The organism is Microbulbifer mixtoriginis (SeqCode) (genome assembly GCF_052468275.1).
Map to the genome: position 1 here is coordinate 1,895,066 of NZ_CP174341.1, position 57,671 is coordinate 1,952,736.

Genomic DNA, 57,671 nt, shown 5'->3' on the forward strand with positions numbered 1-57,671 from the left:
CCTGAATTCACCATTCGTATAGAGCTGGGCCGTGGCAACGCCAGTGAGCATATCTGGACCTGTGACTTCTCCCACGAGTATGTCACCATCAACGCCGAATATCGCACCTGAGGAGTTGCTGTGAGCCGTGTTATTCATGTTGCTGTTGGTGTAGTCCGTCGCAGTGATGGCAAAATTTTAATTGCCCGCCGCCCCGATCACTTGCATATGGGCGGGCGCTGGGAATTTCCTGGTGGCAAGGTGGAGTCCGGGGAAAGCGTACAGCAGGCCCTGACCCGTGAGCTACTTGAGGAGGTGGCAATTGAGGTTGATCAGCTACAGCCCCTGGTGGAAATCCAGCATGAGTATGCGGAAAAGACCGTATTTCTCGATACCTGGCAGGTAACGGCATTTTCCGGTGAGGCTCAGGGGCGTGAGGGGCAGGAGACCGCCTGGGTGGCGGTACAGGAACTAAACAATTATCAGTTCCCAGATGCCAACCAGGCGATTATTGAGGCTATCAAGGCTGTGGAAGTTTAAATCGAGCACGCCTATGTAAAGTCTTGGCAGAGTCTTATGCATAGGCTGCAATCATAGATCTCGACTTAATGGCGCTGCTTACTCGGGTCTAGGTCATCACTCAAAACGTCATCATAAAAAGACTCGCCTGGTATCTTGTGCCCCTCGCTGGCCCACTCGCCAAGATCAATTAATTTGCAACGTTCGCTGCAAAAAGGTTTAAAGGGAAACTTATCGCTCCACTCTATCGGCTTTTTACAGGTGGGGCAGTTTAGGCTTGGGGCTTCTTTTGGTTTGGGCATATTAGGTTTGGTACAGCTTCTTCGATGTTTGGGGTAGTCTCGGGGTCTATTATTTTACATTAGTAGAGTCGTGCTAAGACTTCGCTAATTGCAAATATTTCTGATGCAAAGCTTGTACCTGGCTGCGTAACTCCGTCAACCCTATAGAATTGTCCAGCACATCATCAGCCTTGGCCAGGCGGTCCTGTCGGTTAAGCTGTGCCGCCATAATTTTGCGTATTTGTTCTGGGTGAATTTCATCCCTGCTACTGGCCCTCTCCAGCTGTAAGCTTTCCGGCAAATCCACCACGCAGATTCTATCTACCAGCTGATACTGGCCGGATTCGATCAATAGCGGTGACTCCAGTATCGCGTAAGGGCTAGAACTCTGTTCCAGCGAGGTAATGATTTCCTCGCGTATCAAAGGGTGCAATAGCTTTTCCAGCCAGGCCCGCTCTTCATCATGATCAAACACTAAGACACGCAGTTGCGCTCGATCCAGCTCACCATTTTCTAGTAATACATTTGCGCCAAAGTGTCGGGCTATCTGCTCCAGCGCAGGTCTGCCAGGTTGTACCACTACCCTTGCGGCCCAGTCCGCATCCACCACGTGAATGCCCAGCTCGCGAAAGTACCCCGCGGCGGCTGACTTGCCACTGCCGATACCTCCAGTTAAGCCTACTCGAAACAATGGCTTGTCTCCCTGTAATAAAAAGTTTGGAGCTAAAAACAAGAAACCCGGCCAATGAGTGGCCGGGTTAATGGTAATTCACTTGCCTCAGATGGGCTAATCGGGTCCTGAAAGTAGCTGGTATGGCTGGCTACCTATAGGCCGGAAAAGCTCAGGTACCAAGCAACAATCTGCTCACCCCATAGCATAGCAATCCAGCCTGCACCGGCCAGATAAGGACCAAAGGCAATCGGTAGGCTGCGATCCCGTCCAACCGCCAGGCTCCAGGAAATACCCGCTATAGCACCAACTGCGGCAGAGAGCAGAATTACCAGAGGCAGCATCTGCCAGCCAAACCAGGCCCCGATAGCTGCGAGTATCTTGAAGTCCCCAGCTCCCATACCTTCCTTGCCGGTAACCAACTTAAAGATATGAAACACCAGCCACAAAGAAAGATAGCCAGCGATAGCTCCAATAACGGCATCTTGCAGTGGAACAAAAATACCCCAAAGGTTTATTAACAAGCCGCCCCAGAGCAGTGGTAGCGTAATGCTATCTGGCAACAACTGCTTATCGAAGTCGATACCGGTTAGTGCGACTAAAGCCCAAGTAAAGACGCAGCCCGCCAGCGCCTGCCAAGTAAAACCTAGCTGCCAAACCACTACTGCGGTGAGAATTCCAGTAGCCAACTCAATCAAAGGGTAGCGTTTGGAAATCGGTGTACCGCAGGAGCCGCATTTGCCACGCAAAAATAGATAGCTGATGACAGGAATATTTTGCCAGGGCTTAATCTCGGTTTTGCATTTAGGGCAGTGTGAGTTGGGTAGTACCAGATTATAGGGATTCTCCAGTTCTTCCTGCTCTTTGGTATCTGGTTTGATATTGAAGTAGCTATAAAAATCCCGCTTGTATTCCCGCTCCATCATAATTGGTAGGCGCAGGATTACTACGTTCAGGAAGCTGCCTATAATAAGGCCTAAAATAAAAGCGCTGCTAATAAGCAGCGCAGGTTCAAAGGTAAAGTATTCAAACATTGTTTCTTATACAACTTGGCCCAGCTGGAAGATAGGTAGATACATGGCAATCATAAGCCCGCCCACTAGGATACCTAATACGGCCATAATCATGGGCTCAAGCAGGGTGGTGAGGTTATCTACCATATTGTCTACAGCTTCTTCGTAATAGTCTGCAGCTTTTCCTAGCATCTCGTCTAATGCACCGGATTCCTCACCGATTGCTGTCATTTGTACTAGCATAGTGGGGTAAAGGCCGGAAGAGCGAAGTGCAGAATTCAAAGGGATACCAGTAGCAACAGAGTCTCTAATTTTTAACGTTGCTTCTTGGTAGATGCTATTGCCTGTAGCTCCGGAGACAGATTTTAGGGCATCGATCAAGGGAACACCTGCGGCGAAGGTAGTTGAGAGAGTCCTGGCGAAGCGTGCTGAAATAGAGTTGTAAGTAATTTGCCCTAAAATTGGAACTTTTAATATCAACCGGTCAAAAAACTCTGCAACGTTTTTATTACGCTTTTTGGCCTCCAGTGTTCCACCTATTGAAAGTACCGAAACTATTAAAGCTATGAACCAATTTTCTTGCATCCATTCTGACATACCTACAACTAAACGTGTGAAGGCAGGTAGGTCGGCACCAAAACTGGAGAAAGTTTGAGCAAATTGGGGGACAACTTTGATCAGTAGAATAGAGGTAACGATTATAGCTACAACGATCACCGCAATAGGGTAGGTCATCGCTTTTTTAATTTTAGCTTTCAGAGACTCTGTTTTTTCTTTATAAGTGGCGATCCTGTCTAGCATCGTTTCCAGCGCGCCTGACTGTTCTCCAGAAGCTACTAGATTGCAAAAGAGGTCATCGAAGTAGAGGGAGTGTTTACGCAATGCATCGGCAAAGGCGGTGCCCGAAGCAACATCATCTCTAACTTTAAAAATAAGTTCCCTGACCCCTTGGTTATCCAAGCCATCGGCGACAATATCAAAGCTCTGAACTAAGGGCACACCGGCTTTCATCATAGTGGCCATCTGCCGGGTAAACAGGGCAATATCTGCGGGTTTAACTTTCTTCTTGCCGCCACCAAATAGAGGTTTTGGTTTCTTCTGTACACGGTTGGCAACAATCCCCTGTTTACGCAGCTGGGCTTTTACCAATGCAGGACTGGTACCATTGATTTCCCCTTGAACCTTGGCCCCCTTGCTATCTACCCCTTTATAGATATATGGGACTGCTGTGGCATTGGCCATAAGTGCTTTCCTGATCTGTCTCTGCTTGCAACGGTCTAGTATCTGTTCGCGCTGTTAAGCTATTTTAACCCTAAAATTATGAAGCTCACTCCCTTGGGGCAGTAAACAAATGTGCTGAGCGTTAATCTTTGGTTACCCGGTTTGCTTCCTCTAGGCTGGTCACTCCCATAACCACTTTGCGTAAGGCAGAGGTTCTTAAATTGTTAAAGCCCTCCTCACGGGCTTTGTCGGCAATCTGAATTGAGTTACCGCCCTCCATTATAATTCGTGAAATACCATCGGTAATGCGAACCACTTCATACACACCTACGCGACCCTTGTAGCCTTTGGAGCAGTGCTCGCAGCCAACAGGTTGATAGATTGCCCATTCGATTTGAGGAATAGTAATGCTATCAAAGCCTTCCGCTTTGAGTACTTCAGATGGAAGGCTCGCAGGTGTTTTACATTCGTTACATAAACGACGGGCCAGACGCTGGGCAATAATGACGCTGACCGACGTGGCGATATTAAAAGTGGGAACCCCCATATTCATCAGGCGTGTCAAGGTCTCGGGAGCTGAATTTGTATGCAGTGTGGACAGTACTAAGTGCCCTGTTTGAGCAGCCTTAATCGCGATTTCAGCCGTTTCCAGATCCCGTATCTCTCCCACCATTACTATATCCGGGTCTTGGCGAAGGAAAGAACGCAGTGCTTCGGCAAAGTTAAGTCCAACCTTGGTGGAAACGTTGACTTGGTTAATACCCTCCAGGTTGATTTCAACAGGGTCCTCTGCCGTGGAGATATTGCGTTCCGCTGTATTGAGAATATTCAGGCCGGTATATAAGGATACTGTCTTGCCGGAACCGGTGGGGCCAGTTACCAGGATCATGCCCTGTGGCTGAGCCAGGGCATCCATATAGATCTTCTTCTGCTCATCCTCATAGCCAAGTGCATCAATGCCCAGCTTGGCGGAAGAGGGGTCTAAAATCCGCAATACAATTTTTTCTCCCCACAGAGTTGGCAAGCTATTTACGCGGAAGTCAATCGCTTTGGTTTTGGAGAGCTTCATCTTAATGCGGCCATCCTGGGGCACCCGCTTTTCTGAGATGTCCATCTTGGACATGACTTTAAGGCGTGCAGATAGGCGGCTGGCTAGCTGTATTGGAGGTTTGGCTATTTCGTGAAGCACACCATCTGTGCGGAAGCGTACCCTATAGGATTTTTCATAGGGCTCGAAGTGAATATCTGAGGCGCCGCTGCGAATGGCATCCAGAAGTACTTTGTTGACAAAGCGCACAACAGGTGCTTCATCACCTCCCGGTTCATTATCCTCATTGCGTTCAGTGTCATCATTCCCGATCTCCAGCCCATCCAACTCTTCATCATCCATGCCCTCCAGTCCGGCACTCATATCGCCACTATCTGAAAGGTAACTTTCAATAGCCTTCGCCAGCTTGTCGGCCTCTACAAGTACAGCATCCGTATTGAGGCCAGTATTGAAGTTGATCTCGTCCAAGGCTGCTAGATTGGTGGGATCTGCCACGGCAACAAATAAGCGATTGCCTCGTTTATAGAGGGGCAGTGTAAAATGTTTGCTGATCAATTTTTCAGCAACGATATCTCTCGGGATTAGATCAAAATTGTAGCTGCTCAACTCGAATAGTGGGGAACCAAAAGCCTGCGAGGCGAAGTCGGCAAGCTCGCGGCTTTTGATCAGTTTTGCCTCAACTGCATGCTGGGCAAAAGTTTGCTGCTCTCTGCGTGCCGCTTTTATTGCTGATAACGCCGTAGGCTCATCGATTACCTGATCTGCAACTAGTCGTTTAGCCAGGCCGCTAAGAGAAGTCGTGCTCATCATTTATACCGCGCGGTTGAATCTTTGATTGCTGGATCTTGTGTAAGGATGCAGTTTATTTTTTTGGGATCATACCAGAGAGAGCTTGAAGTGTAGTGGATTAGCCGGGCGACTTGTCATGGGTGGGTAAAGGCTGTTCACCTGGAAATACGAATCTGACGTTTTTTGTCAGTCCTGTTAGTAAATTGTCAGTAATGTATGACTCTATCTAGCTTGCTTAAGTAAGTTTATTCTGTAATTTTGAAGAAACTAGAAGATTTGCCAAACTTGGCACAATGCTTGTATCTTACTTCGCGAATTCCTCACGGGATGTCATCCCTCACGGGACTCACATTTTATAAGTCTGTATGGAGACGGTTACAATGAAAAAGCAACAGGGTTTTACTCTTATCGAATTGATGATCGTGGTTGCGATTATCGGTATTCTTGCCGCAGTAGCGTTGCCTGCTTACCAGGATTACACTGCGCGCGCTAAAGTTTCTGAAGTAGTGTTGGCCGCAACTGCGTGTAAAGCTGCTATCTCAGAAGCCTCTCAGACCGGTTTTGCTGCAGCTCCCACTGCCGCTGATAGCTTTGGTTGTGGTGAAAATGGTTCCTCCGGCGCCGCGATAAGCCAGTATGTTGCACGTGTTTCGACCAGTGCGGCCGGAGTAATTACTGTCACTGCGCAGAATATTTCTCAACTGGGTAATAATGTTAATGTTATTTTTACCCCTTATAGCGATGCTGCAGCCACAGCTGCAAATGTATCTGTAGCAAATGACTTTGCTGCCTCATCCTTGAAGCCCGTTCGTGCTTGGAAGTGTACAACGGCGGGTACAAGTGGTATTGAAGCAAAATATCTCCCAGCCAGCTGTCGTTAATTTGGTGTAGTTTCTAGCCTGTATTCTTTTGATACAGGTTGCGCAAAAAAAGCCTCGCATTCGCGGGGCTTTTTGCTTTATACAAAAGTGACATTTTACAACTAATGGGGGCGGGCTTGAACCATAGGAAGAAAATTGCTGTTTTTTTTGGGGTTTGCAGTTTTTTACTGTTGTTATTGCCTAATTTCTTGTTGTTATCTAATAAGTTTATCGATATTCCGATAAATTTTGAGGGGGGGGAGGGCGATTTTCTTTGGCGAGTACTGGGGTGGTCTCACCCATTGTTGCCTGTAATTTTTATAGAGCTTTTTATACTTTCACTTGTTGGTCGATTTAGCCTCTGGTTTGTTCTAAATTTGCCTTTTTTTATTTTCCTGCCGCTGGAGATTGCTTATGTCACACGGTATGGAACTCCTATATCTTCTCACATCCTTGCTATTGTGATGCAGACCAACCTCCAAGAGATATTGGGTTACTTGGGCGGGTGGATGAATGTCTTGTTATTGACGGCCTATATTTTATTTTTATTGTTTTTATTTTACTTTTTTCATCGTGCTAAGGTTGGTTGGTTTCACCGAACAAGGGTTTGCTATTCTTTAATTGTTATTACTTTGATTGTTTTGGCAGCCCCCGTGGAAGATAAACCTCTGACTAGGGATGAGCTGAGGTTGACAGAGGATATCTTCTCTGATATTCGAATAGGTTTTGGTTTGGATGATTATGTGGATTCATTTCCGTTCGGATTGATTCTACGCACTTATCAATACTACCAGAAGTTAAAGGTCCTTAATGACTCCATAGAGGAGGTTAAGGATGTGGATTCTGGTTTGTCCCGGGTTGAGTATTCTGAACGTGAAACTTATGTGCTTGTTATTGGTGAATCTTCGCGTGCGGACCATTGGTCAATTAATGGCTACGAGCGCGAAACAACCCCTCGCTTAAGCGAGAGAAGTAATGTCTTTTCTTTCACAAATGCGGTATCTGTGGCGTCCTCCACTCGAGCTTCAGTGCCTGCGATTTTAAGTAAAACCAGTGTGGATGATTTGTACTCTTCTCGCTTAAGGAGAAGTTGGATAACAGATCTAAAGCATGCTGGCTTTAGGGTCTATTGGCTTTCTACGCAGATGCAAGTGGGTGAGCACGATACCATGATTGGAGCCTATGCGAGTTTGGCGGATGAGAGTAGATATTTAAATGAGGGAATGTACTTAACTAGGGGGAAGTTTGACGGGGTTACGTTAGGGCCATTTGAAGATATTTTAAGAGATGGTTATTCAAAGAAGTTGATCATTATTCACACTCTTGGTAGTCATTTTCCCTACCATTTTCGTTATCCTGAAGAGTTTAAGAGATTTGAGATTGCACCATCTATAGAAGAGTGGGTCGATATTTTTGATTTTGAACGCAAAGAAGAATTGATGAATTCTTATGATAATAGTATCTATTATACCGATTTTATCTTGGACTCTATCATAAGTAGTCTTGCTGAAAATGGCTCTACTTCTTTTCTTTGGTATATATCTGATCATGGGCAAACAATATTTGAACCAGGGTGTAATATGAGCGGGCATGGTTTTATGTCGGAGTATAATTTTCGTGTACCTGTGATTTTTTGGGGTTCTGATCAGTTTTTTCACTTTCATTCTGGTTTGCGTGAGATATTGAAGGATAATATCAGCGCTCCGCTATATTCTGCTGATTTTTTCGACACTATGCTACATGGCACAGGCTTTATCGGAGAGGGGCAATTGAATAGTTTTTTACTGAAGGATTATTCGGCGGGCCAACGGATAGTAACGGTTCAAGGCGATAAAAAGTTCAATTTTGATGAGGTTTTTTCAGGAGCGGCCTGCGATGTCAACTAGGAGTGAGTATTCAGTTAGTTTTACTGTGGGAATTCTTTTTGCCGTATCTGGAGTTGCCGCACTGATGTATCAAGTTGCTTGGCAAAGACTGCTCTTTAATGTTTATGGCCTTGATCTCCAATCGGTAACTATTGTGGTTACTACTTTTATGCTTGGCGTGGGCGTAGGGGGGTTGTTAGGGGGTGTTTTGTCGGATCTATACAGGAAATACTGTTTTACTTTTTTCGTGGTTAGCGAGGTGCTAATTGGCGTATTTGGTTTGTGTTCGCCCTGGCTATTTTCCCGGCTTGAAACCGTTTTTGATCCTGCGGCAATTTTTATTAATAGCTTTGTTTTGTTGTTGTTTCCTACTATTTTAATGGGCGCCACCCTTCCGTTGCTTTCAGTGGCTCTAATTGAGAGAAATATGATAGTTGCAGATGCGGTAGGGCGTTTATATTTTTTTAATACTATCGGTTCTGCTTTGGGGTGTGTGTTGTCTGGTTTTTTTCTGTTTTCTTTTTTTGGGATAAAAGCAGTTGTTTATCTTTGTGGGATGTTAAATATTTTTGTAGCATTTTTTTCTATGCGATTTGTTGGGGTTAAGCTTTGAGAGTTCATTATCTTTTTCTCTCCTTTGTCGTAGGTCTGTTAAGTTTAGGTGAGGAAATTGTCTGGGTACGAATCGTTTCATTTTTTGCACATTCTGTTCCGCAATCGTTCTCGTTTGTACTTTTTTGGTATATTTTGGGTATCGGGCTGGGGGCCTTGTTGGGGATTAAACTGCTAAAAAAAATAAATGCCTCAGAGGAAGTGGCTTATATTCTTCTTTTTCTGTCAGGAATTTTAGTGGTGGCGAGCCCAAGATTGACAGAAATATTAATTAGGATGGATGGGCTGCCCTTACTTTTTGGGGTGCTAATAGCTTTGGGAGCTGGTTTAAAGGGAGCTATTTTTCCACTTGTTCACCATTGGTTTAGCCGCAAAGGTGATAAGCTCGGTAGAAGTTTATCTTGGGTCTATTTTTGTAATGTGCTTGGTGGTGCTTTGGGTCCCGTAATCGTTGGCTTTTATTTGCTTGATATTTTTTCAATGTTTGAGCTTTTGGCTCTCCTTGGGGGGGGGGAGGTTTTGGTGGCCACGGCTCTCCTTATGAGAAAGCAGATTGGAATACTAGTTGGTGCTGGTGTAGGCATGGGCTGGGCGTTTACCTTTCTTATTCTCTGGCATCAAGAGCCAATTTTGGAGCGACTGATTTCTTATCAACATGGAGATCAGACTTCTATTACAAACCTTCTAGAAAATAAGCATGGAGTAATTTATACCCTCAATGATGGCAGCGGAGGTAGCGATTCTATATATGGTGGCAATGTTTATGATGGAGGGTTTAATGTAAACCTCGGGGATAATGGAAATGGGATATCCAGGGCTTATGTTTTAGCTGGGCTCCATGAAAACCCTAAGAAGGTACTGGTCGTTGGTTTGAGCTCAGGTTCCTGGGTTAGAGTTATCTCGGCTATTCCGGGTGTTGAGCGGATTGATGTTGTTGAAATAAATCCAGGTTATTCGGACATTATTTCCAGATATCCAGGTGCGAGCAATATTCTTTCCGACTCTAGACTTCGGTTTATTTATACCGATGGACGAAAATGGGCTGCGAGATCAATTCAGGAGGGGGCTAAGTATGACTTGGTTGTTATGAATAGCACGTGGCATTGGCGGGCATATAGCACAAATTTATTGTCCCTAGAGTTCTTTGAGAATGTCCAGTCGATCTTAAATGATGACGGAGTGTTCACTTACAATACTACCTGGTCTCTAGATTCTTTTTATACTGCTCTCAATGTTTTCCCTTATGCTTACATGTATAAGAATATTGTGTACGCTTCAAATAGAGATTTAAATAAAAAATTTGCAGAGAATCAGAATCGTCTTTGTAATCTAGATCCAATTAAGATTGAAGGGCAATCTTGTAAAGATGAAGAGTTCAGAGCCTCTATTCATAAATTAAGGTCAGCGAAATTTCTGGAGCTGGAAGAGGTAATGGTATATACCGGGATGATGCGTAAGCCGGAGTTAATAACAGATGATAATATGCTTACAGAGTATAAGTATGGAAAGAATTTTTCCTTGAAATGATGATTTGGGGTAATAGGTGATGTTCCTTGTGTTGAGTTTAGACTCATTGTGAATAACATTGAAAATAGCCGCTGAGTATTTTGATTCTAGTGTGTGATACGAGTGGTATTTTAAAATTTTCTGTTTTATAAGAAGGGTGAGATTAAACTTTGCATTAATTTTTTCTTGTGATTTTTGAATATTATAGTATATGCATTTATGTTGCTATTGTTTAAATGGTGTTTGTGGTTCATCTTGAGGGTGCGATGTTTTTTTTGTTAAGCTGAAGTGAGTATTCTGTTTTATTTGTGAGCATGTATGCGGTCCTAGGCGCATGATTAGCTTGTCTATAAGCTTATGTTTATTATTTTCTCTACTTCTAAATATGCCTTCTGAAATATTCAGGTCAAATATTTCTCTAGTGTTGAGTGGTAAATTCGTGCAAGTTAACCTTGGAATTCGGGTTTTCTGGTAAAAGAAGACTTTATTAAAATCAAGCGCATCTAAAAAATGCGTTATTTGCATTTCTGTTTGGGAGGAAGATAAATCTACAGTAGAGTGCTTAATCTCATCTATATCGTTTATTAGCTGCCAATGTAACTGCTTGGTATAGGCCCTGTGGTATTTTATTCGTATGCTAAACTGTCCAAAAAACATAGTACAGGCCAGTTTTAATTGCTGTTTTGTTTTTACTGGCGTTGAAAAATAAATACTATTTTCAAACTGAATTGATGGTCTATTATAGGTTGTTGACCTATGTCGATTGCCATTAAGTCTAGTTAGGTGATCAATAAAAGCACGTCCAAATAGTGTTTCAACCTCTGATAAAGGCGTCGTTAATAATTGACCCACTTTCTTAAACCCATGGAAATAGAGTTGCTCTATGGTTTTGTTGTCGCTCTCTAGTAACTTGCAAGGAGCGATACTGATCCATTGTTTCCATTGCGTTAAGGTCGGTGGGGTGTGGGTTTGCTGCAGCCATTGCTGATGCTCTGGTAATTTACTAAGTAGCAGCGCTGCACTGGGGCTATGGCCAAGCCCTAGCTTGTGGCTAATACTCATTTGTGCGAGCTCCTGCTGCATCGTATCCAGTAAAACTCTGAGCCCATCATTAGTTTTCAAGCCGCTGCCCAGTTCAATATAAAGATATGAAGAGTGACTACCTTCTTTGTGATCCTCTGCACTTATAGAGACCTTTGGGCTAAAACTGAACGCCCATAGCGCCAGCTCTTCTCGGTGGCGTTGCTCTTTTTCCCTATTTCGTTGCAGCAACTTTAGATCTGGGCATAGATTTTGAGCAGTCGCAGAGTTCAAGCCGGAGATTATGCCGCTTTTGAAGGCGGCTTTATTTGCCTCCACTATGATTTGATTTTCCACTATCGCCAATGGTTGGCTTCTTTCCTCTGGCGTCTGGGCGCGGGTGAGCGCTTCCAGGGGAAGTTTGGAAAATCGTATACAGAGCCAGAGCATGGAGAGTCCCTTAGATGTCGCTTAGTGCAGGGCTAGATGGTGTCGTTTTGATGTGCTGTGTTGAAGGAGGTTTAGCTGAAGGTGTTGACCACTAGGGCCACCCACTTGCTTCAGTAGTCTGAGGGCAAGTTGTTCTGGCTTGCTATTCAGCTGTAGTCGTAGCGTGGCAGGCGAGGGCCGGGGGGCTTCTGACAGGGGGCGGAAGTGGAAGTGAATACAGTTGCTTGCCTCGGCAGATTGCTGCAGGCGCTGCAGCTCTCGATAACTTATCGCCTGCTCGCCCTGCCAGCTCAAAACTGCGGAACAGCCTCCGGATTGTAGGGACTGCTCTATGGCCCAGAGGCAGTCTCGCTTGTCGCGGGGGTGGACTAATAATAGCTGTTCCAGTTGGATACCATGCTGGGCAAGTTCTGATGCACAGGGAGTAAATGGGGGTTTGATGAGAACCACCATCTCTCCCTTTTGGGTAAGTTCAGCGAGCATAGGGAGTAGGAGACTCAATGCGTTGGAGTTTGCCTGGGCTACAAGCAGCTCAGTAGTGCTACCGTGCGGCCAGCCGCGGTCTTTGAGAAGGGCATCCAAGCTGGTGAAACCGGTAGTGGTCCCTGCGTTTTGGGGTTCATTGGCTGCTTGGCAGGCCTTCTTGTCTCTAAAGTGTCGCAGTCTGATCGAGGAGCTGGCTTGGTTTTCCAAGTGATTGTTTTGTATGAAGTTTTTGGCTTTGTTCACATTGCCACCCCGCATTCTTGTCTCGGTCTTCAATCGGATCTAATCAGGTGACTGTATATATATACAGCTTATTGTGGATTTATACAGTAGTTAGTGGTTGGCGACAAGGTCGAAAGGCGTCGATTGGCACTTTTTTGCACAGTCTAAACCGGCTATGATTCCGCCTCTTTTGTTGAGCACTGATTATTCTTTTAGGGGGACGGAGTGAGTATCAAGTCCGATAAGTGGATTCGCCGCATGGCTGAGCAGCACGGCATGATTGAGCCTTTTGAGCCGGGCCAGGTGCGCCATGGCAATGATGGCGAGCGACTCATCTCCTACGGTACTTCGAGTTATGGTTACGATGTGCGCTGTGCTGGCGAGTTTAAGATCTTTACCAACGTGCATTCGGCTACCGTGGACCCCAAGACCTTCGATGAAAACAGCTTTGTCGATGTGGAAGGGGAGTACTGTATTATCCCACCGAACTCCTTTGCCCTGGCGCGCACAGTGGAGTATTTCCGTATTCCGCGCTCAGTACTGACTATCTGTCTGGGTAAATCCACCTATGCGCGCTGCGGCATAATCGTCAATGTAACGCCGCTGGAGCCGGAGTGGGAAGGGCATGTGACCCTTGAGTTTTCAAATACCACTAATCTGCCGGCGAAGATCTACGCCAATGAAGGTGTAGCGCAGATGCTGTTCTTTGAGTCTGATGAAGTCTGCGATGTGTCCTATGCGGATCGCGGTGGTAAGTACCAGGGGCAGCGCGGCGTGACCCTGCCTCGTACCTGATACTTGGGTGATTGCGCAGCCCTAATTCATGAGTGATGTATCCCATAGCCAGCTGCCCAAAAGTGTCGATGTACTGATTATCGGCGCTGGGGCAGCGGGTTTAATGTGCGCCGCCACTGCCGGCCAGCGCGGCCGCAGTGTGCTGGTATTGGATCATGCCAATAAAGTTGGCAAGAAGATCCTGATGTCCGGCGGTGGGCGCTGTAATTTCACCAACCTCTACACCAGTGCGGAAAATTTCTATAGCCGCAATCCCCATTTTTGTAAATCTGCCCTGGCGCGTTATAGCCAATGGGATTTTATTGCATTGGTGGATAAGCATGGGGTTTCCTACCACGAGAAAACACTGGGCCAATTGTTTTGCGACAACAAGTCCAAGGATATTCTCGACCTGCTATTGGCGGAGTGCCGTGCAGCCAAAGCTCAGGTTCGCACCCGTTGTACCATATCCTCAGTAGAGTCGGGGCAGGGTGGTTATCGTGTTGAGACCAGCCTGGGGACGGTTCACTGTGAGTCCCTAGTCGTGGCTACTGGTGGATTGTCGATACCCACCATGGGGGCCACGGGCTTTGGCTATGATATCGCTCGCCAGTTTGGGCTCAATATCATTCCCACTCGTGCGGCCTTGGTGCCCTTTACCCAGCACAAGCGCCATTTGGAGCGACAGGGTAGCCTACCGGGCAGCTCGCTTAGTGTGACGGCCTCCTGTGGTGAGGGTAGCTTTCACGAGCAGATGCTGTTTACTCACCGAGGCTTAAGTGGACCGGCAGTGTTACAAATATCCAGCCACTGGCGCGAAGGCGAAAAAGTGACTTTCGATCTGGCCCCGGATCGTGATCTGGCCGATTGGCTGCAACAGCGCCGCCGGGAGAGCCCGGAGATTCACTTGCACAGTGTTTTGGCTGAGCTTTGGACTAAGAAGCTTGTGCAGTTTTTCCTGCAGCGGCAGCATATCGACAGCCGTCCCCTCAAGCAGTTTACTGAAATAGAGCTGCAGGAACTCGGAGCTAAGTTGCAAGCCTGGACGCTGGTTCCCGATGGCACCGAAGGCTATCGCACTGCAGAAGTTACCCTCGGCGGCGTAGATACAGATCAGATTTCTTCGCGTACTATGGAGTGCAAAACCCAGCCAGGGCTGTATTTTATCGGCGAGGTGCTGGATGTGACTGGCTGGCTGGGGGGCTTTAATTTTCAGTGGGCCTGGGCTTCTGGGCACGCGGCGGGGGAGGTCGCCTAATATGGGAGATGTGATTCCTTTTAAAAGAAAAACCACCTGGCAGAAACACAAAGGCAGCACTCTTTGCCGGGAAGGTTTTCACAAGTGGAAAGTGGTTACCGAGCGCAAGTTTGATGTTAAGCAGGGCAAGCTCGTCACAGAGTATTGCTGTGAGCGCTGTGGAAAAACCAAGACCAAGTTGCTTTAGAGTGGCTCGCTAGAGAACATGCAGCTAGCTGAATTTTGCTTATTTTCCTAGTAACTCTCTTCCCTGACCACCCCTGGTGCGTTAGGCGCACCAGGGGTTGCGCCATGCATTAACTCTGAGCCTGACGATTCTCCATTAAACACTAATAGCGATAGTAGCCTCCGCGATAGCGATAATAGTCTCTGCGTTTTCTTTCTCTATCGTAGAGATAGCCTGCCCCTGCGCCAATCACGGCGCCTGCTGCGGTGCCACCGGGCCGACCTCCACTGATTAGGGCGCCGGTAACGGCACCGACGCCGATGCCGGTTCCGATGCGACGGTCGGTATCGCTCATATTGGCACAGCCTTGCCCGCCGAGGCCTAGGGCCAATACTGCGGTTAAGCTGAGGTATTTAATCGCTTTGATACGCATAGTCACCCCTTTCAGTGATGCTTGAGGGATAGATATTCGGTAAGACAGACCGAATAATTTCGCAGCCAGTGTAGGGTGGAGATAAGTCAGCAACAAATATCTAAGCTGTGGGCTGCGTATAGCACAAAATAAGAGATTTGAAGGATTTTGCGATGTTTGAAAAGCAACAATTGATTGATATTGCCCAAACTTCAATGCCATTCGGTAAGTATGCGGGTAGAGTACTTATCGATCTTCCTGAGGAGTACCTGCTTTGGTTTGCCAAAAAGGGTTTTCCTACTGGGAAGTTGGGGCAGTTGATGGCTCTGACATTGGAGATCAAAATTGAAGGGCTGGAAGGGCTGATTGCGCCGTTAAAATAATCTGAAGATGTTCATTGTTGTCTCTTGGTAAAAGTCAAAAAAATCTAAGCAAGTGACCACTTTAAAAACTCCTAGGCTGCTCTTTTCTTTGTTTCGTTTTCCATGATTTTTTGTGGAAAAAATGCTTACTAGCTTGGTTAAGAGCATGTTATACCAGTAGCTTGATTTTGATTTTCTAGGTTGCGAGTCTAATATGTAAATGCCTAGGTAAGCTTTGCGGAGCGAAGCGTTAACAACAAGCGGTCCGTAATGGAGACTGGACTAACCCGGAAATAGGCCCACAGCGGGTGACCACTGGTCTGAATGATTTCAGCGAGGTTAAAGCGGGAGTAGAGCCAGTCATATTAAAGAGGGAGCGGTCGAAATGAATTCGGCCGCTAATTAATTGTACCTACTCAAAATATTTTTCTTAATTTCTCTTTATATTTTGCTTGTTTTTATCGGTAAATATTGGAATTCGGAGAAATTTTGCAATTAGCTCTGTGGGATAAAAGAAAATCGTTGATTGTTAAATATAGAGAGCGTTGGGGGAAACCCCGGCAGTGGATTTACCGGGGCTGGATCAGCTAAGAAAGTTCAAGCGATAAATTAAAGTGGTATACGAACAACTACACCACCCATAGTTTCGCCAAGCTCAAAATTATCGCGTGGACTATCCGCGTGGTCATTGTGACAGCTGACACAAGCTGGGGATACACCCACATCGGCATAAACCGCGGTAAAGTATTCGGTATCACCGAGTGTCTCACGGCCATAGAAATTTTTACCTGGGTTGTCGATGACAAACTGCAAACCTTGCTTTTCCATTTCGGTGCGCGGCTTGTTCTGTTTGTTTACCGGCCATAGGGACAGCAGGGCGTAGCTGAAGCCGGATTCTTTTTCCGCGACTCGCTCAGCACCCATTCGCATCATTTGTGCGGGCAACGGCAGCAATTTTTTATCCTGCCAGTGCTCGTCGGCATCCAGAACTTTTTCCTCATTTTGCAAACGGTTAACTACCTTGTTGGTGTAATTGGCTCTGTCTGCCTCAATCACGGCAAAGATAGCATCCGCCATTCGCTCCGGTGCCACGCCCTGGTTTTTTTCACAGCCAGTGAGTAGGGCCAGTCCGGCGATAAAACAAGCGGCAATACGCATAGTGTTCCCCTCCTATTGGGATTGTGTTTGCTTATTTTTGCTTTTGGAAATTCTTGCAATGCGGTCGCGGATTAAGTCAAACGTTTCATGCTTATCCGCAGGCTTATGCTTGAAATTCTGAGAGATCAGTTTTTCGTCCGCCATGGCTGCCAGGGAAAACTCCGCTCCATGACAGTTCAGGCAGACAGGCAACATTTTTTCATTGGGGCGGAGATTGTGGTTCTGATTATGATTGACCACAACCTGTTCTCCGTGGGTTTCCCGCGGCAAGTGACAGCTGGCACAGCTAACGCCGTTTTCTGGATCTGCTTGCCAGGTATTGAAATGCGGCGATTCCTTGTAGGCCAAGCTGTGCTCATCGCTGTGGCAGCTGAGACAGGATTCCACAGCTGCGAACTGCAAGTCGACATCGTGGGGGCCGTGACAACTGGTGCAACTGAGTTCCCCGGAAGCGTCAGACTGCATGGGTATCCAGGCCTGGTGTGGCGTCATGGCACCAACCTGTTGAACAAATTCCTGTGGCAACTTGGATGAGAGGCGCATTCCGTGTTTACCTTGGGTAAAAGATTCCCGTTGCTCGCTGTGGCAGCTTGCACACTGTTCAACAACCTCAGCACTAGTAAATTGCATCTGTCCATTGGTGTGGCAGCTACTGCAGTTCACGTCCACTTGAGAGTGGGGGCTTTGCGCCCAAGCCGCAGCGATTTCTGCAGTTGCAGTTTCTTCCTGTATATCCGCCTGCTGCATCTGTAGGGGCTGAGCATCGGGATGTTCCTGTAACCAGGATTGCATGGCGGTACGTGCCGGAAGCTTTGCCTCCTCGAGCAGATCGGGTTGTCCGACATGGGCGATTAAGAAATCTTCATAAAGGGTGCCGTTATCGTGGTAGTTGTGGCAGCCGGCACTGGCACAGGTCTCGAAGCCCATACCTTCATGGCTACTGCGCTCTTCGGCAATTTCGCTGTGGCAATGAAAGCAGAAATCCCCGGCCAGGCTGACACCCATTTCGCGAGTAATTTGCTGTTTGTGTTCTGTGTGGCAGCTGATGCACTGACGCGCATCCAGGGTTTCCAGCAATTGGGCGTTACGAGGGTCGAGAAATTTTTTGCGTGGATGGGAGTCATCGGCCAGCTCTAATTCTTCTGCGTGGCAGCTTAGGCAAGATTGCTGAATAGATTCTTCCCCTGAAAACCCATCGGTATGACAAGAAGTACAAGCGAGCTCTATCTGATGATGGCCATGTGTGGGCTCGCCAGTTATAAATAAAGACTTGTCATCTGCCGTTAGGTTATAGGAAGCGTAGGCACCTACAACCAGCGTCAACAGTAGTCCGTAATGCCAAAATTTAAATTGATAAGATTTCATTTAGAAGTAATAAACCGCAAGAATGTGATAGGCGAGGAGTACCGGCAGTGCCCAAAGTAAGGCGTAGTGAACGCGTGACCACCACTTGCGATGTTCGCGTAGTCTGAGATCGGTCCAGTGATGATTGCGGGCCATAAAAACACCAACAAGGGAGCCAGTAGCAGTAACCCCAAGGAAGACCAGCATGAGTGCGAGGTTGAGGTTTTGCCCCATACGGAAGCCTGTGTGCACAGCGAGTGCGGCCACGGCAACCACCCCAGTAAGGCTGTGGGCGTAGCGCCAGTGATCTACATGGCCGAAAGATAGTTTTTTCCAGCGCTTTCGCACACTGAGTGCAGCGGTAAAAAAACATAGCGCGAGGATCGTGTAGCCGGTTACCTGTTTCCAGAAGTTGTCATACCAGAGTTTTTCCCAGAATTGGCCGGCCTGCACAGAGTCAGATATTGGCGGGGGTGGCATAAGGAATGACAAGGTAATTAAAAGTAACGATATAATCGAAGTGATTAATATACCCTTGGCGTGGCGCATAACCAGATTAGGCGCAGGGGTATCGAGTAGCTCGGCCATTAAGGGCCGGCAGCTGCCGCAGACAGATCCGGCGGTGGTTGCCTGCTGTAGTTCGTTTAACGTGCGCTTGCCTTCGGAAATAGCCTTGCATAATTCCCCTTTGCTGACGGAATTACACTGGCACACCAGGTAGCTGTCGGGAAAACTCTTGATACTGTTTGACGCCTGTAGGCCAAATAGACGGCCCTCGTCTGCAAACTGCTTAAGCGCTTGAGCACTGACTTTTTCCTCCTGAGCCACCGCTTGGCGCAAGCTGTTGGCCTCATCCCAGCTGCCAATATAAATAGCACCGAGAATGCGCCCATCTTGAACAAATAGCCGGCGATAAATACCCTTGAACCGATTACGGAAAACGTGACTCTGTAAATTACCCTGCTGATGAAGGTTGTCGGAGGCAACGTCTCCCATAATAGCGCAAGGAATGTGGGCGATTTTGAGTTGGATATCTGTGTAACTGCCGGAGTAGGGGCGCTCTAAAATCTCCCCGCCATGTTCGCGGCGAATATGTGAACAACAGCTTTCCGCCTGCTCATAACCGGGGCGAACCAGCTGATACACCTTTTGATCAAACTCGGCACATTCACCAATTGCGTAAACATCCGGATCGGAGGTTTGCATCCATTCGTTGACTACAACCCCTCTATCGATTTTTAGTCCGGCTTTTTGGGCAAGGGCGACTTCCGGCTGAATACCAGTGCAAAGAACAATAGCATCGACGCAGAGGTTTTCGCCATCCTCAAAGTGTAAATGGGATTTTTCTTCCTGCTGCTCAATTGACTTAAGAATTGAGCCAGTTTTCAGCTGCACACCAAGGGCGGCAAGAGAGGATTTTAAAAACTCTTCGCCTTCCTCACCTAAAAGGCCACTTAGTAATTTTCCGCGGGATTGAAGTGTGACAGTATTTTTCGGTGTTTTTAGAGCCGTTGCCGCTTCCAGCCCCAGGGCGCCGGCGCCGATCACACAAATATCGGCGTGCCGCTCCCGCAGGGCGATTAGATCATTGGTATTGCGCAGGCTGCGAAAGGGGTAAACGCTGGGTAATCCTGCACCGGGTATTGCGGGAATTTTGGGGTTGGAGCCGGTGGCTAGAATCAGCTTGGTGTAGGGCTGAATATTACCGGCAGCATCTGTTACCGTTTTTTTGACACGGTCTATAGAGACGATTTTACGGTCGATATATTCTGCGAGCCGGTGGTCAGTTTTACCTAGGATGGGATTATCCAGTTCCTCCCGTTCCACATGGCGAGAGAGGTACTGTGATAATTTTACACGATTATAAGGTGATTCTGTTTCCGCTCCATAGATAACAATTTGCGCTTCGTCACAGAACTCAAGCAGCTTTTGTGCACAGCGAACCCCGACCGGTCCAGTGCCTACAATTACATAAATCGGATAGCTGCTGTCGCTGGTGCGGGCGCCATCTGGTAAATATTGACGAGCAGCTGAACTTTCTAGTTCAGTCATATTTCCCCCGAATCCCCCGGCTTTTACTACTGGCCTTTTGTCCTTTTTGTTTTAAGCCACAAAGCTTTCAGAACTTCCTAGACCAATATTCCACCGTTATGAGTTTTTTTAAATTCTAATTTCTATATGTTTAAACAAAATTAAATAAACGTCTAGTGTTGAATAGAAATCGCGAGAGAGAATAGGAAGGTATGGGAGGTCAGGCTGGAAAGTTTTTTTAAGTTGTTGTTATTGTTCGCTTTTTTTGATGCTAGCTTCAGCAAAAAAAAGTGGCTGGCCTGATTGTGGTTGCCACTTTTTATTTGGTGAGGAAAAATTTTTAATCAGGTCTTCGCTGTCAATACCTATTAGGTGGGTAAGTTTGATTAGCCTTGGGGTGTAGCTTTAAATAAGCTAAAAAATATGCACTCCACTCTTATGGGCTAGATACGCTTATCCGAAATAATTCCAAAATAATTTTCACTTACCTGTCGGGTATGCGTCTAACGCTTTTGGGTTGGCAAGCGGTTTTTAGAAAAATATTTTGAGTCAGCGAGGGCCTGGAGCTAGGCTTCTAAGGGGAAAAGGTTTGCGCCCCGTCCTTGTGGGTCGCAGACATCCATTCAAAGTATTTTTTAATAAGTTGTTACTCACTCATTGGCTCACGCCTAATTCCTGTAGATGTTGAGTAACGAACTGGACCTCTCTAGTCCGAAAATACTTAGGAGGGCTGATAGAGAACGTAAAGTTCTTTTTCTTCCAGTGCGGTGCGGCGAGTGAGTGCCTCACCTATCTTTTGGTAATCCATTTTAAAGTCGCGAACCATTTCCGGGGTGAAGGCTTCATGGTTGTAGCGCTTGCAGAATTGCACCACGGCATTGGCGATTTCATTCATATCGGTGCGGAAATCTTTTACAACCTGCAGTGTGTGCGCATCGCCGGCGAGGGCCTGCTCCAGATAGACGTAGAAGCGAACATTTTCCTTTATCAGGTGTGCCTGGAAGCCGGACTTAAATTGAGTGAGTAGTTGTGACAGTTGGCGATAGTTTTGCTTTTCAAAGCCTTCGGACCACATACGCTGGAAAATGCCAATTAAGTGGCGGTGATCGTCCTCCAGGGCTTTGATCAGAGTTGGGTCGTAAGAAATTGTGCGGCTGCCTTTAGCGCTGGCATAGTTGCTGCGGGTATATTTTTCTTCCAGATCGACGCTGTCGGAGGTCTTGCTACCTCTGAACATGCCGGAGATAAAGCTAAGCATATGCTGTGCCCTTAATAGGTTTAATTTTGTGTGTTGTATGGGTAAGGGAAACCGCGGGTGGGTAGTCGCTGAGGTGCGGTAACTACACAGCAAATTCACCCGGTCCGAGAGGCGCGGATTTTACATTGCATGACAGGTGTTTTTCTGTGTGGCGGGAGTTGCATCAGGGTGAGAATTTTAATATTGAGAACCTCGTCACAATTAATGGAGGTCTAGGTTGTTGCGTTATTTGAATTTTGTTGAATATTTTTAAATTCCAGGTGGTTATTTCAGGAAATAAAAAACCCGGCATTGCCGGGTTTTTTATTTTGAGCTTTATTAGCGTTGTTCCAGTGGAACATAATCGCGCTGGGCATAGCCGGTGTAAAGCTGGCGAGGGCGACCAATTTTGTACGGGTTGGAAATCATTTCGTTCCAGTGTGCGATCCAGCCTGAAGTGCGGCCGGTGGCAAAAATTACGGTGAACATATCGGTGGGGATGCCGATAGCCTTCATAATAATACCGGAGTAGAAGTCGACGTTCGGGTAGAGCTTCTTCTCAACGAAGTAATCGTCCTCAAGGGCGATTTTTTCCAGCTTCTTGGCGATCTTCAGCAGTGGATCGTTCTCGGCACCCATGGCTCCCAGAACTTCATCGCAGATGCCCTGCATTACGCGGGAGCGAGGATCGAAGTTCTTGTAGACGCGGTGACCAAAGCCCATTAGGCGGAAGGGGTCATTCTTGTCTTTGGCGCGCTTCACGAATTCGTCGATACGGCTCTCATCGCCGATTTCCTGCAGCATGTTCAGTACTGCCTCGTTGGCGCCGCCGTGAGCGGGTCCCCATAAGGTAGCGATACCGGAGGAGATACAGGCGAAGGGGTTGGCGCCAGAGGAGCCCGCCAGGCGCACGGTAGAGGTGGAGGCGTTTTGCTCATGGTCAGCGTGTAACAGGAAGATGATGTCCATTGCCTTGGCGACAACCGGATCGATCTTGCTGGGCTCGCAGGGATTGCCAAACATCATGTGCAGGAAGTTCTCGGAATAGCTGCGGCTATTGTCCGGGTACATGAAGGGCATGCCTTGGGAGTGCTTGTAGCACATGGCTGCCAAGGTTGGCATCTTGGCAATCAGGCGGTGCGCAGAAATCTCGCGGTGCTCTGGATTGGTGATATCCAGGGAGTCGTGATAGAAGGAGGCGAGAGCACCCACTACGCCACACATCATTGCCATCGGGTGGGCATCGTAACGGAAGCCTTTAAAGAAACTCACCAGGGATTCGTGAACCATGGTGTGAGACATAATAGTGTCTACATACTTCTTCTTTTCTTCTGCATTGGGCAGTTCACCATTCATCAGCAGGTAGCAGGTTTCCAGATAATCGGATTTTTCTGCTAATTGCTCGATGGGGTAGCCCCGGTGCAATAATTGGCCTTTGCCACCATCAATAAAAGTGATCTTGGAATCACATGAGGCGGTGGATACGAAGCCCGGGTCGTAGGTGAAAAAGCCTTTGCTGGTCAGGCCGCCGACATCGATCACATCGGGGCCGAGGGTGCCGGAGCGAACGGGCATCTCAAGAGCGCCGTCGATACCATCGACTGTGAGGTGCGCTTTTTTATCGGACATTGCGGACTCCTAAAAACTGTTCTTATGGCGGCCTTTTCCTAGTGTTTTCGGGTGCTGGCGGCCTTTTGAGCGGGGCCAAACTTAAGTGCCGCGCCGCAAATTGTCAAACCCAAAGGGGTGGACGGCCAGTCGGCCGACAACAGGATATTCGGCGACAGCGTGGGCTGGTAGAGCTTTTGCCTGGTCGTGGGCGCAAAAATCTGCGGAAATCCCGTTGAGCTAAATCCTGTGCCTGCGAGGTGCGCTGAGGTGGCGTATTCCTAGGCGTTCGTTGTGTTTTGACTATCGAATGCCTATAATCCGCGCGGCTTGCGCCATGGTACGGCTACTTTGTACAAGGCTTCATCAGGTCGAGTGCAAAGTGATCAGCAAGCAGCTCGTCCCTCCCAATTTGAAAAGCTAACGGGCGCCCGGTCGTTCAGGGCAACAAGGTGTTTTTCCTGTGAACAAAAACAGACCTGTCAATTTAGACATTTCCACTATAAAGCTTCCCGCTGCCGCTTTGGTTTCCATTTTGCACCGTGTATCCGGTGTGGTGCTCTTCGCCGTTGTGGCGTTGCTGCTCTGCATGCTCGATGCCAGTCTGGAATCCGAACAGGGCTTCGCCGATATGGCGGCAGCATTTAACAGTATTCCAGCCAAGCTCATCCTGTGGGCCTCTCTGGCAGCTCTTATTTACCATTTGCTGGCCGGTGTGCGTCACCTGTTTATGGATATGGGTATGGGTGAGAGCCTCGAAGGTGGTCGCCGCAGCGCAATTGCCGTGCTGGTGGTGAGTGTAATCCTTATTCTTTTAGTGGGAGTATGGTTGTGGTAAGAACAGTAACTAGCTTCGGCCGTAGCGGCACATTCGACTGGCTCTACCAGCGCGTTACCGCAGTAATACTGCTCGCTTACGTCCTCTTTATAGTGGGCTTTATTTTTTTCACCAAAGACTTCGGATACCAGGCCTGGTCTGAATTGTTCGCCCAGCGCTGGATGCGTGTATTCAGCTTGGTTGCCTTGCTGTCCACCGTGATTCACGCCTGGATCGGCCTCTGGTCTGTGGTTACCGACTACATCACCAACCGGGTGATGGGCGGTAAGGCCACTGTTCTGCGCCTGTTCGTAGAAGTGATCCTGGCTGCGGTTGCCGTGCTTTACACGGTGTGGGGCATTGAAATTCTTTGGGGTGTATAAGCAATGGCGAACATGCGAACTATTTCTTTTGACGGGATTGTGATTGGTGGCGGCGGTGCTGGTATGCGCGCGGCTCTGCAGATGGCCCAGTCCGGCTATAAAACTGCGGTAATTACCAAGGTATTCCCAACCCGTTCTCACACGGTATCCGCCCAGGGTGGTATTACCTGTGCGATTGCCAGCTCTGACCCCAATGATGATTGGCGCTGGCACATGTATGACACCGTTAAAGGCTCCGACTATATCGGTGACCAGGAAGCGATTGAATACATGTGTTCTGTAGGCCCCGAAGCGGTATTTGAGCTGGAGCACATGGGCCTGCCTTTCTCCCGAACTGAGGAAGGCCGTATTTATCAGCGCCCATTCGGCGGTCAGTCCAAAGATTTCGGCCGCGGTGGCCAGGCAGCCCGTACCTGTGCTGCCGCCGACCGTACTGGCCACGCACTGCTGCACACGCTGTACCAGAATAATGTTAAGCACCAAACCGAGTTTCTGAACGAGTGGTTTGCGATTGACTTGGTGAAGAACCAGGACGGTGCCGTGGTGGGTGTGATCGCCATGTGCATCGAAGATGGCGAAGTGGTCTTTATTAAGTCCAAGGCGACCGTATTCGCTACCGGTGGTGCCGGCCGTATCTTCGCCTCCACCACTAACGCACACATCAACACCGGCGACGGTGTCGGTATGGCCCTGCGCGCAGGTATGCCTGTGCAGGACATCGAGATGTGGCAGTTCCACCCGACTGGTATTTACGGTGCCGGTGTACTCGTGACCGAAGGTTGTCGCGGTGAGGGTGGCTACCTGATCAACAAAGACGGCGAGCGTTTTATGGAGCGTTACGCGCCCAACGCTAAAGACCTCGCTTCTCGCGATGTTGTAGCCCGTTCCATGGTACTTGAGATTCTCGATGGCCGCGGCTGTGGCCCCGAGGGCGATCACGTGTTCCTGAAGCTTGATCACTTGGGCGAAGACTTGCTCAACAGCCGCCTGCCCGGTATCTGTGAGTTGTCCAAGACCTTTGCCCATGTCGACCCAGTTAAGGCGCCGATTCCGGTTGTTCCCACCTGTCACTATATGATGGGCGGTATTCCCACCAACGTTCACGGCCAGGCCTTGACCCAGGACGCTGCGGGCAACGACCAGATCATCGACGGCTTCTACGCCTGTGGTGAGGTTGCCTGTGTATCTGTACACGGCGCTAACCGCCTGGGTGGTAACTCGCTGCTGGACCTGGTGGTATTCGGCCGCGCATCCGGCCTATTTATCGAGAAGGCACTGCGTGAAGGTATTGAGCACCGCGAAGCGTCCGAGTCCGATCTGGAAGCGGCGATGGCGCGTCTGAACCGACTGGAAACCAACGAAACCGGTGAGAAAGCTGCGGACCTGCGCAAAGAGTTGCAAGGTGTAATGCAGAATCACTTCGGCGTATTCCGCCGCGGCGACTACATGGCGGAAGGTGTGAAGAAGCTGGCTGACCTGCGTGAGCGTATTGAGAATGTACGCCTGGACGACAGAAGCCGTGCGTTTAACACCGCCCGTGTCGAAGCGCTGGAACTGCAGAACCTGCTGGAAGTTGCCGAGGCCACTGCGATTGCCGCGGAGACCCGCACTGAGAGCCGCGGTGCCCATGCCCGCGAAGACTTCCAGGAGCGCGATGACGAAAACTGGCTGTGTCATTCCATGTACTTCCCAACTGAGAAGCGTGTTGGCAAGCGTGCGGTAAACTTTGCACCGACCACCATGGAAGCCTTTGAACCGAAAGCTCGGACCTACTGATTCGGGAGCGGAATAGAGTATGTTGAAAGTAAGCATTTACCGTTACAACCCGGAAACTGATAAAGCGCCTTACATGCAGGACTACCAGCTCGACACTCAGGGCAAGGACCTGATGGTGTTGGACGTGTTGGAGTTGCTCAAGGCTCAGGATCCGACCCTGTCCTTCCGCCGCTCCTGCCGTGAAGGTGTGTGTGGTTCCGACGGTATGAATATTTCCGGCCGCAATGGCCTGGCGTGCACTACGCCACTGTCTGAAGCTGCCCCCAAGGGTAAACTGATTCTGCGTCCGCTGCCGGGCCTGCCTGTGATTCGCGACCTGGTTGTGGATATGGAACAGTTCTACGAGCAGTACAAAAAGATTGAGCCGTATCTGCAGAATGACACTCCGGCACCGGCGATTGAGCGCCTGCAGTCCCCAGAGGATCGCGAAAAGCTCGATGGTCTGTACGAGTGTATCCTGTGTGCCTGCTGCTCCACCGCCTGTCCGTCCTTCTGGTGGAACCCGGACAAGTTTATCGGTCCGGCCGGCCTGCTACAGGCTTACCGCTTCCTGGCGGATAGCCGCGACCTGGCCACTGACGAACGTCTATCCAACCTGGACGACCCCTTCAGTGTGTTCCGTTGTCACGGTATTCAGAACTGTGTCAACGTATGTCCTAAGGGTTTGAATCCGACTCGCGCCATTGGCCATATTCGCAATATGCTGCTGACGCGTGCTGTATAGGGATTAATGAAGGCTGCAAAGCAGTCTTCAGGGCTCACCTTTGGTGGGCCCGGTGCCAGGTAGGGCGCTTATCTAATACAAAAGCCGGCTCCGGTCGGTATTAAATTAAAAAGGGGAGGTGGCTTTGTGCGCCTCCCCTTTTGTGAGTGAAGGAAAGCGCAGTGGCTGTAGCGATGAGAGTCCACTGCAATCGAGGTAGGCATCAAAATGCACGAAAGTACCATGGAGCAGCTGTGGCGTAGCTCCCATATCTCCGGGGGCAATGCTGCCTATGTGGAGGAGCTTTACGAGACCTATCTGCACGACCCCAACGGTGTACCGGAGGAGTGGCGCAATTACTTCGACAGCCTCCCCCGTGTTGAGGGCAGCAGCGATGTCTCTCACGCCGCAGTGCGCCAGCACTTCGAGCTGCTCAGCAAACACCGCGCGCGCCCAGTAGCGGCGCCAGGTTCCGGCTCCGTCAATATCGAACACGAGCGCAAGCAGATTAAAGTTCTGCAGCTGATCGATTCCTATCGCCATCGCGGCCATAAGAAAGCGACCCTGGACCCGCTCGGCCTGATGGCCCGCGAGCAGGTGCCCGATTTACAGTTGAGCTACCACGGCCTGACTGAGGGTGATTTCGATACCACCTTCAATACCGGTAGCCTGTTCCTTGGCAAAGAAGAGGCGACCCTGCGTGAGATCGTAGAGGGGTTGGAGCGCACCTACTGTGGCAATCTGGGTGCAGAGATCATGCATCTCTCCAATCTGGAAGAGCAGCAGTGGTTTCAGCAGCGCCTGGAGCGCAGCCAGTCCAAGGCCAACTTCGGCACCGATATCCAGATTGAAATCCTGCAGCGCTTGTCTGCAGCAGAGGGCCTGGAGCGCCATCTGGATTCCAAATACCCGGGTACCAAGCGCTTTGGTGTCGAGGGTGGTGAGAGTCTGATCCCGATGATGGACGCCCTGATCCGCCGCTCCGGTACCTACGGGGTGAAGGAAATCGTGATCGGCATGGCCCACCGCGGCCGTCTGAATACCCTGGTGAATATCCTCGGTAAAAACCCATCGGACCTGTTCGAAGAGTTCGAGGGCAAGAAAACTCTGGATACCTCTGGCGACGTGAAATACCACCAGGGCTTCTCCTCCAACGTAATGACTCCCGGTGGTGAAGTACACCTGGCGCTGGCCTTTAACCCGTCGCACCTGGAAATCAGTGCGCCTGTGGTGGTTGGCTCTGTACGCGCTCGCCAGGACCGTCGTAAAGACGGGACTGGTGAGAAAGTAATGCCGATTAACATCCACGGCGACGCGGCTTTTGCCGGTCAGGGTGTGGTGCAGGAAACCCTGCAGATGTCTCAGACCCGCGGTTACTACACCGGTGGTACTGTGCACATCGTACTGAACAACCAGGTGGGCTTTACCACCAGCAAGCGCGAAGACGCTCGCTCCACTGAGTACTCTACCGATCCGGCCAAGATGATCGATGCGCCGGTGCTGCACGTAAACGGCGACGACCCGGAAATGGTCGTATTGGCCGCGCTGCTGGCGGTGGACTACCGCTACGAATTTAAGAAAGACATCGTTATCGATTTGGTTTGCTACCGTCGTCGCGGCCATAACGAGACCGATGATCCCTCTGGTACCCAGCCGCTGATGTACCAGACTATTCGCAAGCATAAAACTACCCGTACCCTCTACTCCGAGAAGCTGGTGGGTGAGGGCATTCTCGACAAGGCTGCTGCGGATAAACTGGCCAACGACTACCGCGATAAACTCGATGCGGGTGAGGACGTGGCCACTGGCTTGGTGAAGCAGCCGGACTCCTCCATGTTTGTAGATTGGAGCCCCTACCTGGGCCACGACTGGCAAGTAGCTGCAGATACTGGCTATGCGCTGCCGAAATTGCAGGATGTGGCCAACCGTATGACCGCTGTGCCCGATGGCATTGTGATGCAGCGCCAGGTCTCCAAGATTTACGATGACCGCCGCAAGATGGCCGGTGGCGCACTGCCCTTGAACTGGGGCATGGCGGAAACCTTGGCTTATGGCACTTTGCTGGAAGAGGGCTTTATGGTCCGCTTTACCGGTGAGGATGTGGGTCGCGGAACCTTCTCCCACCGTCACGCGGTGATTCACAGCCAGAAAGATGGCCAGAGCTATGTGCCTTTGCAGCATATGTTCGAAGACCAGCCGCCTTTCTACATCTACGACTCGCTGCTGTCTGAAGAGGCAGTGTTGGCGTTTGAATACGGCTACGCCACCACTACACCAAAATCCCTGGTGGTTTGGGAGGCTCAGTTCGGTGATTTCGCCAATGGTGCCCAGGTAGTAATCGACCAGTTCATCACTTCCGGTGAGCACAAGTGGGGCCGTATGTGCGGCCTGGTAATGCTGCTGCCGCACGGCTACGAAGGCCAGGGTCCGGAGCATTCCTCCGCACGTCTAGAGCGCTTTATGCAGCTATGTGCCGAGCACAATATCCAGGTGTGTAATGCCACTACTCCGGCACAGATCTTCCACTTGCTGCGTCGTCAGGCGGTACGCCCGATGCGTCGTCCGCTGGTGATTATGAGCCCGAAATGGATTTTGCGTCACAAGCTGGCCACCTCCAGCCTGGAAGAGCTGGCCGAAGGCCGCTTCCATAACGTGATCCAGGACCAGGGCGTAGACCCAGAAAAAGTGAAACGCTTGGTGTTGTGCTCCGGCAAGGTTTACTACCACCTGCTGGAAGCCCGTATGGAGCGTGAGCAGGAAGATGTTGCGTTCGTGCGAATCGAACAGCTGTACCCATTCCCAGACGAAGAGTTTGTGGAAGCGGTATCCGCATTCAAGAAGATCAAGAGTGTTGCCTGGTGTCAGGAAGAGCCCATGAACCAGGGCGCCTGGTACTCCAGCCAGCACCACTTGCGTCGTCTCCTGTCGGAAACCCATCCGAAGCTGGATCTGGAATACGTGGGCCGCGCCCCATCCGCAGCACCTGCGGCAGGCTATATGTCCACGCACCTTGAAGAACAGAATAAGTTCATCAACGAGGCGCTGACCGTCAAGTAACCGGCGGCAGTAATAAGTGAAGAGTCAATCTCAGGAAACAGAAAAAATGACGATCGAGATTAAAGCGCCAACTTTCCCTGAATCTGTTCAGGACGGAACTGTCGCCACCTGGCATAAACAACCCGGTGAAGCTGTGTCCCGCGATGAACTGATCGTGGACATCGAGACCGATAAAGTTGTGCTGGAAGTTGTTGCACCTGCCGATGGTGCGCTGACTGAAATCATCAAGGGGGAGGGCGATACCGTCCTCTCCAATGAAGTGATTGCCAAGTTTGAAGCGGGCGCTGGCGCGGCCGCTGCCCCGGCGGCAGAAAAAGCAGAAGCTCCGGCTGCCGAAGCGGCTGCCCCCGCTGCTGGCGACAAAATTGCCATGCCATCCGCTAAGAAAATGGCTGCTGAGAAGGGTGTCGATCTGGCGGGTGTTGAAGGCACTGGCAAGGGTGGCCGTGTTCTCAAAGAAGACGTAATGAAAGCTGGCACTGCGCCTGCCGCTGCTGCTCCCGCCGCTGCTGCTGAAGTGGCTGTTGCTCCGGGCGAGCGCGTGGAGAAGCGTGTTCCTATGACCCGCATGCGCAAGCGTATTGCTGAACGCCTGCTGGATGCCTCCCAGTCCACCGCCATGCTCACCACCTTTAACGAGGTGAACATGAAGCCGGTCATGGACTTGCGCAAGAACTACAAAGACCTGTTCGAAAAAACCCACAACGGCACTCGCCTGGGCTTTATGGGTTTCTTCGTGAAAGCTGCGGTAGAAGCGTTGAAGCGCTACACCGCGGTGAACGCGTCTATCGATGGTAACGATATCGTTTACCACGGTTACCAGGATATCGGTGTAGCGGTTTCCTCTCCGAAAGGCCTGGTTGTACCGATTCTGCGCAATGCGGAAAACATGGGCCTGGCGGATATGGAAAACAATATCCGCGATCTGGGTGTTCGCGCCCGCGATGGTAAATTGTCTATCGAAGAGATGACTGGCGGTACCTTCACCATTACCAACGGTGGTGTATTCGGCTCCCTGCTGTCCACTCCGATCCTGAACCCGCCGCAAACCGCAATTCTGGGTATGCACAAAATCCAGGAGCGCCCGATGGCGGTAAATGGCAAGGTGGAAATCCTGCCGATGATGTACCTGGCGCTGTCCTATGACCACCGTCTGATCGACGGTAAAGAAGCGGTTGGCTTCCTGGTAGCGATCAAGGAAATGATCGAAGATCCAGCGCGTATCTTGCTCGAAGTTTAAAAAATAAGTTCTGGGGCCTGCGGGCCCCTCGATCACACTGCATTAGAAATATCTGGAACTGATCATGTCGGAAAAATTTGACGTAATCGTAATCGGCTCTGGTCCTGGTGGTTATGTCGCTGCCATCCGTGCCGCTCAGCTGGGCCTGAAGACTGCTTGTATTGAAAAGTGGAAAAACAAGGAAGGTAAATACGTTAACGGCGGTACCTGCCTGAACGTAGGTTGTATTCCCTCCAAGGCACTGCTGGACAGCTCCTGGAAGTACCACGAGGCCAAAGATGCTCTCGACGTGCACGGCATTGAAGTCGGCAAGGTCAAGATGGATGTGAGCAAGATGATCGAGCGCAAGGGCGAGATCGTTAAGAAACTGACCGGCGGCGTAGCTGGCCTGTTCACCGCCAATAAAGTGACCTCCATTTTCGGTACCGGTAAACTGCTGGCCAACAAGAAAGTGGAAGTGACCGACGACGAAGGCAACAGCACTGTCTACGAAGCCGAAAATGTCATTCTGGCTTCCGGTTCTGTACCGGTAAACATTCCCCCGGCTCCGGTGGACAATAAAATTATTGTCGATTCCACCGGCGCTCTGGAATTCTCTGAAACGCCCAAGCGTTTGGGCGTTATCGGTGCCGGCGTTATCGGTCTGGAACTGGGTTCAGTATGGAATCGCCTGGGCTCCGAAGTCGTTGTTCTGGAAGCGATGGATAAGTTCCTGGCGATCATGGACCAACAGGTTGCCAAAGAATCCCAGAAGATCTTCAAGAAGCAGGGCCTGGATATCCGCCTCGCTTGCCGCGTAACCGGTTCTGAAGTGAAGGGCGAGGAAGTGGTTGTTACTTACCAGGACAAGGATGGTAAAGAGCACCAGGAAACTTTCGACAAGCTGATCGTCTGCGTTGGCCGTCGTCCTTATACCGAAGGCCTGTTATCTGAAGATGCCGGCGTGAAGATGGATGAGCGTGGATTTATCTACGTCAACGACCTGTGCATGACTTCTGCACCGGGCGTATGGGCGATCGGTGACGTGGTACGCGGTCCGATGCTGGCACACAAGGCTTCTGAAGAGGGCGTTGTAGTCGCTGAGCGCATCGCCGGCCAGAAGCCAATGATGAACTACGACGTGATCCCCAACGTGATCTACACCCACCCGGAAATCGCTGCGGTTGGTCGCACCGAAGAGCAGGTGAAGGCCGATGGCGAGCCCTACAACGTAGGTAGCTTCCCGTTTGCGATCAACGGTCGCGCTATGGCCGCCAACGATACCCAGGGCTTTGTGAAAATCATCGCTCACGCGGAAACTGACCGTGTACTGGGTGCCCACATCGTTGGCCCGTCTGCTGCCGATCTGGTTCAGCAAGTGGCGATCGCGATGGAATTCGGCTCCAGCGCCGAAGATATCGGTATGACCGTATTCGCACACCCGACTCTGTCTGAGACCGTGAAAGAAGCGGCATTGGGCGTGAACGGTCATGCGATTCACACCGTAAATCGCAAGAAGCGCAAGTAAGAAGTTTTTTCGATGTCGGGGCACTAATTATTGATTAATTAGCGCCCCGGTTTCATTTGCGGAATTCAAAATTTGCAACGACGGAAATTTTGAGTTTTGTCTTTCAGGTGCAGAGAGATCTGCAATTAATAAACACATTTCACATGTGAATTGGTATTGACTATGAACTTGCATGAGTATCAGGGCAAACAACTGTTTGCGGCATACGGATTGCCGGTTTCCAAAGGCATTGCAGCGGAAACCCCGGCAGCGGCAGTAGCAGCGGCTGACGAAATTGGCGGTGATAAGTGGGTAGTAAAGGCCCAGGTACACGCTGGTGGCCGCGGTAAGGCTGGCGGAGTAAAGCTGGTAGATTCCAAGGCAGAAATTGAAGAGTTTGCCAAGAAGTGGCTGGGCGAGCGCCTGGTAACTTATCAAACAGACGAAAATGGCCAGCCTGTTTCCCGTATCCTGGTTGAAAGCTGCACCGACATAGACCAAGAACTGTATCTTGGCGCCGTTGTTGACCGCTCCACCCGTCGTATCGTTTTCATGGCTTCCACCGAAGGCGGCGTTGAGATCGAGAAAGTAGCGGAAGAGACTCCGGAAAAAATCCTGAAAGCCACTATCGATCCGCTGGTAGGCGCTCAGCCTTACCAAGCGCGCGAGCTGGCTTTCAAGCTGGGCCTGAACCCGACTCAGGTTAAGCAGTTCACCAAGATCTTCCTCGGCCTGGCAAAAATGTTCCAGGAAAAAGATCTGGCTCTGCTGGAAATCAACCCGCTGGTAATCACCACCGAAGGCAACCTGCACTGCCTGGACGCCAAAGTGGTAATCGACAGCAACGCGCTGTACCGCCACGCGGACCTGCGCGAAATGCACGATCCTTCCCAGGAAGATTCCCGTGAAGCGCACGCTGCCAAGTTTGACCTGAACTACGTAGCTCTCGATGGCAACATCGGCTGCATGGTAAACGGTGCTGGTCTGGCCATGGGTACCATGGACATCGTAAACCTGCACGGCGGCAAGCCAGCTAACTTCTTAGATGTTGGCGGCGGCGCGACCAAAGAGCGCGTTGTTGAAGCGTTCAAGATCATCCTGTCTGACGAGAACGTAAAAGCCGTACTGATCAACATCTTCGGTGGTATCGTTCGCTGTGACATGATCGCTGAAGGCGTTGTGGGCGCAGTAAAAGAAGTTGGCGTTAAAGTACCGGTTGTTGTACGCCTGGAAGGTAACAACGCAGACCTGGGCGCCAAGGTTCTGAGCGACAGTGGCCTGAACATTATCGCGGCGACCAGTCTGACCGATGCGGCTCAGCAAGTGGTTAAAGCTGCGGAGGGTAAATAATCATGTCAGTATTGATTAACAAAGACACTAAAGTAATCTGCCAGGGCTTCACCGGCTCCCAGGGTACTTTCCACTCCGAGCAAGCGATTGCTTACGGCACCAAGATGGTTGGTGGTGTAACTCCGGGTAAAGGCGGCCAGACTCACCTGGGCCTGCCAGTATTCGATACCGTTAAAGAAGCGGTAGAGAAGACCGGCGCTGAAGCTTCCGTAATCTACGTACCTGCGCCTTTCTGTAAGGATTCCATCCTGGAAGCGGCCAACGCTGGTATCAAGCTGATTGTTTGTATCACCGAAGGTATCCCGACTCTGGATATGCTCGACGCTAAAGTGAAGTGCGACGAGCTGGGCGTGCGTCTGATCGGCCCGAACTGCCCGGGTGTTATCACTCCGGGTGAGTGCAAGATCGGTATTATGCCGGGTCACATCCACAAGCCGGGTAAAGTGGGCATCGTTTCCCGTTCCGGTACCCTGACCTATGAAGCGGTTAAGCAAACTACCGATTACGGCTTCGGCCAGTCCACTTGTGTGGGCATCGGTGGCGACCCAATCCCGGGCTCCAACTTCATCGATATCCTGGAGATGTTCCAGAACGATCCGCAGACCGAAGCGATTGTTATGATCGGTGAGATCGGTGGTACTGCTGAAGAAGAAGCCGCTGCTTACATCAAGGAAAATGTTACTAAGCCTGTAGTTTCCTACATCGCTGGTGTAACTGCTCCTCCCGGCAAGCGTATGGGGCACGCGGGCGCGATCATCTCTGGTGGTAAAGGCACCGCTGACGAGAAATTCGCTGCTCTGGAAGACGCTGGTGTTAAAACCGTGCGCTCCCTGGCTCAGATCGGCGACGCTCTGAAGGAAGTTACTGGCTGGTAAGTAATTACTAGCTGGCTAGCACAAAAAAAGGCCACCCTTTGGGTGGCCTTTTTTTGTTTATTAAACTCAACCGTCATCCTAATTCCGTGCCAATCTTTCCCTTGGCTTCTTTTGTTGCCAGATTAATTTCGCTGCGCAGCCATTTTAATTTTCACGCTACTCACTATTTCTGTGCATTTTGCCGATATTTTTCTTCTGCCTTGTGGTTTTTTCATATTTTTGTTTTTTTATGCAATTAAATATTGAATGATATTTATTGTTGTTTGAGAAAGTATCTTATTTTTTATTTTTTCTTGGAGTGTTTTAGGAGTTATTTAATTTTTTCTAGGTGTTGTGAATTTGTTGGGGTATAAATTCCTTGTTGGGATTAAATGCGGAGGTTGGCTTTTAAGAGTCCGGTTGTAAGTTAGATAAAGGATTTATTAACCCTCAAAATAATGACCAAATAATTGTGGAGGTTCACAGCATGGGACTATCAATAGATAAAAATATTCGAAATATTTCATATAAGCTGGTCTTTAGTGGTTTTTCTTTGGATAGAAATGAGGATGTTGGCGGAGTCTGGCCTAATGGGATCGTTAAATATTACGTACCGAATAATCTTGATGCTGGCTATGTGACGGCGGTTAAGAAAGCCATGTCCCGCTGGGAGTTGTGTATTTATCGGGCGTTTCAGTTTGCGGCGATTAAATTTTTGCAGGTGGGAGCGGCGGGGCAGGGGGTGATTACTATCCGGGATAATGATAGTAGTGCCACCGTAGGTTATACCAATACAACAAATCAGTATTGCGGTGTTAATTGGAGAGGGAATCGGGCTGCGATTGCCTCGCTTCCACATGAAATTGGTCATACCCTGGGATTGGCCCACGAGCATATGCGTTCAGATGCTCCCATGGCAGTGCAGAGCACTCTGGACTCTTTACAAGTGCAAACCCGCACCCAGACAATGGCACGCTTTATGACTCATGGCTCGTCATTCGATGGTCAGTCTATCATGATGTACGATGCTCAAGCCCAAGCGCTGGGGGTCAGGGAAAATACCAGGACAGGCGGTTGTAAAATTACCCCCAACCAGGTAAATAATTCAAGTTGGAATCCCAGCGTGGGTGATTTGAATATGCTTTCCTATTTGTACGATGGCAGGCGTCTGACCTTACCAAGATCTTTTGCGATGCCAATGGTGTAGATCAGTTCGTTGTTGCGAAGGTGACTTAAAAAGGGGAGTCAGCACCTCCCTTTTTTACGTTTTTATTTTCTTCTCTAAACGTACCCTCTAAATTTCTGGCTCTTTAGGCTTAAGCGCAAAATTTACTAAAAGATAAATTACATTTTCTATCTGTGCCGCTGAAGTATTCGGTACTGCTAGGTGCTATACAAACCGTATTTGTGACCGTGTGTGCGGCTGCGTTGGTAAAGAATAAAAGCCGTCAGGCTAAGTAGTAATAACTCAGCAATGGGCCCTGCATACCAGATTCCAACTTCACCAACGGCCAGAGGTAGTAGCACTATCAAAGGCAGTAAAAATATATAAGTTTTTGCCAGTCCGAGAATGGCTGCTCTTTTGGCGTCACCAATCGCCTGGAAGAAGGTATTGACCATCATGAGGGGGCCAGCTAAGAAATAAACCAGAGTCATCATTGGCAGGATGCGCGCTACTTCTTCAATGATCAGAGGATCGTTAACAAATAGCCCACCTAAAGTGTCTCTAAAAATAATGACAGCTAGTTGAAGCAGCAGGCAATAGCCGAATGCCGCAGTCAGGGCGATATTGATACTACTATCCATTCGCGACCAGATCTTTGCGCCAGCATTATTTCCAGCCACCGTTTGAAAAGCCTGGCTTAAACCGAGTAGGGGTAGAAAAATAAAAGTCATAATCCGAGTGGTAATACCATAAGCGCTAACGGTAGCGTCATAGTTTTCTGCTCCCCATGCCTGTAGACTGAATATAACTGCCATAGAGGTGAGGGAAACGCCGATATAGCTCAAACTAGCCGGTAATCCCAAGGACAGAAACTCTCTCCAATATTGTTTCTCATAGGAGAGGCGGATGACCTGTGTATCAATGACTGTTTTTCCGTAATGACGATAGCCGGCCACTATCATCAGGGCGATTGATTGAGCCAATGCTGTTCCATAAGCGGAGCCCGCTACTCCCATTTGAAAATGGGCAATAAAAATATAGTTAAAAACGATATTAAGAAGTATGGAGCTTAAAGAAACTATCGCCATCAACGATAGTTTTCCCTCACAGCGTAATGTGTCGGAGTTTACGGAACCAATAAATAGGGCGGGAGATAGGAAAACAAGAATTGTTAAATAGGTGTAGCCCATATCCGCCAACGGCTGGGAGCCATTGGCTACTAACATCGTCAATTGTTTACCCCCAAGAGTAAACAGCACCATAAGAAGGCCACAAACTAACAGTGCCAAGGTGATTGCCTGAGAGAAAGCCTGTTTTGCCTTATCTGTTTTTCCCGCGCCCAAGAGTCTGGCCTGAACGCTGGAGTAGCCAGCCGATATTAAGGAGGATAGTGCCACTAGCAACATAAACATTGGAAATGTCAGGGTGACAGCTGCCAGTGCGTCAGGGCCTACATACTCCCCCAGGAAATAAGCATCCAGCAGGGTAAAAGAGCCGTTTACCAACATTATAAAAATGATCGGTGCCGCTGTTTTGAAGAAAACCGGTAAAAGTGCACCCTTGAGGAAAATGTTGTCTTGTTGTTCGCTCATATACGATCCCTATTACTTATTTCCACTATGTATCTCTGCAATATCATTAAATTTGGCCAAAACAAAGTGTTTGATTTCTTCTGGCCAGGCTCGGATGGCTTTTTCAAAGCTTACTTTGCTATTTCGATAGAGGGAACGGCTGGCATCTTCGAAGCCTGGGGCGTCACCAACAACCTGCAGCATAAATCTATCGAGTTGATGCTGGCTTGTGGTGATACGCTCTTCGAGTGAAATATCTTTCTGGGCCTGCTCCACCAGCTTGCGCAGGGTTACGGAGGCTCCGCCTGGTTGCTGTCTCAGCCACTCCCAGTGACGGGGTAACAATGTGACTTCCTTGGAAATGACTCCCAACTTTGGGCGCCCTCGCTTTGCACTGGTAGGTGTTGTGCTGGGCTTCAATCTGGTTAGTACCGTCTCAATATCGCCTTGCCAATCGATCTCGATTCTTTGGCAGTTATCGGTTGAAAAAACCATGGGTTCAAGTGGTGTCTCACGGGATTTTACCTGGCGAACGATCGACTCCAGTGTGCCCCGTGCAATCAGTTGTTGTCGCTCAATGGCTATGTACTCTGGCACAACAAAAGTCTCCTATTAATTTATCCGGGCAAAATAATATTACCCGGGTAAATATAGGCGATCAATTTGTCTATGTACAGCAAAGGTCTCTCGCAAAATCTACTGGTATGTGCTGAAGGACTACTATCGGTGGGATTACCGTGAGTATTTCTGGCTCTAGGTGCGTTCTTAGGGAGTATTTTGCACCCTATCTGGCGATATACAGGGTCATTGCTCAATTCTATACTGCGGAAAAACTAACGACTTAGGAGTGAACATGGCTAGAGCACTGGTTGGTGTGATTGGGGGGAGTGGTCTCTATGAAATGCCGGGGCTGACTGATGTGCAAGAGGTTCAAGTGGAGACCCCATTTGGCCCGACATCGGATCCGATTCTGTGTGGCAAGCTGCAGGGTATCCCGGTTGCTTTTCTCTCCCGCCATGGACGTGGTCACAGGCTGATCCCCTCTGAGGTGCCCTACAGGGCAAATATCCATGGGTTGCGCCAGTTGGGTGTGCGCTATCTGCTCTCTCTCTCGGCGGTTGGCTCTCTGCAGGAGAAGGTCAGGCCACTGGATATGTTGATTCCCGATCAGTTTATCGATATGACGCGCAAGCGTGAGAGCACTTTTTTTGGTGGCGGCGCTGTAGCCCATGTCTCTATGGCAGACCCCGTATGTTCCGCAGTGGCAGATTGTCTGGCGCGGGCCTTTTCTTCCACCCAGGCCGAGCAGCCGGTGCAGTTACATCGGGGTGGTAGTTACTTGTGCATTGAGGGGCCACAGTTCTCAACGCGAGCGGAATCCCACTGGTATCGCAGCATGGGGGCGTCGGTCATTGGTATGACCAATATGCCAGAGGCGAAATTGGCGCGAGAGGCGCAGATTGCCTACGCCACACTCGCAATGGCCACCGATTACGACTGTTGGCACCCTCGCGAGCAAGCGGTTACCGCAGAAGTGGCAATCGCCAATCTGCAGCAAAATGCTGCGCGTGCCCAGTTGATAGCAGCAGAGGCCATTCGATTATTGGGTATGGAGAAACCTGACTCCATTGCCCATACGGCATTGACCAGTGGATTGGTCACACCTGTGGAAACAATGTCGCAGGGCCAGCTTGCTGTAATAAAACCACTGCTTGAACCGACACAATCAGTGTTGGAAGAAGTGGAGCACTGAGACATATGCATGAAACACTGCCATTACTTGAAATATCCGATTTCCCGGCAATACGCCGCAGTACTATCGAAACCCTGCAGCTCAACATTGGTTATCGCTGTAATCAGTCTTGTGTGCACTGCCATGTAAACGCGGGCCCCAATCGCACGGAAATGATGTCGAATGCAAACCTGGCACTGCTGTTGGAGGTCATTGAGAAGCGCCGTATTCGGAGACTGGATATCACTGGTGGCGCACCGGAATTACATTGGGGATTTCGCAGTTTGGTCAGTGCTGCACGGGCATTGGGAGTACAGGTTATTGATCGGTGTAATCTCACAGTTTTGTTCGAGCCAGGCCAGGAAGATACTGCGGAGTTTCTCGCCCGAAATCATGTGGAAGTGGTCGCTTCTCTTCCTTGTTATTCCATGGATAACGTCGATAAACAGCGCGGCAAAGGGGTCTTTGACAAGAGTATTGCCGGTCTGCAAAAGCTCAATGAACTGGGTTATGGCAAGCCAGAAAGTGGTTTGCAGTTAAATTTGGTATACAACCCTCAAGGCCCCTTCTTACCCCCAGAGCAGAGTGTCCTGGAGGCAGACTATCGCAGAGAATTGAGAAGGCAATTTAATATTGAGTTCAATCAATTGTTTGCACTCGCCAATATGCCCATCAAGCGCTTTGGTTCCATGTTGATTTCCAAGGGGCAGTTTAAAGATTATATGACTTTATTACGTGACAGCTATAGCGCTGAAAATCTCGATGGCGTTATGTGTCGCAGCTTGGTGAGTGTTGACTGGCAGGGGAATCTATTCGATTGCGATTTTAATCAGCAGCTAGATATTCCTGTGCCAGGCAGGCCGCACCTGCATGATTTACTCAATGAGGATCTGCAGGGGAGCGCGATTGCAGTGGCAGACCACTGCTATGGCTGTACTGCGGGGCAGGGTAGTAGCTGTGGTGGAGCACTGTAAGAGGAAAGGGTTTTATAGCCATAGGGCAGGAATACTATGAGTAAAAAAATACTGCTGTTGGTGGTTATCGCGGTATTGGTGATTGCTTTTTACGCACTTGATTTACATCACTGGTTGAGTCTAGACAAGTTGCAGGAAGGCGGGGAGCAGTTCCAGCAATGGAAAGCTGCCTCACCATTTTTAGTGAGTTTTCTGTTTTTAGTTTTTTATATTTTGGTGACCGGCTTGTCCTTGCCTGGCGCGGCTATTCTCACCCTAGCCGCTGGTGCGATTTTTGGTTTGTTGTGGGGCACTATTATTGTGTCTTTTGCTTCCAGTATCGGTGCCACTCTGGCTTTTCTTATGGCCCGCTACTTATTTCGCGATTATATTCAGGAAAGGTTTGCGGTACGCCTCCAAGTTGTGAATAAAGGTATTGAGCGGGAGGGCGCATTTTATCTTTTTGCCCTGCGCCTTGTACCTATTTTCCCGTTTTTTCTGATTAATATCTTGATGGGGTTAACCCACCTGCGAGTCTGGACATTTTATTGGGTGAGCCAGTTAGGCATGCTTGCGGCCACAATTGTCTACGTGAATGCGGGAACGCAACTCGCCCGAATAGAAAGCCTTAAAGATATCGCTTCCCCTCAATTGCTTTTGTCCTTTGCGCTGCTGGGTATTTTCCCTCTGTTGGCAAAATACTTCCTCAACTGGCTTAAACGTCGCCGCGAGGCCAAGTGAGACTCCAATGAAAAAACCTAAAAAGTTTGACCGCAATATTATTGTTATCGGAGCAGGTGCTGCAGGGTTGGTCAGTGCTTATATTTCTGCGGCAGTAAAAGCTAAGGTGACATTAATTGAGTCTGGGGACATGGGGGGGGATTGCCTGAATACCGGCTGTGTGCCCAGTAAGGCATTGATCAAGTGTGCTCGTGTGGCGCACTCCGCACGTACTGCGGGTAATTTCGGTGTGCGGCTGCCGGAACCGGAGATTGATTTTCCTGGGGTGATGCGGCATGTGCGTGAATCTATCCAGCAGATAGAGCCTCATGACAGCGTGGAGCGTTATTCAGAGCTCGGTGTGGAAGTGATAAAAGGCTATGCACGATTGGTTGATCCCTGGACAGTTGATATCACTTTGAAAAGTGGCGGTGAAAGATCTTTGCGTGGGCGTGCCATTATCCTGGCTACTGGTGCCGAGCCTATAGTGCCGCCATTCCCCGGCCTTGATACAGTTAATTATCTGACGAGTGAAACACTCTGGGATAGGTTTGCTCAACTGGATAAGGTTCCGCAAAGATTGGTATTACTGGGAGGCGGTGCCATTGGTTGTGAGCTGGCCCAGGCGTTTACCCGTTTGGGGTCACGGGTGACCTTGATTGAGCGGGATGAACGTCTACTCCCTCAGGAAGATCACGAAGTATCGGAGGCTGTTGCCAAGACATTGAAATCTGAAGGGGTATGTCTTCTCACTGGGCATGAGGCAGTTTCTTTTAGTGGCAATAAAGATCGCCAGGAGAGCACATTACATTTACGTAATGCCGAAGGTGAAACACAGGTGACATTTGATGAGGTTATCCTGGCACTTGGCAGGCGCGCTCGCACCAAGGGCTTCGGGCTGGATAAATTGGATTTATTGCAGGATGGTAAACTATCAACCGATACTTTCCTGCGCACTCGCCACCCCCATATTCTCGCGGCTGGGGACCTTGCCGGTCCCTATCAGTTTACCCATATGGCTTCGCATCAGGCCTGGTATGCTGCAGTGAATGGCCTTTTTGGTGATATCAAGAAATTTGCCGTAGATTACTCGCTGGTACCTCGGGCAGTTTTTATCGATCCTGAGGTGGCCAGTGTTGGGTTCAGTGAGCTCGAGGCCAAGCGAAATGATATTGCTTATGAGGTAACTCGTTATAATCTTGATGATCTGGATCGGGCTATTGTAGATGGGGCGGCACAGGGTTTTATTAAAGTAATAACAGTACCAGGTAAAGATAAAATATTAGGCGTTTCAATTGTTGGTGAAAATGCGGCAGAGCTTATCGCCGAGTTTGTGTTTGCTATGAAGCAGGGGCTGGGGCTGAATAAAATCTTATCCACTATTCATATCTATCCGACAATGACCGAAGGCAATAAATTTGTTGCAGGAAACTGGAAGCGGGCCAATGCACCCAAACGCTTGCTGCGCTGGTTGGAAAAATTTCACCAGTGGAGACTGGGGTAAGGCCTAAAAAAAGGGATGAGGCGGAGTTGAGGCAAGATAGTGCAATACAGTGTTATTGTGCCCCTGTTAAATGAGCGGGAGCAGTTACCCAAGCTGGTAGCGCAATTGAGGGAGCTGGTCGCATACAGCAGTTGCGAAATAATCCTGGTTGATGGTGGCAGTAGTGATGGTAGTGCAGAGATAGCCGCTGCAGCCGGGTTGCGGGTAATTCAATCCCAGCGTGGACGCGCACTTCAAATGAATGCGGGTGCTTCGGTTGCCTGTGGCAGTTGGTTGTTATTCCTACATGCAGATACTCGCCTACCGCAAGGTGCTCTGAGTGCCATTGCCTCTGCCTCGGTTAGGGGGGCACAATGGGGGCGTTTTAATATTCGTATCAGTGGAGACAGCCTGTGGTTTCCCCTGATTTCTACCATGGTTAATTGGCGCTCTCGTTTGAGTGGGATCGCCACAGGGGATCAGGCGATTTTTATTCGCCGCTCCCTCTTCAATGAGGTGGGAGGTTATGCCCGGCAACCACTGATGGAAGATATTGAGTTGAGCCGGCAACTGTTAAAAATAGCGCGGCCCCATTGTCTGCGTCAGAGAGTCACTACCTCTGGGCGCCGCTGGCAAAAGTTCGGAATTTGGCGCACAGTCTTGTTAATGTGGCGTTTGCGTTTCGATTACTGGCGCGGCGTTCCGGCGGAGTGTCTGGCAAAACGCTATGAGTAACTCTTCTTTGCCCTCTCTGCGTCTAGTGGTAATGGCTAAGGCGCCCCTTCCCGGCTATGCAAAAACCCGTTTGATTCCAGCTCTTGGGGAGCAGGGTGCCGCCTCTTTGGCTGAGCGTTTGTTGCAGCAGACATTAATGGAAGCAGTAAAAGCCGACCTCGGCCCAGTAGAGTTGCATGTTACACCGGACTCCCTGCATCCCTTCTGGCAAACACTAGCCCTACCCAGGGGGGTAATTCTGCATAATCAGACGCAAGGCGACCTAGGTCAGCGTTTGTGGCAAGCGGCCAATACTTATCAGGTGGCGGGCCAGGGACTTTTATTACTGGGCACAGATTGCCCTGCATTAACGGCCGCGCGTCTGCGTAAGGCGGCCGTTGCGCTAAAGAATGCCGATGCAGTTATGTACCCGGCAAAAGATGGTGGTTACACCCTGTTGGGACTCAAGCGGGTGCACTGGAGATTGTTTGAGGACATTTCCTGGAGTACCGAGGTGGTTGCCCAGCAAACCCTGGAGCGCCTACAGGAATGTGCAATGCTCTGCCGGTGTTTGGAAGTGCTACCAGATATTGATGAGCCAGAGGACTTGCAGTTTTTGCCTTGTGCCTGGGGAGTGTCTCAAGCGGAAAGCTAGCTGGTCTCTACTAACCAGGTGGGGATTCAACAAATTATCCGTTGTACAGTGGGCCTTTTATAGGGGGCGGCCAGTGTAACTGCTATGAAGGAATTAGCTGGGGTAGGGAGGCTCCAGAAAGATGATTTCCCGAATGACTTGCCAGCGCCCATCCTCATAAACTAGGTCGATGCCCAGCCTTAATTTTCTTTCCTGGCCAGCTAAGTTATTTTTTCGGGAAAATATTACCAGCGCAGAGTTGTTGTTCGCCGCCACATGGTGAATTTTTGTCCAGCTGTTCAGTGGCAATTCACCGGCATCGCGCTTGTGTTTGAATAAATCGATAAATGCGCTCTTATCGGCCAGGGTCAACTGGTCAGAATCATCGAGCATGTAGACCTGCATATTCCTGTGGTAGACGCTCTCCAACTCATCTACTCGGCAGTGGACTCCTGCCTGTACAAGATAATCGATAAACTCCTCGATCTCTTTAACAGTGTCTTCCATCTCTCTGGCGCCTAAAATTTATAGCGCGGGTGCGGCACTGCCTTCCGTTTCCACTGCACTGTTCTCTGCAAGAATCCCACCGTTTTCATCATTGGCCGCCAGGCGTTGTTCTTCGATACGGCTGGTCCAGCTCAGCAGAGCCTGGTAGTGGCGGATATTTTGCACATAGGTGACCGGCTCCCAGCCGCGTGCGTAGCCGTGCTTGGTAGATTTGTAATACTGGCGCTTGGCCAGTAGTGGCAGATGGTCGCGTACATCCGGCCACAGATCCGGGTTGCCGCCCATGCGCTGGGTGAGTACGCGGGCGTCTTCCAGATGACCGTAGCCCACGTTGTAGGCGGCCAGAGCCATCCAGGTTCTGTCGGGCTCGCGGATGCGTTCCGGTAGCTTGTTACGAATATGTACGATATAGCGAGCGCCGCCCTCAATGCTCTCTTCCGGGTTGAGGCGGTTTACCCCCAGCTCTTTGGCGGTATTCAAAGTAAGCATCATCAGGCCACGAACCCCAGTGCGTGAGCGAGCGCGGGGATTCCAATGGGATTCCTGGTAGCTGAGTGCAGCCAACAGATGCCAATCCAACTCGTATTGATCGGCCACTTTTTGCATAACTCCGCGCCACTTGGGCAGTCGCTCGCGGCTACGCCTGGCGAATGCCTGGGCACCACCGGGATTCAGTTCGCTGACGTGACCAAAAAATTCCTCGCGCAGCTGTGCAATCATGCCATTGGTATTGGCACGCAACATAAACAGTCGCGCTCGCTGATAGAGGCTGTCGTCGTCACTTTTGGGAAAAGCCCAGGAAACCGGTTGGAACTGGCTGAGATTAAAAGCCACTCCAGTTTTGGGATAGAGCCCACGGTGTACAGCGTAGGCGTTGGAATCTACCACCGCATAGCTGTATTGGCCCTGGTGTACCATCTCTACCAGCTCCATAGCGTCGACATCAGAAACCTCCTCCCAGCGCAAATTGGGGTAACGCTGTGAGAGTTTTTTTAATTCTTCGGCATGGGCGCTGCCAGCGATAACCGCAATGGTCTTACCTTCAAGGTCACTGGTTCTGCGCGGACGTTTTTCTCCGAGGCGGTAGATAATCTGTTGGCGAACTTCAAAATAAGAAGGGGAGAAACGCACTTGTTCACGGCGCTCAGGGGTCACTGTCAGCCCGGCGGCGGCAAAGTGAGCACCCTCTTCGGGATCGCGCAGGCGAGTGAACATATCATCCAGGCTGTGCACATCGCGAATCACCAACTTGACTCCCAGCTCTTCGGCAAAGGCGTGCAGCATGCCGTACTCAAAACCGGTGGGATTGCCAGAGGCGTCTTCGTAATAGGTGGTAGGGCCGTTTTGCGAGAGGACAACCAGTTCACCGGAAGCTTTAATTCGCTCCAGGGTATTCGGTGCTTTACTGGCAACTAATAGGGAGGCACAGCAGGACAGCGCGATACCTTTGCACACGCGGCGGACATAGCGCAGCGCTCGGCTTCTCATCATCATAGGCTGTCCCCTCTAGCTCGTCCGTTGGTTTTATCGCTGTTATGCCTAAGGCCTGCTGCGGGTATTTCCGCCAGGGCTTTCCTCGCCAATGCTGGCACAGTCTGCCAATTTTACATTATTTGACGACAATCTGCCCAATTTGGCTTTAGGACACTGTGACATGGGCGCTTGAAATGCCATTAAGACTTTTGTAGGGAGTTTTAACCCCCTAATAAAATCGGTGAATTTACGATTGGTTTTGTTCGTCTTTTGAACACATTGATTGCTATTTAGTTCATGTGTACTCAAGTGACGGGCGGGTGTGTTGGAGTTGCGGCGCTTCGGGTACAATTGCGCCTCTCAAATTTCCGGGGCCTTGTGCGATTCTTCTTTCGCGCAATCTTTCTCATTTAGACAAGAGGCTATCTCCCGCAATGTTAGTTCTGCGTGGTGCTCCCGCACTGTCGAAATTCCGCCATAAAAAACTACTCAACCAACTGCGCGCGCTGCTACCGACCATCGACGATCTTTACGCCGAGTTCGTACACTTCGCCGATAGCGACGCACTGGATAACAAGGAGATGGCGCTGCTTGAGCGGCTACTCCAGTACGGCCCCAGCGAAGAGAAGCACCAGCCGAAAGGCGAGCTGATCCTGGTGGTGCCGCGCCCGGGCACTATTTCGCCCTGGTCTTCCAAGGCCACTGATATTGCCCACAATGCTGGTCTCACCCAAATTCATCGGCTTGAGCGTGGTGTTGCCTACTATCTGAGTGGGGTTGAGCTTAGCGAGGCCGAGCGCCAGGCGCTGGCCTCACAACTACACGATCGTATGGTCGAGGTGGTCTTTACCGAGCTCGAGCAGGCTGAGCAGCTGTTTGTTGAAGAAGAGCCCCGCCCGCTGCGTGGTGTGGATATTCTCGAAGGTGGTCGCGAGGCATTAGAAGTTGCCAATGTGACACTGGGCCTGGCCCTGGCCGAAGACGAAATTGATTACCTGCTCACCAGCTTCCAGGAATTGGACCGCAACCCCACCGATGTGGAGCTGATGATGTTCGCCCAGGCGAACTCCGAGCACTGCCGCCATAAAATCTTTAATGCCTCTTGGACAATCGACGGCGAAGAAATGCCGCATTCTCTATTTGGCATGATTAAGAATACCTACCAAAAAGGCGGCGACAACGTGTTGTCTGCCTATGCGGATAATGCCGCAGTTGTGGTGGGCAACGTGGCTGGACGTTTCTACCCAGACCCGGAAAGCAAGGAATACGGTTTCAGTCATGAAGCCATTCATCTGCTGATGAAGGTGGAGACGCACAATCACCCCACCGCAATTGCTCCTTTCCCCGGCGCTGGTACCGGTGCCGGTGGTGAAATTCGCGATGAGGGCGCGGTGGGCCGCGGCTCCAAGCCGAAAGTGGGCCTGACCGGTTTTACCGTTTCCAACTTGCAGATCCCCGGTTGGGAACAGCCCTGGGAGTCCAATTACGGCAAGCCCGAGCGTATCGTTACCGCTCTGGACATTATGATCGAAGGCCCCATCGGTGGCGCAGCATTCAACAATGAATTTGGCCGCCCGAATATCTGCGGTTACTTCCGTACCTTTGAAGAGAATTTCGATGGCGAGCGTCGCGGCTATCACAAGCCGATCATGTTGGCTGGTGGTTACGGCAATATCCGCGAAGAGCATGTAGCAAAGCCCGAGTTTTCCCCCGGCGCCAAGCTGGTAGTCCTGGGTGGCCCGGCCATGTTGATTGGCCTCGGTGGTGGTGCAGCCTCCAGTATGGCCAGCGGCTCCAGCTCTGAAGACCTGGATTTCGCTTCAGTACAGCGCCAGAACCCGGAAATCGAGCGTCGCTGCCAGGAGGTGATCGACCAGTGCTGGCAGCTGGGTGAGAACAACCCGATTGCCTTTATCCACGATGTGGGTGCAGGTGGTTTGTCCAATGCTTTCCCCGAGTTGGTGAAAGATGGCGGTACCGGCGGTAATTTCGAACTGCGCAATGTGCCCTGTGATGAGCCGGGTATGAGCCCGCTGGAAATCTGGTGTAACGAATCCCAGGAGCGCTATGTACTGGCGGTTATGCCGGAAGACCTGGAGCGTTTCGAGCAAATCTGTGAGCGTGAGCGTACGCCTTACGCTGTTGTTGGTGAGGCTACCGAAGACAAGCACCTGTTGCTGAATGACAAGAAGTTTGATTCCAAACCAGTGGATCTGCCGATGTCGGTACTGTTCGGTAAGCCGCCGCGCATGCACCGCGAAGCAGAGACTCGCCAGGTTGAAGCCAAGGCTTTCTCCACCGCGGATATCGACCTGAACGAAGCGGCTGAGCGCGTGCTGCGCCTGCCCACTGTGGCCAGCAAGAGCTTCCTGATTACCATTGGTGACCGCACTGTAACCGGCCAGGTATCCCGCGATCAAATGGTCGGTCCCTGGCAGGTGCCGGTGGCTGATTGTGCGGTGACTACTGTTGCCTATGACAGCTACGCCGGTGAAGCCATGTCTATGGGTGAGCGTACCCCGGTGGCACTGTTGGATGCGCCGGCCTCAGGCCGCCTGGCTGTGGGTGAGGCAATTACCAATATCGCCTGTACTCCGGTGAAGCAGCTGTCCGATATCAAACTTTCCGCCAACTGGATGTGCGCTGCGGGCCACCCGGGTGAAGAGGAAAAACTCTATCGCACCGTAGAAGCGGTGGGTATGGAGCTGTGTCCTGAATTGGGCATTACCATCCCGGTGGGCAAGGACTCTATGTCTATGCGCACTGCCTGGGAAGAAGAAGGTGAGCAAAAGTCGGTTACCGCACCGCTGTCTCTGGTAATTTCCGCCTTTACCCCGGTTACCGATGTACGCAAAACAGTGACCCCGCAACTGCGCACCAATAAAGGTGAGAGTGAGCTGCTGTTGGTTGATCTGGGTGCTGGCAAAAATCGTTTGGGCGCTTCCTGTCTGGCACAGGTCTACAACGAGTTGGGCGACAAGCCCGCAGACCTGGATGATGCCAAGAAGCTGAGAAGTTTCTTCGAGGTGGTGCAGCAGGCTCTGAACGAAGACCTGATCATGGCCTACCACGACCGCGCCGACGGCGGTCTATTCACAACCCTGGCGGAAATGGGCTTTGCCGGCCGCGTGGGTATGGATGTGGAAATCTATGAATTGGGTGAAGACCCGATTGCCGCGCTGTTCAGTGAAGAGTTGGGTGCAGTATTACAGGTTCCCGCTTGTGAAGCGGATATGCTGGTACAGCGCTTTGCCGCTGTCGGTGTACCTACCCACAAGATCGGTTACCTGAATAATAACGAACACCTGTGCATCACCAATAACGGTGTTGAAATCTTCAAGCGCTCCCGTGCTGAATTGCAGCAGATCTGGTCGGAAACCAGCTTCCGTATCCAATCCCTGCGCGATAACGCTGAGTGTGCCGAGCAGGAATTTGCCGCAATCGCCCAGGAAGATCCGGGCCTGACAGTAAATCTTACTTTCGATATCAACGACGATATCAGCGCACCTTATATCGCTAAAGGTGTTCGCCCGAAAGTTGCGGTACTGCGAGAACAGGGTGTGAACAGTCAGGTGGAAATGGCGCACTCCTTCCACCGCGCGGGCTTTAACGCTGTCGACGTACATATGAGTGACATCCTGTCCGGCCGTGTCGCTTTGGACGAGTTCAAAGGTTTGGTGGGCTGTGGCGGCTTTTCTTACGGTGACGTTCTGGGTGCCGGTGAGGGGTGGGCTAAAACCATCCTGTTTAATGATCGTGCCCGCGATCAGTTTGAGGGCTTCTTCAATCGCAACGATACCTTCGGCTTGGGGGTGTGTAACGGTTGCCAGATGTTCTCAGTGATCAAAGAGCTGATTCCAGGTGCGGATCACTGGCCGCGCTTTGTGCGCAACCTTTCTGAGCAGTATGAAGCGCGCTTCGCATTGGTAGGCATTGAAGACTCACCTTCCGTGTTGTTTAAAGGTATGGCGGGTACTTACATGCCGGTTGCCGTTGCTCACGGTGAGGGGCGCGTGGAGTTTGCCGATCAGCAGGCGCTGGAGAAGTGTGAAGCTTCTGGCACTATCGCGATGCGCTACCTGAATAACAAAGGGGAAATCAGCCAAACTTATCCGGCCAACCCCAACGGCTCGGTCAATGGTATTACCTCCCTAAGTTCTGAAGATGGCCGCGTGACTATTATGATGCCGCACCCCGAGCGTGTTGCCCGAGCTGTCAGCAACAGCTGGCATCCAGATGAGTGGAAAGAAGATTCCGGCTGGATGCGCTTGTTCCGCAATGCACGGGTATTTGTTGACTAAGCCGATTCTCTTCTGCACCCCACAATTCTGTCGGGGTGCAAATTATTTTCTAGGCAGGCAAATGGATTTTTGTGGCATAAGGATATGCCGCCTGTATCAGCTGTTAAATCGCCCTTCAAAATCGATAGTGATTCTTCGAATTCAGTGTCGAGTGTATTTTCACTGTTAATTGATTTTTTATGGTTTTGTCAGTGTTTGCATCTGGCACGATTTACTTTTTGGAGCGCTTTGGATATTTCCTGCTACACTTAAAGGATTATTCGAAATAACTTTTCTCGCTATGGTGCAGTTATCTGTATCGATTCACAATTTTTTAATTGGCTTCTATGCAGAAATTCGGCATGGGGCGCTACTCATAAACTCCCTTCGACTGATCTTTCGCTTGTCGCGTTTTTATTGGCGCAGATCCCAGCAGTACCAAAAATTCTTTTTCCTACCTAGCAACAGTGACTAAGGAGATTGTCATGGCGTACAACGAAACACTAGCAGAAAAAGTGCGCAATTTATTACAGGGAAGTCAGGGGCTCTCTGAAAAACAGATGTTTGGTGGTCTCGCATTTATGTTAAATGGCAATATGGCTTGTGGTGTGGTTGGTGAAGAGTTGATGGTGCGGGTGGGGCCGGATAATTATCAGGATGCTTTGGCTGAGCGTTATACTCGCCCTATGGATTATACCGGTCGCCCTCTAAAGGGGATGGTCTATGTGGAGGAAGATGCAGTGGAGCAGGACCTCGATGAGTGGGTAAATCGGGGGGTGGAATTCGCGGGGTCTCTCCCTCCCAAATAACATAAAGTAAAGAATTGAGATGCAGTGGTAGTCAAGATTTTCTGGCTTTTGCACTTGGATTTTTATATCGACTCGCAAAAAAGAGTGCACTATTCTCGAAATATTTCGACAAATGACATTGAGATCGTTTATGCAATCGAGAGTGGTGTATTTCTTTTTTTCTTTTTAATTAAATGTCTATTTATTTGAAAACTTCGTCGCTAACAACTTGTATCACCTATATTCAGCGCCGGGCGTAATTAGAACAAGGGTGGCTGTTTGTTGTGGGTAGAGACTGCAGCATTTGGCAAGGGATCGAGTATGTATTTTATCGAATTAAATAATGGCGTGGAGATTCCCCAAATCGGAATGGGGATGGCTGCGATAGGTAGTTGGCAGCAAGATGATGGTTTTGTCACCGAGGTAATCCTAAAGGCCATGGCAATTGGCTATAGGCATTTCGATACGGCATCTTTATATGGCAATGAACGCGCCTTGGGCCGAGCTATCAAGGAGTCGGGTATCCCCAGGAGTGAACTGTTTATTACCAGTAAGGTCTGGGATACCGAGCAGGGAGGAAAGAAGACTCACGATGCTTTTGCACGAAGCTTGGAGCGTTTGAAACTGGAGTACCTGGATCTTTATTTAATCCAGTGGCCCGTTCCCGCTTATACACGGGAAACCTGGGAGGCGATGGAGGGGCTATACCAACAGAAAAAAGTTCGAGCTTTAGGGGTATCAAATTTCCGCAAATCAGATATTGAGCAAATAGCATCTTTTGCCGAAGTTCGCCCGGTTATTAACCAAATAGAGTTGCATCCATATTTTACCCAGCAACCACTAGTTGACTATTGTCAATTTCATAAAATTGCAATTAGTTGTTGGTCCCCACTGGGTACCGGGGGCTGGGCAGAGGTGCCTTTGGCTGAGAAGCCGATAATGGACCCGGTGATCGCTGAAATTGCTGAAAGGCATTCAGCTACGCCGGCACAAGTCATCTTAAAGTGGAATATTCAGCAGCATCGTATTGTTATACCTAAATCAGAATCTATAGAGCATATAGGAACTAATTTCTTACTAAGCGATTTTAATCTGAGTAACTCCGATATCCAGTCGATTAACAACTTGAATTGTAACAAACGGCTTGGTGGTGATCCGGATTATGTACACAAGAAAAATATAACTTTAAAAGTACCGGATTGAGGGCAGAGCTTAAATAACGGAAGGAGATAATTTATCTATCCTGCCGTTGTGTCTATAACACTGTAAAGAAGTTTGTTGTTTTAAGCGGACCGCGAGGGAGTCATCTTTCTTAATAGCTCATAACTTGCGATAGCACAGGCCGAGGTGACATTCATTGAGGAATTAACCCCATGCATAGGGATGTGCACCGTCGCATCGGCTATTTCCAGTATTTCGGAGGCAATTCCATCTTTTTCAGCCCCTAAAACCAAGCAGACCTTATCTCCCTCAACGACAGGGGCTTGACCCAGTTCAACGCTTCTGGATGTGATCTCTAAACAGATTATCCGGTATCCCTCTTCCCGTAGTGCTAAGGCGGCTTTTAGGGCATCTTCCTCGTGTTGATAGGGAATATGCTGCTCAGTTGAGCGGGATACCTTACGGATCTTGGAGTTTGGTGGTAGCAGACTATCTCCAGCCAGGTAAATTTTCTCTACGCCCAGGGCATCGGCAATGCGAAAGAGTCCACCGATATTGCTGGGTGTGCGAATATCAGTGGCCAAATAGCAAAGGGGAAAGTTGTGTTTGCTGGGTGAATGATCGCTGTGCTCTTTCTGCATAGTTACCGCTGCTGAAAATGGCTACTAACTGCTGAGAGGTTCTTGGGAACTCTCTACCTGTGAGCCTATTTTAGCTTCTTCGAAAGAAGTATTCCTCATGCGCTCCACTAAAGAAGGCTCCTTGCTGGCCTTTTGGCTTTGTATCTGCATCGCTTGGCGATAAACCTTGTCGGAGACAATAAATTCTTCGGCCCGTTGATTAATTTCACTGTAGCGGGTATTGAGTTCGGAAATTTTATTGGAGAGGTGCTCCAGGTCGAGAATGCGATCAAAGTAGAGGGCAATTAACCGTTCACATTCTCTGGCAATGGCTAGGTATTCATTACCCACCTGGCGGTGTCCCTCATAGTTTTTCTTGAAGTTGAAGAAAGTCTGTACTCCCCCCAGTAAAGCAGCCAGCAAGGCTAAAGCGGCGCCACTCCACTTGGTCCAGTCAGGAAGTTCCGCATTGATTAGGGAAAAGAACAGAGAGCCGAGGAATAAGTTGACCACCACTATGGGGACTCCGCAGAGCACATGCAGATTGCGCCCCTTCATAGAGGCGCGGAAGTGGCTGTGCTTACACAGATGGGCATTCCAGCGCAGTTTGTCCAGTACTGCCACGGTATTCGGTATCGTGCTCATGAATCCCTTCTGCCCCTTTAGTGTTATTTTTGGAGGGCGATAGTTTGCCGGATAAAAATGAGATGTACAGGGTGGAGCAGGGAAGATTGGGATTGATGTGTTTAATTTACACACTGAGGGTTTAGTGGGCCTTGTGCTGGCGGTTAGTGAGCACCCGCCTTACAAGGCCTCAATTTGAGGGCTTCAAATAGGAGCTGGTAGTGAATTGCCTAGAAGCTATACGTTACGCCGACAGAAGACAGGTTGGCCTTCTCTTTTTTAATCTCGTAGATGGTGTGTTCCAGGTTGATGCCCCAGTCACCGTTCTTCCACTTAACTTCAGCACCGTAGTATGGGTTGCTGCCGCTGTCCTTCTCATTACTCCAGCTATAAGACCTATCGTAGGACTCTGCATACAAGAGCTCGCGATCTAGGCTGTATACGCTGAGGTTGCCGGAGTCTTCAGTCTGGCCGCTGTTATTTTCATTCCATTGGTGTACACCAAAGCGAACTCCGGCATTTAAGTTTTGTTGAATTTGCGTCGAAAGGGTTAATCCTAAGCTATAAGAATTGTATTTGGATTCCTGCTGACTTCTGAAATCGTAGTTTTCTATTAATACTTCATCTTCATTGTGCCACTCGAGGCCGTGAGCGCTCTGTTCATAGTCTCTGTGGATATTGCCGAGATTCGCTATACCGCCTTCGAAGGCAATATAGTTATTTACCTGATAGCCAACAGTCAATGCGTAGCCGGTTGAGTGGAGGTCCTCTCTTATCGCAGTGGAGTCTTCGCTATCAAACTGCATATTACCCAGTGAGGCTTTTAGGTAAAAAGGCTTCTCCTCTGCGTAAACGCCGCTACTAACTAATGCGATTAGGGCGGTGAGAGCGATATGATTCAAGGGGTACCTCAATTCAGTCAGTCGACAGGCGCTTGGGTGTTAGCAAGCGGCAAAGATCGTAAAGTCATGATTGGCGCGCATTGTACATCTGTACAAATTAAGCGTTAAGCAGAAAGGGTCCTTCATTACTGGATTGAAGCGGAAATTCTCATTGCTATGACACTAGGCTTGTCTTTTGGTGACGGCGGTTGAGCCCTTCCCTCATGACTACTAGGTCTGCTTATTTAAATATGCCCCCTTCCCGGAGTATTTTCTTCAGGTCAAGGCTGCGAAAGCCGCTCGATTTCTTGTATTTTGTGCAGCTCCAGATGAGAGGGGTAGCACTGCTCACCAAATTCACCTGGGGAATAAATCAATAAGAAAGTTAACCCTTCTGGCTAGGGGGGAATTGGGAGCTGGTATGTCGATTGCGCGGCAACAATTTATCGCCTTGGGGCCGTTACTGGCTGTAGCGTTTTACATTTCTTTGACTCTACTGGGGATGCAGTATCTTCCCGCAGTGACGGCAGCGATCACCCTGCTAACAGTGACTTGGTGGGTAACAGAGGCGCTTCCTATTCCCGCCACTTCTCTGGTGCCATTTGTGCTTTTACCCCTATTTGGGGTGACGGATCATAAGACTGTTGCGGCATCCCTCGGTAGCCATGTAATTCTGCTTTTGATGGGCGCTTTTATTCTGTCGAAAGCCCTTGAAAAGAGTGGTGCCCACGAACGGTTGGCTCTATATATGTTGCGTATCTTTGGGGTATCTAGCGGTAGGCGCTTGGTGCTCGGTTTTATGCTGGCCGCTGGTTTCCTCAGCATGTGGATTTCCAATACCGCCACAACCCTGATGATGTTACCCATTGCCCTGGCAATTCTCTCTCGTATTGATAATCAGCGCCTCACTGTTGCCCTGGTTCTGGGGATTGCCTATGGAGCAAGCCTTGGAGGCGTGGGGACGCCTCTGGGGACACCGCCCAATGTCATTTTCATGGGAATATATGAAGAGGTCACCGGTCGGGAGTTTAGCTTTCTTGGCTGGATGAAGATCGGGGTACCGGTTGCCCTGGTAACTTTACCGATAATGGCCCTCTGGCTTACCCGCAATGTTCACTTGAAGAATGAAATTGAGCCGCCCCAAGTCGGTGAGTGGCGGGCTGAGGAGAAACGCACTCTGCTAGTGTTCGCCATCGCTATTTTCTTCTGGGTAACCCGCAATGCACCGTTTGGTGGCTGGAGCGATTGGCTGGGGATAGGAGCGGCGGGAGACAGTACCGTAGCTCTCGCTGCAGTGGTGGCAATGTTCCTGGTACCCAATGGCAAAGGGGGGCGCTTGCTGGACTGGCAGACAGCGGAAACCATTCCCTGGGGCATGTTGTTATTGTTTGCAGGTGGTATAGCCCTGGCCAAAGGATTTTCAACATCTGGCTTGAGCGACATGCTCGGTAATGGATTGTCCTTTCTTACTGCCATGCCACTATGGCTGATGTTGGTGATTCTATGTTTGGGAGTTACCTTTCTTACAGAGATCACCAGTAATACAGCCACTGCGACTCTACTCATGCCCATTCTCGCTGTGGCGGCGACCTCTGCGGGCTTTGAACCTATGGTATTGATGATCCCCGCGGCTATGAGTGCCAGCTGTGCCTTCATGTTGCCTGTTGCCACAGCCCCGAATGCCATTGCTTACGGGACTGGTAAAGTGCGTATACAGGATATGGTTCGCGAGGGGGCGGTACTCAGTGTGACCGCATCGTTGATTATTGCGGGGATGAGCTGGTTGATTTTACCGGGTTGAGTTCACAGGTTTCTCTAGGGCTGGTATCCATTACTTTAGAGTGGGTGGTAAGTGTTTTAAACTCCGCCCCTTTGAGCCTAATAAGGTTATGTACCGGTTACAGAGTGTGAATGGTGTAATCGGAAAAACATGCGGTACAGGAGGTAGATGTGAAGAAAGCTGAGTATAAAATTGCCGTCGGGAAGTCTGGCTTTTCCAGTTTGGAAGAGGAAGTTACCCAGCTGCTGAATGAGGGCTGGAAGCCGATTGGTGGCTTGGCGTTTAATGCGGGTTACCCCTACCAAGCGATGGCGCGAGTGGTGAATGTTGCCAAGCCTTCTGGCCATTCACAGAGCCAGGCCCAAGCGTCATCTGAAGCTGAACCTACCAGAAGGCAATCCTATGGTGCTCAGGATGCGATGCGTATGATTGATGAGCTCACCTGAGATTATTGATTCGTAGATTGTTATGCGCTGATGTATGGAGGCAACTTTACATCCCTGCGGTGATCAAGCCAATTGTAAGAGCTCCCTTACTGATTAACGACCTTCTAAAGAAGGTGGGAGAAGAGGCTATGATAGGCTCACTCCGATAGCCTGGACACACTGTGATCCTGTCAAATGTGCTCACCGCTAACTTCATCACTCGTACGACATGCTTTAGCTATTAAAGGATATTAAGCATAAATGCGAAATTTTCTCGATATTGAAGCCCCCGTCATTGACCGTTTCGGCGGAAAGAAAGGCCTTACGGCCAGACTCACAAAGCCTAAATCCGCTAAAGAAATCTCAGCAATACCCAACAGCCAATGGTTGTCTGCGGCTTCTCGGGCTGTATTTCAGGCGGGGTTTAGTTGGAAAGTCGTGGAGAAAAAATGGCCGGGGATAGAGCATATTTTTTATGGCTTTGATTTGTCCTTTTGCCGATATCTCTCTGAGGAAGCGCTGGATGACTTAATGCGCCAGGAGGGCATGATAAAGCATTGGACCAAAACCCGCTCAATCTCCCGGAATGCAGACTTCTTCTGGCATTTATCCAATGAGAATGGGAGTCTGGGGGAGTATTTTGCTAGCTGGAATACGAAAAACTATGTAGAGAATCTCCAGAGTTTACGCAAAGGTGGAGACCGACTGGGAGGCAAAACCGCCCAGGTTTTTTTGCGTCGTATGGGGGTGGATACACTGGTCTTTGCCAGCGATACTATCCGTGCTCTGGTGAGAGAGGGGGTAGTAGATAAATCTCCCTCTTCAAAAAAAGACTGGGCCGCACTACAAGCAGCTATTGAAACTTGGCAGGCGCAGTCGAACCGCAGCTTAAATGAGATTAGCCAGATATTATCCTTATCTGTTGGGTAGTTCGTTAAGCTTGGTAGATGGAGCCCACTGCTTAAGCAGTTTAAAGAGTGGGCTCAGATCATCAGAATTGTAATAACACTAGAACTGGTTTAACTATGGCTGAGGACGAACACGAAAGTCTACAGAGAGCTCCGCCTCATAAATAACCTCATCAAATGATTTATCCTGGCCAGAATCAAAAAAATTGTTCTCAAAGTTGCTGCTGGAGTCACGGGAAGCGGTAACAACAACCTCTTCTATAGCCATGGCGCCTTCAGTAGCTCGGTAGTGTATGTTATCACCGCGAATGCCTATCGGTGTCAGCTGGACACCAAGCGCCTTTTCATAATCTGTTTTCTGTTCCAGAATATCTTGCAGAGCCTTGGATTTAACTTTTTTGTTAAACAAATGCTTTTCTGAATGCTCAAATGTGGTGTTTGCTATTTCAACTTCTCTATTTTGATCTGTGAGCTGCGCAATACTGTGGAGTTGGCTTTCCTCGTTGATTGAAATAGTTACGCGGTTAACAACCTTATAGCTCTTGGGCTTCTTGCCCATCCAGCCATATTGGGGTGAGGAGGAAAATTTTGAGCTTTTAATATTTGCTCCCTTGATTCCAGCCTCTGTCAGGCTCTGATGCAATTTGGAACGGAGCCTGTGATTGGCGTCAATTGCATTTGATAGTAGCTCTTCT

The 57,671-nt window shown here is 49.8% G+C and carries 53 protein-coding genes (2 of these 53 running past the window's edge); 32 read left to right on the forward strand and 21 right to left on the reverse strand.

Translation table 11 applies throughout. The annotated features are described in order from the left end of the window. Positions 1-111 carry the end of a bifunctional glutamate N-acetyltransferase/amino-acid acetyltransferase ArgJ gene (gene argJ / locus ACJJIC_RS08250; protein WP_445356747.1) on the forward strand. 1,092 nt of this gene lie to the left of the window's left edge, so 111 of the gene's 1,203 nt are visible here — the last part of the coding sequence; the start codon falls outside the window, past its left edge; it ends in the stop codon at positions 109-111. A 9-nt stretch (positions 112-120) separates the two neighbouring features. After that, positions 121-519: an 8-oxo-dGTP diphosphatase MutT gene (mutT, locus tag ACJJIC_RS08255; RefSeq protein WP_445356748.1), complete on the forward strand. Its 399-nt coding sequence runs from the start codon at positions 121-123 to the stop codon at positions 517-519. Between the two features lie 65 nt (positions 520-584). Here the strand turns inward: mutT and yacG are convergent, their stop codons facing one another. From yacG to pilB, 5 genes are all read right to left on the reverse strand, one after another. Continuing rightward, positions 585-800, reverse strand: a complete 216-nt coding sequence (yacG, locus tag ACJJIC_RS08260) for a DNA gyrase inhibitor YacG (RefSeq protein WP_445356749.1) — start codon at positions 798-800, stop codon at positions 585-587. A 73-nt stretch (positions 801-873) separates the two neighbouring features. Beyond that, the gene (gene coaE / locus ACJJIC_RS08265; protein WP_444886937.1) at positions 874-1,470 is read right to left on the reverse strand and encodes a dephospho-CoA kinase; all 597 of its coding nucleotides are present in this window, start codon (positions 1,468-1,470) and stop codon (positions 874-876) included. A 134-nt stretch (positions 1,471-1,604) separates the two neighbouring features. Then, positions 1,605-2,483, reverse strand: coding sequence for a prepilin peptidase (locus tag ACJJIC_RS08270; RefSeq protein ID WP_445356750.1), 879 nt, complete (start codon positions 2,481-2,483; stop codon positions 1,605-1,607). Positions 2,484-2,489: 6 nt separating this feature from the next. Further along, positions 2,490-3,704 carry a type II secretion system F family protein gene (locus ACJJIC_RS08275; protein ID WP_445356751.1) on the reverse strand — a complete coding sequence of 405 codons (1,215 nt, stop codon included), beginning with the start codon at positions 3,702-3,704 and terminating at the stop codon, positions 2,490-2,492. 121 nt (positions 3,705-3,825) lie between these two features. Then, complete coding sequence (gene pilB / locus ACJJIC_RS08280; RefSeq protein WP_445356752.1) at positions 3,826-5,541, reverse strand: type IV-A pilus assembly ATPase PilB; 1,716 nt, start codon at positions 5,539-5,541, stop codon at positions 3,826-3,828. 359 nt (positions 5,542-5,900) lie between these two features. Here pilB and ACJJIC_RS08285 point away from each other — a divergent pair, with 359 nt between their 5' ends. From ACJJIC_RS08285 to ACJJIC_RS08300, 4 genes are read left to right on the forward strand one after another with little or no spacing between them, the layout of a single operon-like run. Next, positions 5,901-6,401 (forward strand): pilin, encoded by a 501-nt coding sequence (locus ACJJIC_RS08285; RefSeq protein WP_445356753.1) that lies wholly within the window; start codon positions 5,901-5,903, stop codon positions 6,399-6,401. A 38-nt stretch (positions 6,402-6,439) separates the two neighbouring features. Beyond that, entirely contained in the window at positions 6,440-8,266 is a 1,827-nt protein-coding gene (locus tag ACJJIC_RS08290; RefSeq protein ID WP_445356754.1) for a phosphoethanolamine transferase, read from the forward strand. Further along, on the forward strand, positions 8,256-8,858 hold the full coding sequence (locus ACJJIC_RS08295; RefSeq protein ID WP_445356755.1) for a fused MFS/spermidine synthase: 603 nt from the start codon (positions 8,256-8,258) through the stop codon (positions 8,856-8,858). Before ACJJIC_RS08290 ends, ACJJIC_RS08295 begins: the two co-directional genes overlap by 11 nt. Then, entirely contained in the window at positions 8,855-10,384 is a 1,530-nt protein-coding gene (locus tag ACJJIC_RS08300; RefSeq protein ID WP_445356756.1) for a spermine/spermidine synthase domain-containing protein, read from the forward strand. The genes ACJJIC_RS08295 and ACJJIC_RS08300 overlap by 4 nt, the downstream gene beginning before the upstream one ends. A gap of 204 nt (positions 10,385-10,588) precedes the next feature. Here ACJJIC_RS08300 and ACJJIC_RS08305 read toward each other — a convergent pair whose 3' ends face one another. Both ACJJIC_RS08305 and imuA read right to left on the reverse strand, forming a co-directional pair. Further along, positions 10,589-11,833 carry a Y-family DNA polymerase gene (locus tag ACJJIC_RS08305; RefSeq protein ID WP_445356757.1) on the reverse strand — a complete coding sequence of 415 codons (1,245 nt, stop codon included), beginning with the start codon at positions 11,831-11,833 and terminating at the stop codon, positions 10,589-10,591. A gap of 21 nt (positions 11,834-11,854) precedes the next feature. Further along, a complete protein-coding gene (gene imuA / locus ACJJIC_RS08310; RefSeq protein WP_445356758.1) occupies positions 11,855-12,562 on the reverse strand; it encodes a translesion DNA synthesis-associated protein ImuA in 708 nt (235 codons plus the stop codon). A gap of 204 nt (positions 12,563-12,766) precedes the next feature. On the opposite strand from imuA, the gene dcd reads away from it, so the two are divergent. The 3 genes from dcd to ACJJIC_RS08325 are packed head-to-tail and all read left to right on the forward strand — an operon-like array spanning position 12,767 to position 14,760. Continuing rightward, a complete protein-coding gene (gene dcd, locus ACJJIC_RS08315) occupies positions 12,767-13,336 on the forward strand; it encodes a dCTP deaminase (protein ID WP_444900087.1) in 570 nt (189 codons plus the stop codon). Between the two features lie 28 nt (positions 13,337-13,364). Further along, the gene (locus tag ACJJIC_RS08320) at positions 13,365-14,573 is read left to right on the forward strand and encodes a BaiN/RdsA family NAD(P)/FAD-dependent oxidoreductase (protein ID WP_444902931.1); all 1,209 of its coding nucleotides are present in this window, start codon (positions 13,365-13,367) and stop codon (positions 14,571-14,573) included. Between the two features lies 1 nt (position 14,574). Further along, entirely contained in the window at positions 14,575-14,760 is a 186-nt protein-coding gene (locus ACJJIC_RS08325) for a hypothetical protein (protein ID WP_252082943.1), read from the forward strand. A gap of 142 nt (positions 14,761-14,902) precedes the next feature. On the opposite strand, the gene ACJJIC_RS08330 is transcribed toward ACJJIC_RS08325, so the two are convergent. Next, positions 14,903-15,172, reverse strand: coding sequence for a YMGG-like glycine zipper-containing protein (locus ACJJIC_RS08330; protein WP_252082942.1), 270 nt, complete (start codon positions 15,170-15,172; stop codon positions 14,903-14,905). A gap of 152 nt (positions 15,173-15,324) precedes the next feature. Between ACJJIC_RS08330 and ACJJIC_RS08335 the strand changes: the two genes are divergently transcribed. Next, the gene (locus tag ACJJIC_RS08335; RefSeq protein ID WP_445356759.1) at positions 15,325-15,534 is read left to right on the forward strand and encodes a DUF3820 family protein; all 210 of its coding nucleotides are present in this window, start codon (positions 15,325-15,327) and stop codon (positions 15,532-15,534) included. A 588-nt stretch (positions 15,535-16,122) separates the two neighbouring features. Here ACJJIC_RS08335 and ACJJIC_RS08340 read toward each other — a convergent pair. From ACJJIC_RS08340 to gltA, 5 genes are all read right to left on the reverse strand, one after another. Next, positions 16,123-16,671: a Tll0287-like domain-containing protein gene (locus ACJJIC_RS08340; protein ID WP_252082940.1), complete on the reverse strand. Its 549-nt coding sequence runs from the start codon at positions 16,669-16,671 to the stop codon at positions 16,123-16,125. A gap of 12 nt (positions 16,672-16,683) precedes the next feature. Then, on the reverse strand, positions 16,684-18,036 hold the full coding sequence (locus tag ACJJIC_RS08345) for a cytochrome c3 family protein (protein WP_444910257.1): 1,353 nt from the start codon (positions 18,034-18,036) through the stop codon (positions 16,684-16,686). Further along, positions 18,037-20,067, reverse strand: coding sequence for an FAD-dependent oxidoreductase (locus tag ACJJIC_RS08350; RefSeq protein ID WP_444910256.1), 2,031 nt, complete (start codon positions 20,065-20,067; stop codon positions 18,037-18,039). Positions 20,068-20,767: 700 nt separating this feature from the next. Further along, complete coding sequence (locus ACJJIC_RS08355) at positions 20,768-21,304, reverse strand: hemerythrin domain-containing protein (RefSeq protein ID WP_444910255.1); 537 nt, start codon at positions 21,302-21,304, stop codon at positions 20,768-20,770. A gap of 318 nt (positions 21,305-21,622) precedes the next feature. Beyond that, on the reverse strand, positions 21,623-22,912 hold the full coding sequence (gltA, locus tag ACJJIC_RS08360) for a citrate synthase (protein ID WP_252082934.1): 1,290 nt from the start codon (positions 22,910-22,912) through the stop codon (positions 21,623-21,625). 442 nt (positions 22,913-23,354) lie between these two features. Here gltA and sdhC point away from each other — a divergent pair, with 442 nt between their 5' ends. The 10 genes from sdhC (at position 23,355) to ACJJIC_RS08410 (ending at position 35,764) form a co-directional block, all read left to right on the forward strand. Next, the gene (gene sdhC, locus ACJJIC_RS08365; RefSeq protein WP_252082932.1) at positions 23,355-23,729 is read left to right on the forward strand and encodes a succinate dehydrogenase, cytochrome b556 subunit; all 375 of its coding nucleotides are present in this window, start codon (positions 23,355-23,357) and stop codon (positions 23,727-23,729) included. Continuing rightward, positions 23,723-24,091 carry a succinate dehydrogenase, hydrophobic membrane anchor protein gene (gene sdhD, locus ACJJIC_RS08370; protein WP_252082931.1) on the forward strand — a complete coding sequence of 123 codons (369 nt, stop codon included), beginning with the start codon at positions 23,723-23,725 and terminating at the stop codon, positions 24,089-24,091. Before sdhC ends, sdhD begins: the two co-directional genes overlap by 7 nt. Positions 24,092-24,094: 3 nt before the next feature. Beyond that, complete coding sequence (gene sdhA, locus ACJJIC_RS08375; RefSeq protein ID WP_252082930.1) at positions 24,095-25,867, forward strand: succinate dehydrogenase flavoprotein subunit; 1,773 nt, start codon at positions 24,095-24,097, stop codon at positions 25,865-25,867. Positions 25,868-25,886: 19 nt separating this feature from the next. Beyond that, the gene (locus ACJJIC_RS08380) at positions 25,887-26,591 is read left to right on the forward strand and encodes a succinate dehydrogenase iron-sulfur subunit (RefSeq protein WP_252082928.1); all 705 of its coding nucleotides are present in this window, start codon (positions 25,887-25,889) and stop codon (positions 26,589-26,591) included. Between the two features lie 207 nt (positions 26,592-26,798). After that, the gene (locus tag ACJJIC_RS08385) at positions 26,799-29,627 is read left to right on the forward strand and encodes a 2-oxoglutarate dehydrogenase E1 component (RefSeq protein ID WP_252082927.1); all 2,829 of its coding nucleotides are present in this window, start codon (positions 26,799-26,801) and stop codon (positions 29,625-29,627) included. 46 nt (positions 29,628-29,673) lie between these two features. Further along, a complete protein-coding gene (odhB, locus tag ACJJIC_RS08390; protein WP_444884076.1) occupies positions 29,674-30,867 on the forward strand; it encodes a 2-oxoglutarate dehydrogenase complex dihydrolipoyllysine-residue succinyltransferase in 1,194 nt (397 codons plus the stop codon). Positions 30,868-30,931: 64 nt separating this feature from the next. Continuing rightward, entirely contained in the window at positions 30,932-32,374 is a 1,443-nt protein-coding gene (gene lpdA, locus ACJJIC_RS08395; RefSeq protein WP_252082924.1) for a dihydrolipoyl dehydrogenase, read from the forward strand. Positions 32,375-32,536: 162 nt separating this feature from the next. After that, entirely contained in the window at positions 32,537-33,703 is a 1,167-nt protein-coding gene (gene sucC / locus ACJJIC_RS08400; protein WP_445356760.1) for an ADP-forming succinate--CoA ligase subunit beta, read from the forward strand. A 2-nt stretch (positions 33,704-33,705) separates the two neighbouring features. Further along, the gene (gene sucD, locus ACJJIC_RS08405; protein WP_020412684.1) at positions 33,706-34,578 is read left to right on the forward strand and encodes a succinate--CoA ligase subunit alpha; all 873 of its coding nucleotides are present in this window, start codon (positions 33,706-33,708) and stop codon (positions 34,576-34,578) included. 466 nt (positions 34,579-35,044) lie between these two features. Next, positions 35,045-35,764, forward strand: coding sequence for a M12 family metallopeptidase (locus tag ACJJIC_RS08410; protein ID WP_445356761.1), 720 nt, complete (start codon positions 35,045-35,047; stop codon positions 35,762-35,764). Positions 35,765-35,940: 176 nt separating this feature from the next. Here ACJJIC_RS08410 and ACJJIC_RS08415 read toward each other — a convergent pair whose 3' ends face one another. Then, positions 35,941-37,314: an MATE family efflux transporter gene (locus ACJJIC_RS08415; protein ID WP_445356762.1), complete on the reverse strand. Its 1,374-nt coding sequence runs from the start codon at positions 37,312-37,314 to the stop codon at positions 35,941-35,943. A gap of 12 nt (positions 37,315-37,326) precedes the next feature. After that, positions 37,327-37,890 carry a DUF2239 family protein gene (locus tag ACJJIC_RS08420; RefSeq protein ID WP_444900094.1) on the reverse strand — a complete coding sequence of 188 codons (564 nt, stop codon included), beginning with the start codon at positions 37,888-37,890 and terminating at the stop codon, positions 37,327-37,329. Between the two features lie 256 nt (positions 37,891-38,146). On the opposite strand from ACJJIC_RS08420, the gene mtnP reads away from it, so the two are divergent. The 6 genes from mtnP to ACJJIC_RS08450 are packed head-to-tail and all read left to right on the forward strand — an operon-like array spanning position 38,147 to position 43,550. Beyond that, positions 38,147-39,046, forward strand: a complete 900-nt coding sequence (gene mtnP / locus ACJJIC_RS08425; RefSeq protein ID WP_445356763.1) for an S-methyl-5'-thioadenosine phosphorylase — start codon at positions 38,147-38,149, stop codon at positions 39,044-39,046. Positions 39,047-39,051: 5 nt separating this feature from the next. Continuing rightward, positions 39,052-39,999 carry an arsenosugar biosynthesis radical SAM (seleno)protein ArsS gene (arsS, locus tag ACJJIC_RS08430; RefSeq protein WP_445356764.1) on the forward strand — a complete coding sequence of 316 codons (948 nt, stop codon included), beginning with the start codon at positions 39,052-39,054 and terminating at the stop codon, positions 39,997-39,999. A gap of 36 nt (positions 40,000-40,035) precedes the next feature. After that, positions 40,036-40,719, forward strand: a complete 684-nt coding sequence (locus tag ACJJIC_RS08435) for a TVP38/TMEM64 family protein (RefSeq protein WP_445356765.1) — start codon at positions 40,036-40,038, stop codon at positions 40,717-40,719. Between the two features lie 7 nt (positions 40,720-40,726). After that, positions 40,727-42,202, forward strand: coding sequence for a dihydrolipoyl dehydrogenase family protein (locus tag ACJJIC_RS08440; protein ID WP_445356766.1), 1,476 nt, complete (start codon positions 40,727-40,729; stop codon positions 42,200-42,202). Between the two features lie 39 nt (positions 42,203-42,241). After that, the gene (locus tag ACJJIC_RS08445; RefSeq protein WP_445356767.1) at positions 42,242-42,916 is read left to right on the forward strand and encodes a TIGR04283 family arsenosugar biosynthesis glycosyltransferase; all 675 of its coding nucleotides are present in this window, start codon (positions 42,242-42,244) and stop codon (positions 42,914-42,916) included. Next, entirely contained in the window at positions 42,909-43,550 is a 642-nt protein-coding gene (locus ACJJIC_RS08450) for a TIGR04282 family arsenosugar biosynthesis glycosyltransferase (protein WP_445356768.1), read from the forward strand. Before ACJJIC_RS08445 ends, ACJJIC_RS08450 begins: the two co-directional genes overlap by 8 nt. A 93-nt stretch (positions 43,551-43,643) precedes the next feature. Here the strand turns inward: ACJJIC_RS08450 and ACJJIC_RS08455 are convergent, their stop codons facing one another. Continuing rightward, positions 43,644-44,036 (reverse strand): hypothetical protein, encoded by a 393-nt coding sequence (locus tag ACJJIC_RS08455; protein WP_445356769.1) that lies wholly within the window; start codon positions 44,034-44,036, stop codon positions 43,644-43,646. Positions 44,037-44,054: 18 nt separating this feature from the next. Further along, on the reverse strand, positions 44,055-45,530 hold the full coding sequence (gene mltF / locus ACJJIC_RS08460) for a membrane-bound lytic murein transglycosylase MltF (RefSeq protein ID WP_445356770.1): 1,476 nt from the start codon (positions 45,528-45,530) through the stop codon (positions 44,055-44,057). A gap of 413 nt (positions 45,531-45,943) precedes the next feature. Here mltF and purL point away from each other — a divergent pair, with 413 nt between their 5' ends. The 3 genes from purL to ACJJIC_RS08475 all read left to right on the forward strand — a co-directional run bounded on the left by purL (position 45,944) and on the right by ACJJIC_RS08475 (position 51,780). Further along, the gene (gene purL / locus ACJJIC_RS08465) at positions 45,944-49,810 is read left to right on the forward strand and encodes a phosphoribosylformylglycinamidine synthase (protein ID WP_445356771.1); all 3,867 of its coding nucleotides are present in this window, start codon (positions 45,944-45,946) and stop codon (positions 49,808-49,810) included. 464 nt (positions 49,811-50,274) lie between these two features. Further along, complete coding sequence (locus ACJJIC_RS08470) at positions 50,275-50,598, forward strand: TfoX/Sxy family protein (protein WP_252082900.1); 324 nt, start codon at positions 50,275-50,277, stop codon at positions 50,596-50,598. A 300-nt stretch (positions 50,599-50,898) separates the two neighbouring features. Beyond that, positions 50,899-51,780: an aldo/keto reductase gene (locus tag ACJJIC_RS08475; RefSeq protein WP_444884089.1), complete on the forward strand. Its 882-nt coding sequence runs from the start codon at positions 50,899-50,901 to the stop codon at positions 51,778-51,780. 80 nt (positions 51,781-51,860) lie between these two features. Here the strand turns inward: ACJJIC_RS08475 and ACJJIC_RS08480 are convergent, their stop codons facing one another. The 3 genes from ACJJIC_RS08480 to ACJJIC_RS08490 form a co-directional block, all read right to left on the reverse strand. Further along, positions 51,861-52,379, reverse strand: a complete 519-nt coding sequence (locus tag ACJJIC_RS08480; protein ID WP_444884090.1) for a TrmH family RNA methyltransferase — start codon at positions 52,377-52,379, stop codon at positions 51,861-51,863. 24 nt (positions 52,380-52,403) lie between these two features. Next, positions 52,404-53,003, reverse strand: a complete 600-nt coding sequence (locus ACJJIC_RS08485; RefSeq protein ID WP_444884091.1) for an SLATT domain-containing protein — start codon at positions 53,001-53,003, stop codon at positions 52,404-52,406. Between the two features lie 209 nt (positions 53,004-53,212). After that, positions 53,213-53,884 carry an outer membrane beta-barrel protein gene (locus tag ACJJIC_RS08490; protein WP_444910247.1) on the reverse strand — a complete coding sequence of 224 codons (672 nt, stop codon included), beginning with the start codon at positions 53,882-53,884 and terminating at the stop codon, positions 53,213-53,215. 400 nt (positions 53,885-54,284) lie between these two features. On the opposite strand from ACJJIC_RS08490, the gene ACJJIC_RS08495 reads away from it, so the two are divergent. The 3 genes from ACJJIC_RS08495 to ACJJIC_RS08505 all read left to right on the forward strand — a co-directional run bounded on the left by ACJJIC_RS08495 (position 54,285) and on the right by ACJJIC_RS08505 (position 56,998). Next, positions 54,285-55,664 (forward strand): SLC13 family permease, encoded by a 1,380-nt coding sequence (locus tag ACJJIC_RS08495; protein ID WP_444910246.1) that lies wholly within the window; start codon positions 54,285-54,287, stop codon positions 55,662-55,664. A gap of 149 nt (positions 55,665-55,813) precedes the next feature. Continuing rightward, entirely contained in the window at positions 55,814-56,089 is a 276-nt protein-coding gene (locus ACJJIC_RS08500) for a hypothetical protein (RefSeq protein WP_444884094.1), read from the forward strand. 240 nt (positions 56,090-56,329) lie between these two features. Next, positions 56,330-56,998: a DNA-3-methyladenine glycosylase I gene (locus ACJJIC_RS08505; protein ID WP_444910245.1), complete on the forward strand. Its 669-nt coding sequence runs from the start codon at positions 56,330-56,332 to the stop codon at positions 56,996-56,998. 93 nt (positions 56,999-57,091) lie between these two features. On the opposite strand, the gene ACJJIC_RS08510 is transcribed toward ACJJIC_RS08505, so the two are convergent. After that, a protein-coding gene (locus ACJJIC_RS08510) for an SIMPL domain-containing protein (protein ID WP_445356772.1) crosses the window boundary here: on the reverse strand, positions 57,092-57,671 show its 3' portion. It continues 191 nt past the right edge of the window; the window shows 580 of its 771 coding nt (coding positions 192-771); its start codon lies beyond the right edge, outside the window; the stop codon is at positions 57,092-57,094.

Bases quoted from the DNA above. Each gene is read 5' to 3' on its own strand.
- yacG (WP_445356749.1), bottom strand. From the start codon at position 800: ATGCCCAAACCAAAAGAAGCCCCAAGCCTAAACTGCCCCACCTGTAAA.
- ACJJIC_RS08270 (WP_445356750.1), bottom strand. From the start codon at position 2,483: ATGTTTGAATACTTTACCTTTGAACCTGCGCTGCTTATTAGCAGCGCT.
- ACJJIC_RS08275 (WP_445356751.1), bottom strand. From the start codon at position 3,704: ATGGCCAATGCCACAGCAGTCCCATATATCTATAAAGGGGTAGATAGC.
- pilB (WP_445356752.1), bottom strand. From the start codon at position 5,541: ATGATGAGCACGACTTCTCTTAGCGGCCTGGCTAAACGACTAGTTGCA.
- ACJJIC_RS08285 (WP_445356753.1), top strand. From the start codon at position 5,901: ATGAAAAAGCAACAGGGTTTTACTCTTATCGAATTGATGATCGTGGTT.
- ACJJIC_RS08295 (WP_445356755.1), top strand. From the start codon at position 8,256: ATGTCAACTAGGAGTGAGTATTCAGTTAGTTTTACTGTGGGAATTCTT.
- ACJJIC_RS08305 (WP_445356757.1), bottom strand. From the start codon at position 11,833: ATGCTCTGGCTCTGTATACGATTTTCCAAACTTCCCCTGGAAGCGCTC.
- ACJJIC_RS08320 (WP_444902931.1), top strand. From the start codon at position 13,365: ATGAGTGATGTATCCCATAGCCAGCTGCCCAAAAGTGTCGATGTACTG.
- ACJJIC_RS08325 (WP_252082943.1), top strand. From the start codon at position 14,575: ATGGGAGATGTGATTCCTTTTAAAAGAAAAACCACCTGGCAGAAACAC.
- ACJJIC_RS08330 (WP_252082942.1), bottom strand. From the start codon at position 15,172: ATGCGTATCAAAGCGATTAAATACCTCAGCTTAACCGCAGTATTGGCC.
- ACJJIC_RS08335 (WP_445356759.1), top strand. From the start codon at position 15,325: ATGTTTGAAAAGCAACAATTGATTGATATTGCCCAAACTTCAATGCCA.
- ACJJIC_RS08340 (WP_252082940.1), bottom strand. From the start codon at position 16,671: ATGCGTATTGCCGCTTGTTTTATCGCCGGACTGGCCCTACTCACTGGC.
- ACJJIC_RS08345 (WP_444910257.1), bottom strand. From the start codon at position 18,036: ATGAAATCTTATCAATTTAAATTTTGGCATTACGGACTACTGTTGACG.
- ACJJIC_RS08350 (WP_444910256.1), bottom strand. From the start codon at position 20,067: ATGACTGAACTAGAAAGTTCAGCTGCTCGTCAATATTTACCAGATGGC.
- ACJJIC_RS08355 (WP_444910255.1), bottom strand. From the start codon at position 21,304: ATGCTTAGCTTTATCTCCGGCATGTTCAGAGGTAGCAAGACCTCCGAC.
- gltA (WP_252082934.1), bottom strand. From the start codon at position 22,912: ATGTCCGATAAAAAAGCGCACCTCACAGTCGATGGTATCGACGGCGCT.
- sdhA (WP_252082930.1), top strand. From the start codon at position 24,095: ATGGCGAACATGCGAACTATTTCTTTTGACGGGATTGTGATTGGTGGC.
- ACJJIC_RS08380 (WP_252082928.1), top strand. From the start codon at position 25,887: ATGTTGAAAGTAAGCATTTACCGTTACAACCCGGAAACTGATAAAGCG.
- ACJJIC_RS08385 (WP_252082927.1), top strand. From the start codon at position 26,799: ATGCACGAAAGTACCATGGAGCAGCTGTGGCGTAGCTCCCATATCTCC.
- odhB (WP_444884076.1), top strand. From the start codon at position 29,674: ATGACGATCGAGATTAAAGCGCCAACTTTCCCTGAATCTGTTCAGGAC.
- lpdA (WP_252082924.1), top strand. From the start codon at position 30,932: ATGTCGGAAAAATTTGACGTAATCGTAATCGGCTCTGGTCCTGGTGGT.
- sucC (WP_445356760.1), top strand. From the start codon at position 32,537: ATGAACTTGCATGAGTATCAGGGCAAACAACTGTTTGCGGCATACGGA.
- sucD (WP_020412684.1), top strand. From the start codon at position 33,706: ATGTCAGTATTGATTAACAAAGACACTAAAGTAATCTGCCAGGGCTTC.
- ACJJIC_RS08410 (WP_445356761.1), top strand. From the start codon at position 35,045: ATGGGACTATCAATAGATAAAAATATTCGAAATATTTCATATAAGCTG.
- ACJJIC_RS08415 (WP_445356762.1), bottom strand. From the start codon at position 37,314: ATGAGCGAACAACAAGACAACATTTTCCTCAAGGGTGCACTTTTACCG.
- mtnP (WP_445356763.1), top strand. From the start codon at position 38,147: ATGGCTAGAGCACTGGTTGGTGTGATTGGGGGGAGTGGTCTCTATGAA.
- arsS (WP_445356764.1), top strand. From the start codon at position 39,052: ATGCATGAAACACTGCCATTACTTGAAATATCCGATTTCCCGGCAATA.
- ACJJIC_RS08435 (WP_445356765.1), top strand. From the start codon at position 40,036: ATGAGTAAAAAAATACTGCTGTTGGTGGTTATCGCGGTATTGGTGATT.
- ACJJIC_RS08440 (WP_445356766.1), top strand. From the start codon at position 40,727: ATGAAAAAACCTAAAAAGTTTGACCGCAATATTATTGTTATCGGAGCA.
- ACJJIC_RS08450 (WP_445356768.1), top strand. From the start codon at position 42,909: ATGAGTAACTCTTCTTTGCCCTCTCTGCGTCTAGTGGTAATGGCTAAG.
- ACJJIC_RS08455 (WP_445356769.1), bottom strand. From the start codon at position 44,036: ATGGAAGACACTGTTAAAGAGATCGAGGAGTTTATCGATTATCTTGTA.
- mltF (WP_445356770.1), bottom strand. From the start codon at position 45,530: ATGATGATGAGAAGCCGAGCGCTGCGCTATGTCCGCCGCGTGTGCAAA.
- purL (WP_445356771.1), top strand. From the start codon at position 45,944: ATGTTAGTTCTGCGTGGTGCTCCCGCACTGTCGAAATTCCGCCATAAA.
- ACJJIC_RS08470 (WP_252082900.1), top strand. From the start codon at position 50,275: ATGGCGTACAACGAAACACTAGCAGAAAAAGTGCGCAATTTATTACAG.
- ACJJIC_RS08475 (WP_444884089.1), top strand. From the start codon at position 50,899: ATGTATTTTATCGAATTAAATAATGGCGTGGAGATTCCCCAAATCGGA.
- ACJJIC_RS08480 (WP_444884090.1), bottom strand. From the start codon at position 52,379: ATGCAGAAAGAGCACAGCGATCATTCACCCAGCAAACACAACTTTCCC.
- ACJJIC_RS08485 (WP_444884091.1), bottom strand. From the start codon at position 53,003: ATGAGCACGATACCGAATACCGTGGCAGTACTGGACAAACTGCGCTGG.
- ACJJIC_RS08495 (WP_444910246.1), top strand. From the start codon at position 54,285: ATGTCGATTGCGCGGCAACAATTTATCGCCTTGGGGCCGTTACTGGCT.
- ACJJIC_RS08505 (WP_444910245.1), top strand. From the start codon at position 56,330: ATGCGAAATTTTCTCGATATTGAAGCCCCCGTCATTGACCGTTTCGGC.